Origin of the sequence: Bartonella sp. CL435QHHD (assembly GCF_042195095.1) — a bacterium.
In the GTDB taxonomy this organism is placed as follows: Bacteria; Pseudomonadota; Alphaproteobacteria; order Rhizobiales; family Rhizobiaceae; genus Bartonella.
Genome location: NZ_JBHINS010000076.1, coordinates 57,448 through 115,118 on the forward strand (window position 1 = coordinate 57,448; position 57,671 = coordinate 115,118).

The 57,671-nt window shown below is 36.1% G+C and carries 47 protein-coding genes (1 of these 47 running past the window's edge); 25 read left to right on the forward strand and 22 right to left on the reverse strand.

The features are described 5' to 3' along the window. The 4 genes from sucC to ACFILH_RS06180 form a co-directional block, all read right to left on the reverse strand. Positions 1 to 396 carry the 5' portion of an ADP-forming succinate--CoA ligase subunit beta gene (sucC, locus tag ACFILH_RS06165; protein WP_273790159.1) on the reverse strand. 801 nt of this gene lie to the left of the window's left edge, so only the first 396 of its 1,197 coding nucleotides appear in the window; the start codon lies at positions 394 to 396; the stop codon falls past the left edge of the window. A 95-nt stretch (positions 397 to 491) separates the two neighbouring features. Then, complete coding sequence (gene mdh, locus ACFILH_RS06170) at positions 492 to 1,454, reverse strand: malate dehydrogenase (protein ID WP_273790160.1); 963 nt, start codon at positions 1,452 to 1,454, stop codon at positions 492 to 494. Between the two features lie 288 nt (positions 1,455 to 1,742). After that, positions 1,743 to 2,942, reverse strand: a complete 1,200-nt coding sequence (gene zapE, locus ACFILH_RS06175; protein ID WP_375662909.1) for a cell division protein ZapE — start codon at positions 2,940 to 2,942, stop codon at positions 1,743 to 1,745. Positions 2,943 to 3,040: 98 nt separating this feature from the next. Next, complete coding sequence (locus ACFILH_RS06180) at positions 3,041 to 3,586, reverse strand: AprI/Inh family metalloprotease inhibitor (protein WP_273790161.1); 546 nt, start codon at positions 3,584 to 3,586, stop codon at positions 3,041 to 3,043. Positions 3,587 to 3,812: 226 nt separating this feature from the next. Between ACFILH_RS06180 and dapF the strand changes: the two genes are divergently transcribed. From dapF to ACFILH_RS06215, 7 genes are all read left to right on the forward strand, one after another. Beyond that, positions 3,813 to 4,664, forward strand: a complete 852-nt coding sequence (gene dapF, locus ACFILH_RS06185) for a diaminopimelate epimerase (RefSeq protein WP_375637288.1) — start codon at positions 3,813 to 3,815, stop codon at positions 4,662 to 4,664. Next, positions 4,664 to 5,947 (forward strand): tRNA (N(6)-L-threonylcarbamoyladenosine(37)-C(2))-methylthiotransferase MtaB, encoded by a 1,284-nt coding sequence (mtaB, locus tag ACFILH_RS06190; protein WP_375630643.1) that lies wholly within the window; start codon positions 4,664 to 4,666, stop codon positions 5,945 to 5,947. Before dapF ends, mtaB begins: the two co-directional genes overlap by 1 nt. 14 nt (positions 5,948 to 5,961) lie before the next feature. Then, positions 5,962 to 7,215: a signal recognition particle-docking protein FtsY gene (gene ftsY / locus ACFILH_RS06195; protein ID WP_273790164.1), complete on the forward strand. Its 1,254-nt coding sequence runs from the start codon at positions 5,962 to 5,964 to the stop codon at positions 7,213 to 7,215. After that, complete coding sequence (locus ACFILH_RS06200) at positions 7,212 to 7,898, forward strand: septation protein A (RefSeq protein ID WP_273790165.1); 687 nt, start codon at positions 7,212 to 7,214, stop codon at positions 7,896 to 7,898. The genes ftsY and ACFILH_RS06200 overlap by 4 nt, the downstream gene beginning before the upstream one ends. A 63-nt stretch (positions 7,899 to 7,961) precedes the next feature. After that, on the forward strand, positions 7,962 to 8,723 hold the full coding sequence (gene gloB / locus ACFILH_RS06205; RefSeq protein ID WP_273790166.1) for a hydroxyacylglutathione hydrolase: 762 nt from the start codon (positions 7,962 to 7,964) through the stop codon (positions 8,721 to 8,723). A gap of 2 nt (positions 8,724 to 8,725) precedes the next feature. Then, positions 8,726 to 9,223, forward strand: a complete 498-nt coding sequence (locus ACFILH_RS06210; RefSeq protein ID WP_375667531.1) for a hypothetical protein — start codon at positions 8,726 to 8,728, stop codon at positions 9,221 to 9,223. Positions 9,224 to 9,419: 196 nt separating this feature from the next. Continuing rightward, positions 9,420 to 9,887 carry a hypothetical protein gene (locus ACFILH_RS06215; protein ID WP_375667532.1) on the forward strand — a complete coding sequence of 156 codons (468 nt, stop codon included), beginning with the start codon at positions 9,420 to 9,422 and terminating at the stop codon, positions 9,885 to 9,887. 21 nt (positions 9,888 to 9,908) lie between these two features. On the opposite strand, the gene ACFILH_RS06220 is transcribed toward ACFILH_RS06215, so the two are convergent. The 6 genes from ACFILH_RS06220 to rho form a co-directional block, all read right to left on the reverse strand. Continuing rightward, positions 9,909 to 10,805, reverse strand: coding sequence for a ParB/RepB/Spo0J family partition protein (locus ACFILH_RS06220; protein WP_273790169.1), 897 nt, complete (start codon positions 10,803 to 10,805; stop codon positions 9,909 to 9,911). 40 nt (positions 10,806 to 10,845) lie between these two features. Continuing rightward, a complete protein-coding gene (locus ACFILH_RS06225; RefSeq protein ID WP_273790170.1) occupies positions 10,846 to 11,643 on the reverse strand; it encodes a ParA family protein in 798 nt (265 codons plus the stop codon). Between the two features lie 6 nt (positions 11,644 to 11,649). Continuing rightward, on the reverse strand, positions 11,650 to 12,297 hold the full coding sequence (gene rsmG, locus ACFILH_RS06230; protein WP_375630633.1) for a 16S rRNA (guanine(527)-N(7))-methyltransferase RsmG: 648 nt from the start codon (positions 12,295 to 12,297) through the stop codon (positions 11,650 to 11,652). Continuing rightward, a complete protein-coding gene (mnmG, locus tag ACFILH_RS06235; RefSeq protein WP_375667533.1) occupies positions 12,297 to 14,165 on the reverse strand; it encodes a tRNA uridine-5-carboxymethylaminomethyl(34) synthesis enzyme MnmG in 1,869 nt (622 codons plus the stop codon). Before mnmG ends, rsmG begins: the two co-directional genes overlap by 1 nt. A gap of 106 nt (positions 14,166 to 14,271) precedes the next feature. After that, a complete protein-coding gene (mnmE, locus tag ACFILH_RS06240) occupies positions 14,272 to 15,579 on the reverse strand; it encodes a tRNA uridine-5-carboxymethylaminomethyl(34) synthesis GTPase MnmE (protein ID WP_375667535.1) in 1,308 nt (435 codons plus the stop codon). Positions 15,580 to 15,610: 31 nt separating this feature from the next. Further along, entirely contained in the window at positions 15,611 to 16,876 is a 1,266-nt protein-coding gene (gene rho, locus ACFILH_RS06245) for a transcription termination factor Rho (RefSeq protein WP_015857121.1), read from the reverse strand. A 549-nt stretch (positions 16,877 to 17,425) separates the two neighbouring features. Between rho and ACFILH_RS06250 the strand changes: the two genes are divergently transcribed. The 6 genes from ACFILH_RS06250 (at position 17,426) to polA (ending at position 24,225) form a co-directional block, all read left to right on the forward strand. Further along, positions 17,426 to 18,265 (forward strand): pyruvate, water dikinase regulatory protein, encoded by an 840-nt coding sequence (locus ACFILH_RS06250; RefSeq protein ID WP_273790174.1) that lies wholly within the window; start codon positions 17,426 to 17,428, stop codon positions 18,263 to 18,265. Further along, positions 18,262 to 18,858, forward strand: coding sequence for a Maf family nucleotide pyrophosphatase (locus tag ACFILH_RS06255; RefSeq protein WP_375611343.1), 597 nt, complete (start codon positions 18,262 to 18,264; stop codon positions 18,856 to 18,858). The genes ACFILH_RS06250 and ACFILH_RS06255 overlap by 4 nt, the downstream gene beginning before the upstream one ends. Further along, a complete protein-coding gene (locus ACFILH_RS06260) occupies positions 18,851 to 19,723 on the forward strand; it encodes a shikimate dehydrogenase (protein ID WP_375654294.1) in 873 nt (290 codons plus the stop codon). The genes ACFILH_RS06255 and ACFILH_RS06260 overlap by 8 nt, the downstream gene beginning before the upstream one ends. Further along, complete coding sequence (gene coaE, locus ACFILH_RS06265) at positions 19,720 to 20,304, forward strand: dephospho-CoA kinase (RefSeq protein WP_273790177.1); 585 nt, start codon at positions 19,720 to 19,722, stop codon at positions 20,302 to 20,304. Before ACFILH_RS06260 ends, coaE begins: the two co-directional genes overlap by 4 nt. Before the next feature lie 4 nt (positions 20,305 to 20,308). After that, a complete protein-coding gene (dnaQ, locus tag ACFILH_RS06270; RefSeq protein ID WP_273790178.1) occupies positions 20,309 to 21,016 on the forward strand; it encodes a DNA polymerase III subunit epsilon in 708 nt (235 codons plus the stop codon). Positions 21,017 to 21,315: 299 nt separating this feature from the next. After that, positions 21,316 to 24,225 carry a DNA polymerase I gene (gene polA, locus ACFILH_RS06275; RefSeq protein ID WP_375654293.1) on the forward strand — a complete coding sequence of 970 codons (2,910 nt, stop codon included), beginning with the start codon at positions 21,316 to 21,318 and terminating at the stop codon, positions 24,223 to 24,225. Between the two features lie 5 nt (positions 24,226 to 24,230). Here the strand turns inward: polA and ACFILH_RS06280 are convergent, their stop codons facing one another. The 7 genes from ACFILH_RS06280 to ihfB form a co-directional block, all read right to left on the reverse strand. After that, positions 24,231 to 25,094 (reverse strand): endonuclease/exonuclease/phosphatase family protein, encoded by an 864-nt coding sequence (locus ACFILH_RS06280; protein WP_375643022.1) that lies wholly within the window; start codon positions 25,092 to 25,094, stop codon positions 24,231 to 24,233. Between the two features lie 112 nt (positions 25,095 to 25,206). Beyond that, positions 25,207 to 25,980 carry a Bax inhibitor-1/YccA family protein gene (locus ACFILH_RS06285; protein ID WP_273790181.1) on the reverse strand — a complete coding sequence of 258 codons (774 nt, stop codon included), beginning with the start codon at positions 25,978 to 25,980 and terminating at the stop codon, positions 25,207 to 25,209. 1,120 nt (positions 25,981 to 27,100) lie between these two features. Further along, positions 27,101 to 27,604, reverse strand: a complete 504-nt coding sequence (lspA, locus tag ACFILH_RS06290; RefSeq protein ID WP_375630620.1) for a signal peptidase II — start codon at positions 27,602 to 27,604, stop codon at positions 27,101 to 27,103. Beyond that, on the reverse strand, positions 27,594 to 28,448 hold the full coding sequence (locus ACFILH_RS06295; protein ID WP_375630618.1) for a TrmH family RNA methyltransferase: 855 nt from the start codon (positions 28,446 to 28,448) through the stop codon (positions 27,594 to 27,596). The genes lspA and ACFILH_RS06295 overlap by 11 nt, the downstream gene beginning before the upstream one ends. 2 nt (positions 28,449 to 28,450) lie before the next feature. Continuing rightward, positions 28,451 to 29,383 (reverse strand): class I SAM-dependent methyltransferase, encoded by a 933-nt coding sequence (locus ACFILH_RS06300; protein ID WP_375630616.1) that lies wholly within the window; start codon positions 29,381 to 29,383, stop codon positions 28,451 to 28,453. A gap of 173 nt (positions 29,384 to 29,556) precedes the next feature. Further along, positions 29,557 to 29,853, reverse strand: coding sequence for a lipopolysaccharide assembly protein LapA domain-containing protein (locus ACFILH_RS06305; RefSeq protein ID WP_273790185.1), 297 nt, complete (start codon positions 29,851 to 29,853; stop codon positions 29,557 to 29,559). 7 nt (positions 29,854 to 29,860) lie between these two features. Beyond that, positions 29,861 to 30,139: an integration host factor subunit beta gene (gene ihfB / locus ACFILH_RS06310; RefSeq protein WP_273790186.1), complete on the reverse strand. Its 279-nt coding sequence runs from the start codon at positions 30,137 to 30,139 to the stop codon at positions 29,861 to 29,863. A 183-nt stretch (positions 30,140 to 30,322) separates the two neighbouring features. Between ihfB and lptC the strand changes: the two genes are divergently transcribed. From lptC to rlmN, 6 genes are all read left to right on the forward strand, one after another. Next, positions 30,323 to 30,967 (forward strand): LPS export ABC transporter periplasmic protein LptC, encoded by a 645-nt coding sequence (lptC, locus tag ACFILH_RS06315; protein ID WP_273790187.1) that lies wholly within the window; start codon positions 30,323 to 30,325, stop codon positions 30,965 to 30,967. Positions 30,968 to 31,043: 76 nt separating this feature from the next. After that, positions 31,044 to 31,643: an LptA/OstA family protein gene (locus ACFILH_RS06320; protein WP_375643020.1), complete on the forward strand. Its 600-nt coding sequence runs from the start codon at positions 31,044 to 31,046 to the stop codon at positions 31,641 to 31,643. Positions 31,644 to 31,649: 6 nt separating this feature from the next. After that, on the forward strand, positions 31,650 to 32,444 hold the full coding sequence (lptB, locus tag ACFILH_RS06325) for an LPS export ABC transporter ATP-binding protein (RefSeq protein WP_273790190.1): 795 nt from the start codon (positions 31,650 to 31,652) through the stop codon (positions 32,442 to 32,444). A gap of 891 nt (positions 32,445 to 33,335) precedes the next feature. Then, positions 33,336 to 33,800, forward strand: coding sequence for a PTS IIA-like nitrogen regulatory protein PtsN (gene ptsN, locus ACFILH_RS06330; RefSeq protein WP_273790191.1), 465 nt, complete (start codon positions 33,336 to 33,338; stop codon positions 33,798 to 33,800). Positions 33,801 to 35,640: 1,840 nt separating this feature from the next. Then, positions 35,641 to 36,144: an invasion associated locus B family protein gene (locus ACFILH_RS06335; protein ID WP_273790192.1), complete on the forward strand. Its 504-nt coding sequence runs from the start codon at positions 35,641 to 35,643 to the stop codon at positions 36,142 to 36,144. A gap of 42 nt (positions 36,145 to 36,186) precedes the next feature. Next, a complete protein-coding gene (gene rlmN / locus ACFILH_RS06340) occupies positions 36,187 to 37,413 on the forward strand; it encodes a 23S rRNA (adenine(2503)-C(2))-methyltransferase RlmN (RefSeq protein WP_375667537.1) in 1,227 nt (408 codons plus the stop codon). Positions 37,414 to 38,192: 779 nt separating this feature from the next. On the opposite strand, the gene ACFILH_RS06345 is transcribed toward rlmN, so the two are convergent. After that, entirely contained in the window at positions 38,193 to 38,834 is a 642-nt protein-coding gene (locus ACFILH_RS06345) for a LysE family translocator (protein WP_375630609.1), read from the reverse strand. Between the two features lie 171 nt (positions 38,835 to 39,005). On the opposite strand from ACFILH_RS06345, the gene ACFILH_RS06350 reads away from it, so the two are divergent. The 3 genes from ACFILH_RS06350 to ACFILH_RS06360 all read left to right on the forward strand — a co-directional run bounded on the left by ACFILH_RS06350 (position 39,006) and on the right by ACFILH_RS06360 (position 43,850). Continuing rightward, on the forward strand, positions 39,006 to 40,241 hold the full coding sequence (locus tag ACFILH_RS06350; protein ID WP_375630607.1) for an argininosuccinate synthase: 1,236 nt from the start codon (positions 39,006 to 39,008) through the stop codon (positions 40,239 to 40,241). A 373-nt stretch (positions 40,242 to 40,614) separates the two neighbouring features. Next, positions 40,615 to 42,276 (forward strand): lysine--tRNA ligase, encoded by a 1,662-nt coding sequence (locus ACFILH_RS06355; RefSeq protein WP_375667538.1) that lies wholly within the window; start codon positions 40,615 to 40,617, stop codon positions 42,274 to 42,276. After that, positions 42,276 to 43,850: a peptide chain release factor 3 gene (locus ACFILH_RS06360; RefSeq protein ID WP_375630604.1), complete on the forward strand. Its 1,575-nt coding sequence runs from the start codon at positions 42,276 to 42,278 to the stop codon at positions 43,848 to 43,850. The genes ACFILH_RS06355 and ACFILH_RS06360 overlap by 1 nt, the downstream gene beginning before the upstream one ends. 551 nt (positions 43,851 to 44,401) lie before the next feature. Here ACFILH_RS06360 and ACFILH_RS06365 read toward each other — a convergent pair. Then, on the reverse strand, positions 44,402 to 44,515 hold the full coding sequence (locus tag ACFILH_RS06365) for a type II toxin-antitoxin system RelE/ParE family toxin (protein WP_375630731.1): 114 nt from the start codon (positions 44,513 to 44,515) through the stop codon (positions 44,402 to 44,404). 318 nt (positions 44,516 to 44,833) lie between these two features. On the opposite strand from ACFILH_RS06365, the gene addB reads away from it, so the two are divergent. The 3 genes from addB to trxA all read left to right on the forward strand — a co-directional run bounded on the left by addB (position 44,834) and on the right by trxA (position 51,933). Then, entirely contained in the window at positions 44,834 to 47,953 is a 3,120-nt protein-coding gene (gene addB / locus ACFILH_RS06370; RefSeq protein ID WP_375667540.1) for a double-strand break repair protein AddB, read from the forward strand. A gap of 2 nt (positions 47,954 to 47,955) precedes the next feature. Continuing rightward, on the forward strand, positions 47,956 to 51,432 hold the full coding sequence (addA, locus tag ACFILH_RS06375; RefSeq protein WP_375667541.1) for a double-strand break repair helicase AddA: 3,477 nt from the start codon (positions 47,956 to 47,958) through the stop codon (positions 51,430 to 51,432). Between the two features lie 177 nt (positions 51,433 to 51,609). Further along, entirely contained in the window at positions 51,610 to 51,933 is a 324-nt protein-coding gene (trxA, locus tag ACFILH_RS06380; protein WP_273790200.1) for a thioredoxin, read from the forward strand. 691 nt (positions 51,934 to 52,624) lie between these two features. On the opposite strand, the gene tsaE is transcribed toward trxA, so the two are convergent. Genes tsaE through ahcY form a run of 3 tightly spaced genes read right to left on the reverse strand, consistent with a single transcriptional unit; the run spans position 52,625 to position 57,044 of the window. Beyond that, positions 52,625 to 53,095: a tRNA (adenosine(37)-N6)-threonylcarbamoyltransferase complex ATPase subunit type 1 TsaE gene (gene tsaE / locus ACFILH_RS06385; RefSeq protein WP_273790201.1), complete on the reverse strand. Its 471-nt coding sequence runs from the start codon at positions 53,093 to 53,095 to the stop codon at positions 52,625 to 52,627. A 51-nt stretch (positions 53,096 to 53,146) separates the two neighbouring features. Continuing rightward, positions 53,147 to 55,612: a PAS-domain containing protein gene (locus ACFILH_RS06390; protein WP_375667542.1), complete on the reverse strand. Its 2,466-nt coding sequence runs from the start codon at positions 55,610 to 55,612 to the stop codon at positions 53,147 to 53,149. Positions 55,613 to 55,646: 34 nt separating this feature from the next. After that, positions 55,647 to 57,044 (reverse strand): adenosylhomocysteinase, encoded by a 1,398-nt coding sequence (ahcY, locus tag ACFILH_RS06395; RefSeq protein ID WP_273790203.1) that lies wholly within the window; start codon positions 57,042 to 57,044, stop codon positions 55,647 to 55,649. Positions 57,045 to 57,671 lie beyond the last annotated feature (627 nt).

Genomic DNA, 57,671 nt, shown 5'->3' on the forward strand with positions numbered 1-57,671 from the left:
AGCAATTCGACCAATGCTACGATCAACCAAAAGTGAAAGATAAAGCTCCCGTTCAATATCGGCACCGTCTTCAATATAAAGGCGGTTGACCTGCTTACCCTCTGGACCAGTTTGTTTGGTTACCAAAGTTTTTCCAAGCATTTCTTGAACATTTGCAACAACTTCTTCAACAGATTGTGCAAGCCGAACACCACCCTTTGCATCAGGATCAAGTTCTTTAAACTTACCCTTACCACGACCACCAGCGTGTATCTGACTTTTAACCACATAGAGAGGTCCGGGCAATTTTTCCGCCCATTTTTCCGCTTGCTCTACAGAATAAACAGCGACACCATTTGCAATTGGTGCTCCATATTCATGAAGCAGACGTTTGGCCTGATACTCATGGATATTCATGCATTTGTCCTTTTCTTTTATGGATCATGGATCTTATTAATCCTAAAGTTTTAATATTCTAAATACTTATTTTAATGAATTAAACCTTGTTCAATTTACTTGAGACTAGGTACAAGAGCAATACAAGCTTCACAAAGCTTTTTAACCGCATTTACTGAATGATCAAAAGCACCTCTTTCTTCTTTATCAAGATCAATTTCAATGACTCGTTCAACACCACCTGCACCAAGTACAACAGGAACACCAACGTAAGTATCATTAACCCCATATTCTCCTGAAAGATAAGCTGCAACAGGCACAACACGCTTAGTGTCCTTTAGATAAGCCTCAGCCATAGAAACAGCAGAAGCTGCTGGTGCATAATAAGCAGAACCTGTTTTTAACAAACCAATAATTTCTGCACCACCATCGCGGGTACGCTGGATAATTTGATCAATTCTTTCCTGTGTTGTCCAGCCCATCTTTACAAGATCAGGCAAAGAAATACCACCAACCGTTGAATAACGCACGAGAGGAACCATTGTATCACCGTGGCCCCCTAAAACAAACGCTGTCACATCTTTAATAGAGACCTTAAATTCCTCAGATAAGAAATGACGAAAACGCGCTGAATCAAGAACACCTGCCATACCAACCACTTTATGTGTAGGGAGACCTGAAAATTTCTGCAAAGCCCACACCATCGCATCAAGGGGATTAGTAATACAAATAACAAACGCCGAAGAAGCGTATTTTTTAATTCCAGCTCCAACTTGTTCCATAACCTTTAAATTAATGCCCAAAAGTTCATCACGGCTCATACCAGGTTTTCGCGCAACGCCTGCTGTTACAATAACAACATCAGCACCTTCAATTGTTTCATAAGCATTAGCACCTTTTAGACTGATATCAAAACCATCAACAGGAGAAGATTCGGCGATATCTAGAGCCTTACCTTGTGGCACACCTTCTGCAATATCAAATAAGACCACATCAGCAAGCTCTTTAAGCCCAATAATATGTGCTAAAGTACCACCAATCATACCTGAACCAATGAGAGCTATTTTTTTCCGTGCCATTTTATTTTTTCCTAACTTTTAGATAATTCAGCGCACACCCATCAGCGTCCGTATACTGAATATTTTTGACTTCAACCATATTCAAACAATATCATAAAAAGGAGTAAAGAAATGAAATTTACAAATTTCTCTCTTTACAGAAACAACAACCCTCCGCTGAAACAACTATTAGAAAATTATCACGATGTATCGATAAAGTGAATTTAAAAAAAATACAACAGAATTATTATATTTCTTTAATTTCAAAAAGTTATTGTTTTTACAGTTTACGTAAAGGTAAAAGTATAATCAATGCTTCTTCTTCAAAAGAAAATGTTCTTCCCAAAGTTTTAAATAATCGTAGCTTTGCATTTCGAAAAGACGTGATTGTGTTCTTTTAAATTCAAATGTTTCCGTAATCTGCGCATGCCCTTTATACAAATCCCCTACCCCTGCCGCAGCCGACATAAACAACCGTATGTGGCGTTCATAAAGAATATCAATAAGCAAAATAAACCGTTTTGTTTCATTGCGACATGTATCATCCATGACCGGTACATTATCAATAAAAATCGTATGATAACGCTCTCCTAATAACAAATATTCAGCCGCGGCCAAAGGCTTTGCACATAAATCCCCATAATCAAAACGAGCACATCCTGCACCAAAGCGCGGAATAGGAATAAGGCGCCCTTTTATAGAAAGCTCATCAGATGTCTCCTTATGTCCTTGCAATACAAGTGCCCATGCTTGATCCATATATTCATTTGCCGGGACCCCCAACGGCGACACATACACCTGTTGTAGATTTGATTTTTCAAGGCGATAATCTGTTTTTGCATCAAGATTAACAACGCGAACATATGCTTTCAAAACTTGAATAAAAGGCAAAAAGAGTTCACGATTTAAACCGTTACAATAAAGGTTATCCGGCGCCACATTTGAGGTTGCAATAAAGAAAATTCCTTTATCAAACAAAGCAGAAATAAGCCGCCCCAATACCATAGCATCAGCAATATCTGTTACACTAAACTCATCAAAACAAAGTATTTTTGCTTCTCGTGCAAGATCCTCAGCAACAGCTAAAATAGGATTATCTTGTTTAAATTTTGCACACCCAGATGCTTGACGATAAAAATTAATACGCTCATGTACATCAGCCATAAAATCATTAAAATGGGCACGCTTTTTATGACCTTTAGGCAAACAAGAAAAGAACAAATCCATCAGCATGGTTTTGCCCCGTCCTACTTCACCATAAATATACAGTCCCTGAAAAAAACCTGTTTCATCTCCTTGTTTTACAACACAAGAAATATTTTGTTTTTTCCTTTTAAATATTCTATTAAAGAAAGAGCAAAATATCCAAGTCCAAGGACGAGGGATATTTTGTTCCGTAATTTTTTTTAATAAATGATCAAAATATTCTGTTATAGCTAATTGAGCGGGATCAAAACAAACCTCTCCTTTAGCGACAAGCTCCTTATAACGTGTTGAAACGAGAATCATCCAAAAAACCTTTTTCAAACCGATCTCAATGAAAAATACAAATACTTTTCACGAATCTGTCCGTCTAGCTTAGCTTGTCATAAACGGTCAAAAATGATTTAACGACTTAAAACAACGGGATGATCATCAAGTGTACGTCCCTCAAAACGATCAACATTTGAAGAATAAAGAACGAGGATAACACGTCCAGAGTTATTATAAAAATATAATCTTTTTCCTTTAACGTCCCACGATCTCACTTGGGAAGCAATTCCTGGACAGTGTAAAGGACCAGCACGGTACCCTTTTCCAAACTTTGTTTGTGGAGTTGCAATCCGGCAAACTTTTCCTCCCATAGAAAGATTCCATACCCCAGCAATACTTGCAGGAAATAAATCAGTGGCACTGCTTGGCAATTCGAGACTAGCCATTCGTCCATCGCTCTGAGAATCTCCTTTTTCATACACCGAAGCGTTTGCGTCTTCAGATATCGACGAAGAAGGAGACGACAGATCAGACGCTTCCAATATTGTCATTTGTTGAGATGGATAAAAAACTTCTAATGCGTTATTATCGTCATTACCATCAAACCGTGTTGTTGAACATCCCCCTAAAAACATTACAGTTGATAGTGCAACAAAAAACGAAACTCTTGAAAACGCCATGTCTGTACTCTCTCCCACGACAATAAATAAGTTCACAAAAAAATTAAGCGAATATTTGTTATAGTTACAAAGATAAATTAACAAATTAAAAAAAACAGGTTAAAATCACTTATTTTAAACGAAATAACTTATGTACCAAATTTTATATTTATTAAACACTGGAAATTTATAAGATTTTCAGCCATATATCTCTTTTATAAGTAATCATTAGAAATAGAGAAGTTTCATGAAAACGCCATTTAGCAAAATGGACGGTCTTGGAAATCAAATTATTGTTGTTGATATGCGTGAAAGCACTCATGCTCTTACACCAAAAGCAATCCTTGCTTTGTCAGCAGATCCTGAAATGCATTTTGATCAAATCATGGCTATCCACACACCAACCCAGAAAAAAGCCAACTTCCGCATCGAAATATGGAATGCCGACGGATCAATGGCTAAAGCTTGTGGCAATGGTACCCGCTGTGTCATCGCATGGCTTAAAGATCACAATTTTGGTGAAAAATTTCATTTAGAAACTCCCGCTGGAATTATTGAAGGGAAATACCAAACCGACAATCTCATTTCTGTTGATATGGGATGCCCAAATTTCAATGCAAAAGAGATGCCTGTTTCACGTGAAATAGTTGATACCAATCACGTAGAAATTACGGCTGGTCCCCTAAAAGACGCTTGTCTCATATCCATTGGCAATCTCCATGCTATCTTTTTTGTTGAAAATGATATTCAACATATTCCATTAGAAAAATATGGACCAAAACTTGAACATGATCCCCTGTTTCCCGAACAGTGCAATATTTCCATTGCTTGCATAACGTCAAAGAAAAGTCTAAGTTTACGTACATGGGAGCGAGGAGCAGGATTAACACAAGCATGTGGGAGTGCTGCTTGTGCAAGTGCAGTGGCTGCTTATCGTCGTGGTCTTACACAACGTCATATTGATGTAAACTTACCAAAGGGAACACTTAATATTTTTTACCGAGAAGACAATCACGTTATTATGACAGGACCAATAAAATATCAATTTAGTGGCTTTTTAAGCCCTTTAACAGGGTGCTACAAAAAGGATCACTCCTGATGGCAATAGAAATTGTAACTTTTGGTTGTCGACTTAATAGCTACGAATCGGAAATCATTCGCAAAGAAAGTACTTCTTCAGGGCTAGATCAGCTTAAAGATGGTGCTATTATCTTTAATACCTGTGCTGTCACTGCCGAAGCCGTACGACAAGCAAAACAAGCTATCCGCAAAGCACGACGTGAAAATCCTCATGCACGTATCATTGTAACAGGGTGTGCCGCCCAAACAGAAGCACAAAATTTTGCCTCAATGACAGAAGTGGATCTCATTTTAGGAAACGAAGATAAACTTCACGCCCATTCTTATCGTCAACTTCCTGATTTTGGTATTAACCATTCTGAAAAGGTGCGTATCAATGACATTATGGAAGTACAAAAAATTGCTCCACATATGGTCAGTGCAATGCAAGAGCGCACCCGCGCTTTTGTACAGGTACAAAATGGATGTGATCATCGCTGTACATTTTGCATTATTCCTTATGGACGAGGACCATCTCGTTCAGTACCCATGGGTGCTGTCATAGAACAAATAAAAAAGCTGATAGGTGAGGGTATCCAAGAAGTGGTCCTTACAGGTGTTGACCTTACAAGTTATGGCCACGATCTTCCTGGAAAAGCTACTCTAGGAAAATTAACTTCAGCAATTTTGCATCATGTTCCTGACTTAACGCGATTACGCCTCTCATCTATTGACTCTATTGAAGCAGACGAAGAACTCATCAATCTTTTAGCTTATGAAACAAGAATCATGCCCCATTTGCATTTATCTTTGCAAGCAGGTGATAATATGATTTTAAAACGGATGAAACGGCGTCATCTGCGCGAACATGCCATTCAATTTTGCCAAGAGTTGCGTGCCAAACGTCCTACAATGGTGTATGGTGCCGACTTAATTGCTGGTTTTCCTACAGAAACAGAAGAGATGTTTCAAAACAGTCTTGTTTTAATCAAAGATTGTAATTTAACCCATCTCCATGTCTTCCCCTTTAGTCCAAGAGAAGGAACACCTGCCGCACGTATGCCACAAATCAACCGTAAAATAGTTAAGATGCGTGCTGAAAAATTGCGTAAAGCAGGTGAGATGGCTTACCAAAAGCATCTTGCTCATTTACAAAACAGTCTACAAACAATTCTCGTTGAAAAAGATGAAATCGGACGAACAGAAGATTATACCCTTGTACAGGTTAAAGGTGCAAAAGCAGGAACAATTGTTCAAGCCCTTATCGTTGATCATGATGGCGATAAATTGATTGCTGTCCTTCCAAAATTAAACGCTGCTTGAGCAGGAAAATTCTTATGACGAAATCTTTTATTAAAAAAATATTCTCTTTTAACAAATCTCAAGAGCAAGAAATTGAACAACAGATTTCTATTCCTGATAAAAGCGATATAATAGAAGAAAATAAAGACAAAAATGAAAAGACAAAAAATAACCAAGTTTCTATAGACACAGAAAAAGAAGAACAAACAAAAAATCCAGAGTCAATACTTACAAAATATGATGAAAAATCTCCATTTCTAGAATCCCGTTCTGATAAAATTCCTTTTTCTGGTAAAATTATTGTCACAGACAACATCCGTGAAAAAAAGAATGAAGAAATTTTATCTGAACCTTCTGTTGAACAAAAAAAGACAGCGTGGTTTGGGCGCCTTAAAAAAGGTCTATCCCTTTCTTCACAACGCTTAAGCGGATCAATTAGCGATCTCTTTGTTAAAAGAAAACTTGATGAAGACACATTGCAAGAGCTCGAAGATATTCTTATCCAAGCTGACATAGGTGTAGAGACGGCAACACGCATCACAAATACTTTAGCTTCCAGTCGTTACGGAAAAGACCTCTCCCCAGATGATATTCATACTATTGTAGCGGATGAGGTCAAAAAAGTTCTGGAACCTGTTGCAATACCATTGGAACTTGATCTCAGCCATAAACCGCATGTTATTTTGCTGGTAGGTGTAAATGGCACTGGAAAAACGACAACTATTGGAAAACTTTCAGCAAAATTAACAGAAGGGGGATTAAAAGTTATGCTGGCAGCTGGTGATACTTTCCGAGCCGCAGCTATTGAGCAACTACACATCTGGGGTGAACGTACCAATTCTCCTGTTATTTCAACAAAATTGGGTGCAGATGCCGCCAGCTTAGCATTTGATGCTTATGAAAAAGCAAAAAAAACAAACAGTGATGTATTAATTATTGATACAGCAGGGCGTTTACAAAATAAATCTGAATTGATGGATGAATTAGCAAAAATTATTCGTGTTTTAAAAAAACATACCCCCCAAGCACCCCATACAATCCTTCAAACGCTTGATGCAACAACCGGACAAAATGCACTCAACCAAGTAGATATTTTCCGCGATATTGCTGGTGTTAATGGTTTAGTCATGACAAAGCTAGATGGGACTGCACGAGGAGGAATTCTTGTCGCTATCGCAGCAAAATATAAATTACCCGTTTATTTTATCGGTATAGGAGAAGATATTGAAGACCTTCAACCCTTTTCTGCTTCTGACTTTGCCGAAACTATCGCAGGAAAACATGCATGAAACAGCCTTTATCTAATCCTAATTTACACAATAATTCTGAAAAAAAAATGAATAACAATAAAAAAAAATCTCTCTCACCAACACTTAAGTTTCTTTTGGAAATGGGTCCATTGGTTGCCTTCTTTTTTGCCAATTATAAGGGAGAATGGCTGATAAAAAACATTGGATTTTTTCAAAATTTTAACAAATCTATTTTCCCTGCAACAGCTATTTTCATGGTAGCGATAATTATTTCCCTAAGCTTATCATGGATCCTTGCAAGACAAATTCCTATTATGCCTCTTATTTCGGGAATATTTGTTTTAGTTTTTGGCTTTCTAACTCTCTGGCTTCATAATGAAACTTTCATAAAAATGAAACCGACAATCATTAATAGCTTATTTGCTTTTATACTTTTTGGTGGGATGTTTTTTAAAAAACCACTTTTACGTTATGCTCTTGATTCTACCTTAAAACTTGATGATTTAGGTTGGCAAAAACTTACCTATCGTTGGGCGTTTTTTTTCATTTTTCTTGCCCTTTTGAATGAAATAATTTGGCGTAATTTTAGCGATAATTTCTGGACAAGTTTCAAAGTATTTGGCGTCATGCCTATAACAGTCCTTTTCATGCTTACCCAAATGCCTATAATTATAAAACATTCAAAAGGACTTTTTACAGAAGAGGACAAATCTGATTCTTAAAAAAATCACCACTACCGATTATTTTATAGATTCATCGCCAAACACTGTTCGGGAGAAAAAAATATGTTGATTGAACAGTTTATTTGTCGAGAAGACAATTTTGGTATACTCATTCATGATGAAAAAAGTGGTATGACAGCTGCAATAGATGCTCCTGAAAGCAAAGCAATCCACAATGCTTTAAAGCGCCACAATTGGACACTTAACACTATTTTTGTAACTCATCATCATCACGACCATGTAGAAGCCCTATCAGAATTAAAACAAGTTTACAACGCTATGGTTATCGGGCCAGAAGCAGAAAAAGAAAAGATCAATTATCTTGATCAAACACTTCAACCTGATGAAAGTTTTTCTTTTGGCACACACCTGCTTTTAGCTCTTTCAACACCTGGTCATACTTTAGGCGCATTATCTTACTATTTTCCTGAGAAGAGTTTACTCTTTGCTGGAGATACACTTTTTTCATTGGGCTGTGGACGTCTTTTCGAAGGAACACCTGCACAAATGTTAAATTCTTTAAAAAAACTTCGTAAACTTCCTGATGAAACACTTCTCTATTGTGGACATGAATATACAAAAAATAACGCTCTTTTCGCACTAACAATTGACCCACATAATAAAAAACTCCACCAAAGAATAGAGGAAGTTTTTTTGCTACGTGCAAAAAACGCTATGACTTTACCTGTCACTTTAGGGCAAGAAAAAGCCACCAATCCCTTTCTCCGCTGGGATGATAGTGTGTTGCGAAGGAACCTTGTAATGGAAGAAGAAACAGATGAAGAAGTTTTTGCTGAAATTCGAAGAAGAAAGGATAATTTTTAACCATGCTTAAGTTCGTATTACGTTTGTTTCTCCTTTTTCTTTTCGTGATACATATTCAACTAACAAGAGCAGAGGAAAAGGAAACAGATAATTCTTCTCTTATATCCCCTCTCGTTGCAAATTATCCCTTAACAGAAGATTTTTTTTTAAAACTGGAAAAAATTGAAAAAGAATGTGAAAATTTACTTCCAGAAACAAAAAATGATCTTATCACTTATGATTCTAGTATCCACTCTAATATTGAAAACTACACTACCTATATTTCTAGTAAACCAAAACTTATGAATATTTTAAAAAAAAATAATATCAAACCAGAAGATTTTGCTGCTGGAACCTTAGTACTTAAAGAAATATCCGCGCTTCTCATATTTGCACCTGAAAAGGAATATTCTACTGAGAAAAATATTATATTTCTAAACAATCTTGAATTTGTTAAAAAACATTTTTACAAAGCAACAATTCTTTTAGATAGCTGTGAAAAACTCATTTTGAGCAACTAATCAGTTATGAAATGTTAGAAAATATCACCCCTTTAATCTAATAAAGAAGTCAGTGCATTAAAAAATCACCGTATTTTTATCATTCCTAATAATTGTTTTTATTTCGATTATATTTATAAATGTTTTTCTAAAAATAAAGAATAACAGACGGAAAAGTATTTATTGAAATTCAAAAAAGAAAGGATAATTTTTAGTCATGTTTAAACTTCTATTGTGTTTTTTCTTCATTTTTCCTTTTGTATCATACGCTCAAGAAAAAAAACAAGAAATAGATGATCCTTCTTTTATACCGACTTTCATTGCAAATTATCCCTTAACAGAAGATATTCTTTTAAAGCTGGAAAAAATCAAAGCAGAATGTAGAAATTTATCTTCAGAACCAGAACAAACAAATACAAAAAGTGATATCAATACTTATGATGATCATATTGAAAAATATGCTGCCTATATTTCTAATAATCCAAAACTTGTGAATATTTTAAAAGAAAATAATATCACACCAAAAGATTTTGTTGTTGCTCACCTAGCACTTAAAGAGACATTATATGTACTTACTGATGAGGAAAATTATACTTATGAAAAAAACTCTTTACCTTCAAGAAATCTAGAATTTGTTAAAGAACATATGTATAGAATAATCCAAATTTTAAGAGATAACTGTTAAAAATCTTTTTAGAACAATTGATTAACTTTGTAAACGCCGACAAATTTCATCTAATTGTTCTAATGAAGAGTAATGTATTTTTAAATCGCCACCTTTTTTACCATGTCGAATAATAACTTTCATTCCTATCACATCTGCAAGTAATTTTTCTAAAGATTTTGTTTCAGCATCTTTTTCCGTATTGGTACGCTTTTTAGTTTTAGGATTGGCTTTCTCATATGCAAGTATTTCTGTTTGACGTACTGAAAGCCCTTCACGAATAATTTTCTCAGCTAAATTTTGTGGATCATCAACGGTTATAAGACAACGTGCATGACCAGCAGAAAGTTGTCCATCCGTTAAGAATTGTTGTACTCTTTCTGGAAGTTTTAATAAACGAAGCGTATTTGCAACATGACTACGACTTTTTCCAATAACTTGTGCTAAATCTACTTGTGTATAATCATGCTCATTCAAAAGCATCTCATATCCTTTTGCTTCTTCGATAGGATTAAGATCTGCCCGCTGAACATTTTCAATAATAGCCAATTCCAAAGCGGTTTTATCGTCCACATCACGAATAATAACGGGTAATTGACTTAAATTTGCACGTTGTGCTGCACGCCAGCGCCGTTCACCCGCAATCAATTCAAACCGATGAGGATGATCTCTTAAAGGCCTTACAATAACCGGTTGAACCACACCGTGTTGACGAATTGATTGTGCCAAATTATCAAGCTCTGTTTCAGTAAAATGACGCCGAGGATTGTGAGGATTACATGAAATAGATTCAATAGAAATAAATCGCTCAGAAATACTACCGGATTCATTTAATTTATCAAAGCTTGATGAACGTGCAATATTGTTGTTTAAATTGATATCTCCAATCAATGCAGCTAATCCACGTCCTAGTCTTTTTTTTGAGAGATCATCATTCATAATTTTTCTCTTTGAATTTTTAGATTATTTTTTTATATTTTTAAGCAGCAGCGCGTGCTTGTTTTTCACGTTGTATCATTTCTGATGCTAGACGCAAATAAGCTTGGCTTCCAGCACATTTGAGATCATAAAGCAATACAGGTTTTCCAAAAGAAGGTGCTTCTGATACTCTTACATTTCGTGGAATAACAGTACGATAAACTTTATCTCCCATAAAAGAACGTACATCTTCAACAACTTGATTTGAAAGGTTATTACGTCCATCATACATTGTTAGAACAATACCTTGGATTTCTAAAGATGGATTAAGTACGGATCGCACTTGTTTTACTGTTTCAAGTAATTGACTTAAACCTTCAAGTGCTAAAAATTCACACTGCATAGGTACCAAAACAGAATCCGCGGCCCCCATAGCATTAAGTGTTAAAAGATTAAGGGAGGGAGGACAATCAATTAAAATATAATTGAATTTTTTTTCCATTTCCGGATCATCATAGAGAGCTTTACGTAAGCGTTGTATGCGATCTTTTGATGAAGAAATTTCCATTTCCACACCTAAGAGATCAAGTGTAGAGGGAACTATATAAAGATTGGGTACAGCTGTCTTTAAAGCCGCCTGTGTAATTGAAACGCCCGAAACCAAAACATCATAAGACGATAAAGGACGGCTATTACGATCAATCCCCAAACCAGTACTTGCATTACCTTGTGGATCAACATCCATAATAAGAACATTTTCACCAATGGCTGCTAAAGCTGTTGCAAGATTAATTGCTGTGGTTGTTTTTCCGACTCCACCCTTTTGGTTTGCAATAGCGATAATTCGTGTTTCGCTCATTTTGCTCTACCCTCTATATGATCGAATATGAGAAATTTCCAAAATAACAGAATTTTCATCAACTTTACTTTTATGTTTTAACAGATCAAAGTGCCAATTGGCAGAGGCATTTTTTATTTCTGTAGCGTAATCCCGACCTTTTTGCAAAAGAGCTATAGTTTTTTCTGTTAATAAAGGAAAAATAAGTTGTAAAAGAGTATTAAGCGGCGCTAATCCCCGTGCCGTTATAATATCAGACATGGGAATTTTTTGATATATATCTTCAATCCTAGCGTGATAAACCGTTGCTGGAAGATTAAGTTGAGCAATAACTGTTCGCAAAAAAGCAACTTTTTTCCCATTACTTTCAACAAGATTAATATGTCCTTCTTTTTTTTCTTTCAAAAAGATAGCAATCACAATTGCAGGAAAACCTCCTCCTGATCCTAAATCACACCAATGTAAAGAATGAGCATACAAAGGAAAAATTTGTGCTGAATCTAGAATATGTCGTGTCCATAGATCTGGTATTGTTGTAGCAGATATCAAATTAATATGCGCATTCCATTGAAGTATTAAAGACTCAAACTGAATTAAATTTTCCATTGTTTCACGTGAAACAGAAGGAACAATATTTAATAATTGTTGATATTTTTTTTCTATAGAAAAATCCATTAAGCTGTTTTAGCCTTTTCACGTCGTTGACGTTGAATATATGTAATAATAAGAGATAACGCAGCGGGTGTCATGCCATCAATTTTTTGTGCATCAGCAATTGAACGCGGCGATACTTCTTTAATTTTTGATTTAAGTTCATTTGAAAGACCTGAAATTGCCTGAATATCAAGAGAAGAAGGAATTTCTAAACGCTCATCTCTCTGAAGAGAAGCAATATCTTGTGCTTGTTTATCTAAATAAACCGCATATTGTGCTTCAATTTCTAAAGATTCTGCTGTTTTAGAATCAATTTTTTGTAATTGTGGCCAAAAATCTGAAAGACGCTCTAAGGTCATATGAGGATAAGCAAGAAAATCATAAGCCGAACGCCGAATTCCATCATGATTAACATGTAATCCATGAGCAGAAGCTTCATTAGGTGTTAAAAAAATATTTTGACATATTGATCGTGCTTGATCAAGCCGTTGTTGTTTTTTCTGATAACATTCCAAACGTATTTTACTCACAATACCCCATTTTTGTGCCAAAGGTGTTAAACGCGTATCAGCATTATCAGATCGTAAAGATAAACGAAATTCGGCACGTGATGTAAACATCCTATAAGGTTCACAAACACCACGTGAAACCAAATCATCAACCATAACACCAATATAAGCCGTAGATCGACTTATAAGTATTTCATCTAATTTACCTACTTTACGTGCAGCATTTAATCCAGCTAAAAGTCCTTGTGCTGCTGCTTCCTCATATCCTGTTGTACCATTAATTTGTCCTGCTAAAAATAAACCTGGTAAAGAGCGTAATTCTAAGCTTCTCGTTAATTGTTGTGGATTAACAAAATCATATTCAATAGCATAACCAGGTTGCAAAACTATAGCATTTTCCAATCCTTCAATGGTTTTCAATAGAGAAATTTGCACATCTTCAGGAAGAGAAGTAGAAAGACCATTTGGATAAACGGTATCATCATTTAATCCTTCTGGTTCTAGAAAAATCTGATGTCCATCACGTTCTCCAAATTTAACAATTTTATCTTCAACAGAAGGACAATAACGTGGTCCTAACCCTTCAATATTTCCAGAATATAAAGCAGAACGATAAATATTCTCACGAATAATTTGATGTGTTTTCTCATTTGTACGTGTTATTGCACATTCAATTTGTGGTTGTTCAATTTTCTCTGTTAAAAGAGAAAAGGGTATGGGATTTTCATCTGCTTGTTGTTTTTGGAGAGCTTCCCAAGCAATTGTTTTTTTACTCAAACGAGCAGGGGTTCCTGTTTTTAATCGACCAAGTTTTATATGATAATTTTTTAAACGTTTAGCAAGTTTCACACTTGACTGATCCCCCATACGTCCAGCAGCCCATGTTTTATCACCAATATGAATAAAGCCATTTAAAAATGTCCCTGTTGTTAAAACAACAGCACCAGATAAAATTATTCCTTGTTTTTTTAAAATAACACCTGATACACAATTATCTTTAACAACCAGATCAATAACTTCATCCTCAATAAGAGTAAGATTTTCTTGTTCTTTTAATAATTTTTGAATTTCTTTTTTATAAAGTTGTCTATCTGCCTGTGTTCGTGGTCCTCTTACTGCCGGTCCTTTACGTCTATTAAGTAGTCTAAACTGAATTCCAGCAGCATCTGCTGCTCTTCCCATGAGACCATCTAATGCATCTATTTCACGAACTAGATGCCCTTTTCCAAGTCCACCAATAGCAGGATTACACGACATTGTTCCCAATGCTGATATTTTATGTGTAACAAGCGCTGTTTTGGCTCCTACACGCGCTGAAGCTGAAGCTGCCTCACAGCCAGCATGACCACCACCAACAATAACAACATCATATGATTGCATTTAATTCATTCCGTAGAAAATATTCTAAGGTTTCACGTGAAACAATATATAAATTACATAATCTTTATAATCTGTCTATGAAATAATCAATGTTTCACGTGAATCATTATTTACCAACACAAAATTCTGAAAAAATAATATCAAGCAAATCTTCAACATCAATATCTCCTGTAATTTTACCAAGAAAATCACTTGCACAACGGAGATGTTCTGCACGTAAACTGAGATCAAGAGAATGATAATTAAGAGAAAATTCAATCTCTTTAACAGCCTCCTTTAACAATTGAAGTTGTCTTTTACGTGCTGGAACAATATTTCCAATTTCAGAAGCACGATGATGACAAAATGATTCAAGTTCTTTTATAAAATAATCAAAATTTAAACCAGTTAATGCGGAAAATTGTATAGACCAACGCTGATCATTTTTTTCATAAAGATCAAGCTTATTGCCAACACACCATATTTCAGCCGATGTTTCTGGTAAATCAACCTGCTTAGGATTTCCTATATCATAAACCAAAATAACCAAATCAGCTTCCATAACATGCTGTTTAGCAACTTCTATTCCCATCTGTTCTATTTTATTTTCTGTTTTTCTAAAACCAGCAGTATCCGTTAAAAAAATAGGTAAACCACCAAGAATAATTCTCATTTCTAAAGCATCACGGGTTGTTCCTGCTTCTTCCGTTACAATAGCAACAGATCTTCCTGAAATACGATTCATAATGCTTGATTTTCCAGAATTAGGAGCACCAGCAATAACAATTTTTAATCCATCACGTAAAATACTCGCACGCTCTCCTTCACTAATATATTCTCGAAGAGAGGTACAAAGATCTTCAATATTTTTCCAAACTTTATCAGATATTGCGTTGGGAATATCTGCTTCATCAACAAAATCAAGTTCTGCCTCGATAAAAGCACGCGCCTTCATAAGCTTATGACGCCAATCACGATAAAGCGTCGTTAAATGTCCACTTGTACCCATAACAGCTAAACGCCGTTGGCTTTCCGTTTCTGCTTCTATTAAATCAGCAAGACCTTCTGCTTGAACAAGATCTAATTTTCCTTCCATAAAAGCGCGTCGTGAAAATTCACCTGCCTCTGCAATACGGCATCCAGAAAATGTCGATAATTCATCGAGAAAACGATTAACGACGGCTTTTCCTCCATGTAAATGGAATTCTGCACAATCTTCCCCCGTAAAACTATGAGGAGCAGGAAAAAAAACAGTTAAACCAGAATCTAAAAAACTACCATCACGAGCAGTAATATTTCCATAATGCATAAAACGTGCTTTAGGTAAACGACCACAAAGCGTTTTAACTATATCTACAACATGAGGACCAGAAAGCCGAATGACTGCAACCCCTGAAGGTAACAATCCACTCGAAACAGCAAAGATTGTATCCACAGGTTTTATCCTAATAAAAACTTTAATGACTCTACGTATTCATTGAATCAAAAAATTCACTATTGTTTTTTGTTTGCTTTAATTTATCAATCAAAAATTCAATTGCATCTGTTACATTCATAGATGCTAAAATACGACGAAGAACAAAAATTTTATGTAAATCTTGTCGTTCTACCAGAAGTTCTTCCTTACGCGTTCCTGACTTTAAAATATCCATAGCAGGGAAAATACGCTTATCAGCAACTTTTCGATCAAGAACAATTTCCGAATTACCTGTTCCTTTAAATTCTTCAAAAATAACCTCATCCATACGACTTCCTGTATCAATCAAAGCCGTTGCAATAATGGTTAAAGATCCGCCTTCTTCAATATTACGTGCTGCACCAAAAAAACGTTTTGGACGCTGGAGAGCATTTGCATCCACACCACCTGTTAAAACTTTACCCGAAGAAGGAACAACTGTATTATATGCACGCCCAAGACGTGTAATAGAATCGAGAAGAATAACAACATCACGCCCATATTCAACGAGACGTTTGGCTTTTTCAATGACCATTTCTGCCACTTGTACGTGACGTATTGCTGGTTCATCAAAAGTAGAAGAAACCACTTCTCCTTTCACTGAACGCTGCATATCAGTAACTTCTTCTGGTCGTTCATCTATTAAAAGAACAATGAGATAACATTCAGGATGATTAGTGGTAATAGAATGAGCAATATTTTGAAGTAAAACTGTTTTTCCCGTCCGAGGAGGAGCTACAATTAACCCTCTTTGTCCTTTTCCCAATGGAGATATCAAATCAATCACGCGTGATGACATATCTTTCTCTGTAGGATCTTGTATTTCCATTTGGAAACGTTCATTTGAATAAAGAGGAGTAAGATTATCAAAGTGAATTTTATAACGAATCTTTTCAGGTTTTTCAAAATTAATTGTATTAATTTTAAGGAGAGCAAAATAACGTTCTCCCTCTTTTGGACTGCGTATAGGACCCTCAATTGTATCACCTGTCTTTAAAGAAAACGACTGTATTTGTGCAGGTGAAAGATAAATATCATCAGGACCAGGAAGATAATTAGCATCAGCAGATCTCAAGAATCCAAATCCGTCTTGTAAAACTTCAACAACACCCTCTCCTATAATTTCTACATCTTGTAGAGCAAGTTTTTTCAAGATAGCAAACATTAATTCTTGTTTGCGCATAAGGGAGGCATTTTCAACTTCTAATGTTTCAGCAAAAGAAACAAGCTCAACGGGATTTTTGCTTTTAAGTTCTTGTAGTTTCATTTTTTGCATGAAATATGCTCTTTGTAATGGAGAAGATTGTTCTAAATAATTTATGGAAATTTATGAGTGAAATATTATTAAGAAAAAAATATTCTACACTCAATTTTTTTAATCTGCAAGTACCATTTATATGAAATTTATTCCTGTAATATTAAGTAATTATATGAAAAACTTGAAAAAATATAAAATCCAAATAGTATTTAATTATTTTAATAACAAAAATGTAAGTTAAATTTATAGCATTAATGAAATGCTATTCAAAAGTATTTTTACAGAAATTTATATTAATAAATTTATATTAAAGAAAGGATTATTCTTATTTATAACTGTGTTTAGTGTGGATTATTATTTATCCTCAATTTTATCCACAAAAGGAAGTTAAAAAAGAATAAAAATAACACTATCTTAAAGATATTATCCCCTCTTTTTTTATAAGAGGGATTAAATTATCACAAGCATTTAATTTGTGCATAAAAAAGGAGAATTTCTTCTAAATTTTAGTTTTATAAAAAATGGTGAAGATATATACACATGTCTTAACAAGGAGTTAAAATTTTTGTGACAAAAGAAAAAAAATTCTTTCATTTACACATGCTTTCTGATGCAACGGGAGAAACATTAATCTCTGTTGGAAGAGCTGTAGCATCGCAATATGCAATGAGTCAGGCAACAGAGCATATCTATCCTATGATTCGTAATAGAATACAGTTACAAAAAGCTCTTGATGAAATACAACAAGAACCAGGTATTGTTCTTTACACAATGATTGATGAAGAATTTAAACTTCTCCTTCAAAAAATGTGTAAAAAAATAAAAGTTCCCTGTATTGATATATTACATCCTGTTTTAAATGCTTTTCAGTCTTACCTTGGAATGCCAACACATTTACGTGCGAGCGCACAACATGATCTTAATGCGGATTATTTTCGCCGTATTGAGGCACTGGATTTTACAATAGAGCATGATGATGGACAGTCTTCCAGTAGCTTATCCGAAGCAGATGTGATTCTTGTGGGAATTTCAAGAACCTCTAAAACGCCAACAAGTATCTATTTAGCAAATCGCGGAATAAAAACGGCTAATATTCCTCTTATTCCTAATATTGATTTGCCAGAATCCCTTTTAGAGGCAAAAAATTCTTTAATTATTGGTTTAATTGCTTCAGCTGAAAGAATCTCACATATCCGCCAAAATCGAGATTTGGGAGAAAGTTTTGCTCTTGATAATTATACAAATCGTATCAACATAGCTGAAGAATTAATCTATGCAAAACGCATTTGCGAACGTTTTGGTTGGCCTATTATTGATGTCACAAGACGTTCTATTGAAGAAACTGCTGCTGCAATATTTGAACTGTTATCACGATTTCGTGAAGGAAATGAGAGAAAATTCTCATGAACGCAGATACGTTAATATTAGCATCTCTTAGTTTTTATCGTGCAAAATTATTAAAAAAAGCAGGCTTAAATTTTTCCATTGAAGGAGCTTCTTTTGATGAAAGAGAAGTAGAAAAAAAAGCAAAAGAAAAAACACCTAAAGAACTCAGCTGTTTTCTTGCGAGCGCAAAAGCAAAAAATGTTTCAGATCGTTTTCCTGATGCTTTCGTTATTGGTTGTGATCAAGTTCTTGATTTTGAAGGTCAAGTTTTTCACAAAGCAACAAATATAAAAGAAGCACATCAACGTTTATGTGAATTATCAGGAAAAACCCATTCTCTTCATAGTGCGGTAGCTTTATTTAAAAATGGTCAAAAAATTTGGGTTGAAGCTTTTAGTGCACATATGTCCGTCCGTTTACTCTCATCAGAATTTATTGAACGTTATTTAGCACGCGTAGGAAAAGATGTTTTAAACAGCGTGGGAGTATATCAAATTGAAGGAGAAGGAATTCATCTCTTTGAAAAAATTGAAGGAGATTTTTTTACCATTGTTGGTTTACCTTTACTGCCTCTACTCATAAAACTGCGCCACTTAGGAATTATTGATGGTTGACTTAACAATAAAAAAAACAAATTATCCGCGTGCTTTTGTTGTTGGTTCTCCAATTCATCATTCAAAATCGCCAAAAATTCACAATTTTTGGCTTAAACAATATGGTTTACAAGGAGAATATCTTGCACAAGAAGTAACATCTGAAGAATTCAGTCATTTTATTGCGTCTTTACAAAAAATAGGCTTTTGTGGAGGAAATGTTACTTTACCTTATAAACAGGAAGCTTTTCGTTTAGCAGATTATAAAGATGAGAGAGCAACAATGATTGGTGCTGTTAATACACTTTGGTATGAAGGAGATAAGCTTTGTGCCACGAATAGCGATGCCTATGGTTTTAGCGCTAATCTTGATGATTTTGCATCTGATTGGGGAGGGGAAACAGCTCTTGTTTTTGGAGCAGGTGGTGCCGCACGCGCTATCATATATGCCTTAAAAAAACGCGGATTTGAACAGATTTATCTGATTAACCGTACAAAACAACGTGCTGATAATTTAGCTCAGCATTTTGGAAAAATCATTAAAGTTTACGATTGGCATAAAATCCATGAAATACTTCATCAAGCTGATTTGATTGTTAATACAACCTCTATTGGTATAAAAAATCCAGAAGAAAAAAGTGATTCTTTTTTTTGCGATTTTCATAAAGCAAAAAAAACGGCGTTAGTAACAGATATTATTTATACACCATTGATAACTCCTTTTTTACAACAGGCAAAGGCTTGTGATCTCAAGACGGTTAATGGACTTGGGATGCTTCTACATCAGGCTGTTATAGGGTTTGAACAGTGGTTTGGAATAAGACCACAGGTAACAAAAGCTTTACGGACAGCTATTTTAGAGGATATGAGTGAAAAAAGAGAATGAAGATCATAGGATTAACGGGATCAATTGCTATGGGAAAATCAACAGTTGCTGATTTTTTCAAGCAAGCGGGTATTTCTGTTTTTAGTGCTGATGAAGCAGTAAAACAGCTTTATAAAAGTGAGCCAGCTTTGTCATTCATAGAGCGTATTTTTCCTGGTGTTGTTGAAAACGGTGAAGTTAACCGTTTGAAACTTTCTGAAATTTTGATTGATGATAAAGAAAAATTACAAACATTAGAAAAAATAATTCATCCTTTGGTGCAAGAAAAAGAAAGGGAATTTATTGATATAGCGCGTGAACAAGGGAAAAAATTCGTTATTCTTGATATTCCACTTTTGTTTGAAAAAAATGGTGAAAGTCGTGTGGATAGCGTTATTGTTGTTTCTGCTCCACCAGAAATACAAAAAGAACGTGTCATGATTCGCCAAGGTATGAATGAGAAAAAATTTGCCTTTATCAATGCTCAACAAATGCCAGATGAAAAAAAACGAGAACGTGCTGATTTTATTATTGATACAGGGAAAGATTTAGAGAATACACGTCAACAGGTTTTTGATGTAATAAAAAAACTAAAGAATTGAAGTTATGCGGGAAATTATTTTTGATACAGAAACAACAGGTTTAGATAAAGAAAAAGATCGCATAATCGAAATTGGTTGTGTAGAAATGGTTGATCGTTATCTCACAGGACGCCAATTTCATGTTTATTTAAACCCTGAAGGCGTTATTATTCCTGATGAAGTTGTAGCAATTCACGGATTAACCAATGAACGCCTAAAAAACGAGAAAAGTTTTAGTGATATTGTTGATGAGTTTTTAGAATTTATCAAAGACGCGACAATGATTGCGCATAATGCGAGTTTTGATATTGGTTTTATTAATGCAGAATTAAAACGTGTCAACAAACCGCTTATCAGTGTTGATAATATTCTTGATACACTGGCTATGGCGCGGCGTAAATTTCCTATGGGTCCTAATTCTCTTGATATTTTATGCAAACGTTTTGGAATTGATAACAGCCATCGTGTTCTTCATGGTGCTTTGCTTGATGCAGAGATTCTAGCCGATGTTTATATTGAGCTTATCGGTGGAAAACAAGGTGTATTGGGTTTTGATAACAGAAGGGGTGTTGATGAACATATCCAGAATGATAAAGATACATCTTATGCCGTTAAAATTCGCCCACAGGCTTTACCTTCAAGATTGAGTACGCAAGAAAAAAAGTTACACGCTGATTTTATCTACAAAATGGGTGAAAAAGCTCTGTGGAATAATTTCAAAATTCATGAATAACATCATCTTTTCTCTAAAAAAGTCACGATTGAAATTAAAGAATATCGATGTCAAAAAAAACGGTCGTTGTGGGGAGGGGAACACCACAACGACCCTGTCGCTACATCGTACCTCAGCTATCATAGGAGGAGCAAAATGAAAGCTATTAATCCTGTAACAGCAAAGAAAAGCTCTAGGTACTTAATATAAAATGCAACGACTTCATGTCTTATGAAAAGAAAAAATGGCTTTTTAGAGGCAAAGTGAAAAAATATATAAGGACAAATTGTTTTTTTAGCTGAAATGGAGAAAAAATTGTAATGAAAGCAGCAGATCATCTTTTTTTGGTTGACGGATCAGGCTATGTTTTTCGTGCTTATTATGCTTTACCGCCTTTAAAACGTAAAAAGGATGGACTTCCTGTAGGAGCAGTAGCTGGTTTTTGCAATATGTTATGGAAATTACTATGTGATGCTCGTAATACAGCTACGGGTGTTGTTCCAACACATTTTGCTGTTATTTTTGATTATTCATCTGATACTTTTCGGAAACAAATTTATCCTGAATATAAAGCGAATCGCGCTGAACCTCCTGAAGATCTAATTCCTCAATTCGCGCTAATACGCCAAGCAACGAAGGCTTTTAATTTGCCTTGTATTGAAAAGGAAGGCTTTGAAGCGGATGATTTAATTGCTACCTATGCAAAATTTGCAACAAAGGTTGGGGCAAAAACAACCATTATTTCTTCTGATAAGGATCTTATGCAACTCGTAAATACGCATGTATCTTTGTATGATGGAATGAAAGATAAGCATATAGGTATCTCAGAAGTTATAGAAAAATGGGGTGTTGCGCCTGAAAAAATGATTGATTTACAAGCATTAATTGGAGATTCAACAGATAATGTACCGGGTATTCCAGGCATTGGTCCAAAAACTGCAGCTCAGTTATTAAATGAATTTGGTTCTCTTGATCTTTTATTGCAACGCGTAACAGAAATTAAACAAACAAAACGGCGTGAAAACATTCAAGCTTATAGAGAACAAGTTAAAATGTCTCGTGAACTTGTCAGGCTTAAAACAGATGTTCCTATAGATAATGATTTAGATGATTTTGTTTTGGAGCCACAAGATGGTCCACGTTTAATTGCTTTTTTGAAAGCGATGGAGTTTTCAACATTAACGCGTCGCGTGGCAGAGGCAACGTCATGCGATGCAGCTGTTATTGACGCACTTGATATAGATGTTGAATGGGAAAAACTAAGCCCCAGGCATGATTCTGAGATCAAGAATACTGAGCACGCATCTCTTCATAGTTTTTCTGAAAATTCTCCACAAGTTTTTGCACAAAAACGTAAAGATCAAGCGCTGACTCAAAAAATTACAAGAGCTGCTTATACAACAATTCTTGATGAGAAAATTTTAAAAGAGTGGTTATCACAAGCACAGGAGCAGGGTTTTTTCGCTTTTGATACTAAAACAACATCTCTTGATCCGATGCAAGCAAAGCTTGTTGGTTTTTCACTCGCATTACAGCCGGAAAAAGCAGCTTATATACCTCTTGAACATTTTGATGAAGGAGAAGAGGACCTTTTGAGGGGCGGGCGCATTGCCTCACAGATTGAGGCCCGAAAAGCTTTAGCACTTTTAAAACCGATATTAGAAGATTCAGCGGTGTTAAAAATTGGTCATAATATAAAATATGATTGGTTGGTGATGAAGCAATACGACATTATGATAAGCTCTTTTGACGACACTATGCTTTTATCATATGCTTTTGATGCTGGAACTTTAACCCATAATATGGATGATTTGTCTGAACGTTGGCTTGAGCATAAACCAATTGCCTATAAAGATTTAACGCATAACGGAAAAAAAATTACTTCTTTTGCACAAGTAGATTTAAAACAAGCAACCCTTTATGCGGCGGAAGATGCTGATATAAAGCTACGCCTTTGGCAAGTATTGAAACCACAACTTGTTGCTCGTGGGATGACAAAAATTTATGAGCGTCTTGATCGACCCCTTGTAAAAGTTCTTGCAAGAATGGAAGAACGGGGGATTCTTATTGATAGGCAGATTTTATTGCGTCTTTCCGGAGAGTTGGCACAAGCTGCTTTGATTCTAGAAGAGGAAATTTACAAACAAGCTGATGAAAAGTTTAATATTGCTTCGCCAAAGCAATTAGGGGATATCCTTTTTGGCAAAATGGGATTGCCTGGAGGCGCCAAAACTAAGGGTGGACAATGGTCAACTTCTGCACAGACTTTAGAAGAGTTGGCTGCTGAAGGTCATATTTTACCGCGTAAAATTATTGAGTGGCGTCAACTTGCAAAGCTAAAATCTACCTATACAGATGCCTTGCCTTCTTATATTTTTTCAAAAACAGGGCGAGTTCACACGAATTATTCTTTGGCAATAACATCAACAGGTCGGTTATCATCATCAGAGCCAAATTTGCAAAATATTCCAGTGCGAACTGCTGAAGGGCGTAAAATCCGAACAGCTTTTATTGCTCCCAAAGGACGTGTGTTACTTTCTGCTGATTATAGTCAGATTGAGTTGCGCATTCTTGCACATATTGCGGATATAAAAGCATTAAAAGAAGCTTTTGCTAAAGGGCATGATATTCACGCTATAACGGCATCACAAATGTTTGGTGTTGCGATAGAAGGAATGCATTCAGATATACGACGGCGTGCAAAAGCGATTAATTTTGGTATTATTTATGGTATTTCAGCTTTTGGATTAGCTAATCAATTGGGAATTTCACGCCAAGAAGCGGGTCGTTATATTCAACTGTATTTTGAAAGATTTCCAGGAATTAAAGATTATATGGAGAAAACTAAAATCTTTGCACGTGAAAATGGTTATGTAGAAACAATTTTTGGACGTCGTATCCATTATCCAGAAATAAAAGCAAAGAATGTAAAAATTCGTTCTCTTAATGAGCGAGCAGCTATCAATGCTCCAATTCAAGGTTCTGCGGCCGATATTATTCGCCGCGCTATGATACATATGGAAGATGCTTTAAAAGAAGAAAAACTATCAGCAAAAATGTTGCTGCAAGTGCATGATGAACTGATTTTTGAAGTACCAGAAGAAGAAAGTAAAAAAACCATGACTGTTGTTAAAAATGTTATGGAAAATGCTACAATACCGGTTCTATCTTTATCTGTACCGCTTGAAGTAAAAGTCATGACGGCTCAAAATTGGGATGAGGCACATTAATTTTTTTATTTATTTTTAAGAATGTTGATTGCGTTAGAAAGATTAAGATAGGCTTTGATAGGCAAATGATCTGAAGCAATGCGTGCAAGCGGTGAATGATGATTTTCAATACTTGTTACCAATTGGTGGGGAAAAGAAAAAACTCTATCAAGGGCTAAAAAAGGAAAGCGAGAGGGAAAGCTTGGTACAACTTCAAAAGTGCTATCAAAATAGGGAGAAAAATGATTTAAAGATGAGCCTTTTCCCATCCGCCATTCATTAAAATCTCCTATAAGGAGTGTAGGCATAAGGGGGCGTTTTTGGAAAATTTCAAGGAGCATTTTTGTTTGTTGTTTACGAGAGTAACGTAATAAGCCAAAATGAGCCGCAATAATACGAATAGGGCCTGCTTCCATTTCCAACTCTACAACTACAGCCCCACGTGGTTCAATACTAGGAAGAGTGACTTGTAAAGTATCACGTACATATCCCTTTCGCAAAAAAAGAGCATTCCCATGCCAACCATGGCCATGAGGTGACATAGTATTAAGAGGTACAGGAATCAAACCGGTTTCAGCTTTTAATAGCTGAAGATTAATCAAACCAATGCGTTCCCCAAAACGTTTATCTGCTTCTTGAAGAGCAAGAATATCAACTTGTAATTCAGTAATAACACGGACAATTCTTGTAGGATTAAAAATTTTATCAACACCTACACATTTATGCACATTATAGGAAGCAACGGTCAGATCATAATTACTATTTTGATTGATGATGTTTGATTGATGATGAGAGCGGCTGTGAATTGCATTAAAAAGGGAGCTGTGGAGTTTTTGTTGGATAAAACCGGTAAACCAAGGGAATTTTTGCTTATAAGGTATTTTTGTCATTTTACGAAAAGAATAGTCCCTAAGAGGCCAAGGGTAAAGACTTACACTAAAAACAAAAGAACCTTGTCTCTTTTAGAAACAAGGTTCTTTAATTAAGTTATGATTTTTGCAATCAATCACGGTTTGAGCCAAGAAACTGTAGCAAGAAGACAAACATATTAATGAAATCAAGATAAAGATTCAACGCGCCCATAATAACTTTACGTCCTCTGGTATCGCTTTCATCTCCTTCATAATACATCAACTTAATGCTCTGGGTATCGTAGGCTGTTAAACCAGCAAAGATAAAAACACCAATCACAGAGATAGCAAACTGCAAAGCGCTTGATCCAAGAAAAATGTTCACAATCATGGAAAGAAACAAGCCGATCAATCCGATGAATAAGAAGGAACCGATTGCTGTGAGATCACGCTTTGTTGTGTATCCATAAAGTGAAAGAGCTCCAAAAGTTGCGGCGGAAATGACAAAGGTTTGCACAACACTTTCTGTCGTATAGCGCAAAACGATTGAAGACAGTGAAAGACCAACCAGAGCAGCATAACCAAAAAAGAGACTACGAGCAGCATTTGTGCTCAATGTATTAATTTTAAAACTGAGGAATAAGACTGCTATGAGTGGTGCAAACATAACAATATAAGAGAATGGCGATGTATAAAATGTTACTCCAAGTGGTGTTAGATAAACACTGCTATTGATTTGAGCTGCTGCTTGGCTCATATCTGTTGTCGTTGCTAATGATACAATTGCATAAGCGGCAGCAGCTGTAATAAGCAAACCAATGGCCATTGCATTGTAGACACCCAACATATAGTCGCGTAATCCCTGATCAATTGATGCATCGGCATGAGAAGCAGGTGCCGAACGTAAATCTTTAAAATTAGCCATAATATAAAATCCTTTAGCATATGTTCTGTCAGGTATAGGGCTTTAAAAGTGTCTCTGTCATTACACAGATAAGCTTGGTATAAGCCTTAATTGGGCAAATACAAAAACCCTTAAGAATCACTGACAGAATTCCAGCATATATGCTCTTATTATGGAGATTTATTTAAAAATTACAAGAGATTTATATGAAGAAGGAACCTTACAAATTGGTAAGGAAATAGTTCATTTTAATAAAAAATATTTCCATTTTTTGCCATATTTTTGCAAGATAAAAAGACTACATTCAAAAAATTTTCTATTATTCACAGAAACTATGTAATACAATCCCTTATAAAATATTCACTATTTTTGCGTTTATGAGAAGAGCGGCAAGTATCATCACACTATTTTCAACTTCCAATATTGCATCTGTTTTGCACGGTTATTAAGAGCTATTGAATTGGATTTTATATAATATATTGATATGTAATGATAAATTGTCTTTTTGAGTACTAAATGATACTCTGAATATCGCAAGCTTCTCTGGTTTCAAATCTGTTTATATTAATCAAGATTATTAACTTGCTTGTGTCTTGCAAGAGACATGGTTTTTATGGATTCAACATGAACAGATTCCAAATAAAAGAGATTTAGGCTATTAAGGGCTTTTATTCAATATGAAAAAAGGTAATTTATATTTATAATCAATATGTTGCTTTAACAAGACACCATTGAAAATAGTTGAAAAAATGTTTTTTATTAAACAATATATAAAATAAAAAAGGAGAGTTTTTAAATGAAGCACTTAAGAAAGGCTCTGTAAAAGCGATATCTGTAAAAACTAAAAAACATACGAAAAGCAATTGTTCTAATTAAATAAATGGAACTTTAAATGCTGTGAAATATCTCCTCAAAAATTATGATGTAGGACACATGGATAAAAAATATTGATTTCTATTTGAGTTCATTTCTTTTGCACTAACTAAGTGTAGAAATGTGAAGTTGAAAAGAAAGTAAGATCTTATCGTCCCATGAAGAGAAACACGTGAAATGACGAGCAACAAGAATTGATTAAGAGAAATCAATGCGTAATCAGACTTGTGATGATCAAAGCTCTCTGTTTTCTAAGGCAATGAACATATCAATGAGGAGATGTACTATTGGAATGACGCCTTCCTTTCATCCAAGTACGCAATTCTTCAATAAGGATGGCAATAACACCGAGAGTGATAAAACTATCTGCAAGGTTGAAAATAGCAAAATAAAAAATATCATCAATATGAAAAAGTATATAATCAGTGACATGATGAAAGCGAATACGATCAATGAGATTGCCGATGGCTCCTCCAATAATAAAAATAAGGCCAAAGCGCATTAAATACTTATTATATTCAGTATTTTTCCATAACCATAGAAGGAAGATAATCACAATGATCGTGATGGCGATGATTCCCCACTGAGAAAAGGAAGAAAAAAACGAAAATGCAATGCCAGAATTGCGCACATGATAAAGGGAAAGAAAAGGAATAAGCGAAATTTCTGTTCCTAAAGGCATATTGTGCATAACCCAGTATTTGACAGCTTGATCAAGTACTACTGTAAAAGCCAAGCCCAAGAGAAGAAAAGGGAGTGATTTACGAATCATGTTTTTCCTCACATGGTTCCAGTATTAAATAGGGGCGACGGATTTCATAAAGCATAACAGCTGTTGCTACAGCTAGATTAAGCGAGTCTGCTCGTCCGCTTTGTGGAATACGCGTAAGTTTATCACACCGATTCGTAAGAAGATCTGATAATCCCTGTTTTTCATTCCCCATTAAAAGGATAATAGGGCCATTTTTGAAGTCAAGTGTGCGATAATCCAGAGATCCTTTGAGGTGTGTTCCAACGATCATACCTTTAAAGTGAGAAGACCAGTTTAAAAAGGCGCTTTCATCAAAACGATAAAGTGGTACAGAGAAAATAGATCCCATGGTTGCACGGACCGTTTCAGGCGAGAAAGGGTCTGTTGTTTCACCAATTAAAATAACACCTTTAGCACCTACAGCATCAGCGGTTCGAATAATGGTACCAAGGTTTCCAGGATCACGCACACGATCAAGCGCGATGTAAACATCTTTAATCTGTCCTTTTATCATTTCAAAAGAGTGCCATTTTTGCTTGAAAATACCAATAACTGTTTGTGGGTTATCGCGTCGGGTAAGTGATTCCATAACCTTTTGTGAGGCTTTAATAACAAAACCACCGTTGGCTACAGCACGTGCGGCAGTATTTTCGATAGTAGCATTACCGATTTTACTTTTAGAAAAAATAAGCGTCTGTATTGTCCAGCCAAGATTGAGAGCATCAATGACCAATTTCAATCCTTCTGCCATGAAAAGACCTTCTCTATTACGGTTTTTCTTTTGGCTAAGTGCTTTAAGATCTTTTATGATGGGGTTGCTAAGAGAGGTAATTTCTTTCACTCTACCAGTTTTAGGTCTACACATATTCAAGCAATCCAACGGCTAAAAAGAGAAGTAGAAAGAGCACGTCCTGCAACTTCTTCACGCAAAATGAGTTCTCCTGATTCGACCGTACCACCAAGATTTACAAATGCATCACGCATTAAAGCATGAAGTGCAAAGAAGGAAGCACGAATAGAATAAGCTGTAAGGACAACAGAAAGCGGTTTATCAGAGAGAAGTTTACGACAATTTGTGATCATGGCGGGTAAATGATCAAACAGTTGCCAAATTTCACCATGGGGTCCACGCCCATAAGCAGGGGGATCAAGAAGAATCATATCATAGCTTTTTTTACGACGCAGTTCACGCTCGACAAATTTCATAGCATCATCGCAAATCCAGCGAATAGAATGATCTGGTAATCTTGCTCTTTCTTGATTAGCTTTTGCCCACGCAATGGCTTTTTTAGAAGCATCAACATGGGTAACATTCGCACCCGCTCGTGCTCCAATCAAAGAGGCAATACCTGTATAGCCAAAAAGATTCAACAATTTTATAGGGCGTTTGGCTTGAACAATTTGTTCTTCCATAGAGCGCCAATGGGCATCTTGTTCAGGAAAAACCCCCACATGACGAAAGGAAGTAAAACGGCCTAGAAAAGACAATCCATTCCAAGCAAGAGCCCATGTTTCATCAAGTGGCTTTTTAGGAAAATGCCAACGCCCAACCCCTTCTTCATCAAGGTTTCCTGTGAAAATAGCATCAACATCAGCCCATTGTTGTTGAGGTAAAGCGGGTTTCCATAGTGCTTGACCTTCTGGTCGAATAATGCGGTAAGCTCCATAACGTTCTAATTTTTGTCCATGACCAGAATCAATGAGAGCATAGTTTTCGCTTATACCCGTTTCTAAAATAAGGGGCAACTTTTCCTGCGGATATCTATTGTTATGGGAGGATTGAAAGTATTGTGCGGGCATGTTTTGTATCACGGTATATGAGGTATAAAAAGATATTATAAAGCTCTTAAATGTTTCGTAAAAGTGCAAAAAAGCTAAAGTCAATTAAAACATGTATAAAAAAAGAAAAAGAGCACTTTTAACTCTGTACTGAATATAAAATACTAAAGAGAAAAGATTTCATTTAAATACCATTACACCAGATTTGTGATAGATGTTTTCAATTTTTCAATCTCGGCTTTACTTTTTTTGAGAGCTTTTTTGTATTTGTGATAGGAAAACCAACTTATCAGATTTCCTAATAAAATACCAAAACCAAAGAAAATAAAGAGCCATATAAAGAGGGGAGCATGATAAGTAAAACTTTCAGGATTTGCTCGAAAAGGATCAAGGGTTAACGGAACCATTTGACGATTAGCCACGATAAAAACAATCAAAACCGCTGCGAGAATCACACCGATACTTGTTAGAAGAATACGTTTAATTATCATAAGTTTCTCACTGATTAAGACGGTCGCGTAAATCCTTGCCAGTTTTAAAAAAAGGAATCCACTTTTCTTCAACAGAAACAGCTTCACCTGTTCGTGGATTACGTCCATTACGGGCTGAACGGCTTTTTACAGAAAAAGCTCCAAATCCACGAAGTTCAACGCGATTGCCATTTGCAAGTGCTGTTGCAATTTCCTCAAAAATAGCGTTTACAATATTCTCCACATCCCGTTGAAAAAGATGCGGGTTATGACGAGCGATAATTTGCACAAGCTCTGATTTTACCACAATAGCCTCACTTTCACACAAAAAAATTTTGTAATTGTGCACTCCATGCATATTACAATATATAAACGGATAAAAGCAAAATAAAATCAAGAAAAAACAAATTGCAAGAAACAAAATTTGAAAATACCTTCTATAAAGGTTATACAGATTAAAAATGCGGAGTATTTAAGAGATCAGGAGAGTATGTCCGTACACAATCATTATGAAGCCTTTTCAACGCAATCATCTTGTGGAGATGTTTTAAAAAAAGCATCCCGTCATTCGCGTCGCATTAGCATATTAAAAATCTTTTTACCTCTCTTAGCGTTGATTTCAGCGCTGGTTTTTTGCTGGTTTACGTTTTTCTTGGTTCCCATTACTTCTGATTCTATGCCTTTGAACAATGGAGAAAGTGGCGTGATGAATTTGACGATGCTCAATCCAAAATTAGAAGGGTATACGCGTGCTCATGAACCTTATTGGCTTAAAGCAGAAAAGGCATTTCAAGACCATACACACGCTGGAATGATTGGGTTGCAAAACATTACAGCTAGAGCATTTATGGGCCAACAAAGACAGATTTTTCTCGCAGCACAAGGGGGGGTTTACGATAACATTAATGGTTTTTTACAGTTAGACAAGCCATTCACCATTACGACGAATGATGGGATGATGGTACAATTTATGTCAGCTAGTATTAACTTATCCGAGGGACAGTTAAAAACAGATCAACGTGTTAATATTCAGCAAGCCGGTTTTCATCTTGCCGCAAACGCCTTACAAATTCGAGAAAAAGGAAAAAACATGTATTTCCATGGTGGAGTGCATTTAGTGCTTCAAAAGCAATAACGCAATATCAATACAAATCTTTAAAGGATATTTATAAAGAGAAGTATGTGTATATACAAACAAAAGAATTGAAATAATGAAATCGTACAAAAGATGGATAGGTGTGATGTTGGCTTTTAGCATGGGAATGTTAGGAGGAGGAGCAGTTTTAGGATATGCTGAAGTGGCCCATTTTGGAATAAGTCTATCAAGCGATAAAGAACCAGTAGAACTTCATGCAGATTCTTTGGAAATACGTGATAAAGAAGGGATAGCGCTTTTTAAGGGTGATGTTTCAGTGGTGCAAGGTGAACGTCTTTTAAGAACGGCAGAATTAGTTGTTTACTACGATAAAGCATATAAAGAAATTGATAAAAATCAGGAAAATACAAAGGCATCATCTGTTTCTTTATTTGGTTCGTCGAGTATACAAAAAATGGAAGCTTTAGGAAAAGTTTATATAAAAATTGCTACGCAAGTTGCTACGGGTGATAAAGGCGTTTTTGATGGAAAGTCAAAAATGATGAGTTTGACAGGGAATCATGTTGTGTTAACTGATGGTGACAATGTGGCAACCGGGTGCAAACTAACGGCAAATATGGAAAGCGGAAAGGCTTTTTTAGAAGGTTGTGAGACACCTAAGAAAAAAGGTCGTGTTTCTATTATTTTAAAACAAAATCAAAAGAATGGTCATTAAGATTTCATGTTTGGAATCAAAATAAAAAAACAGACCGATAGGTATAATCTTGAAAGTGAAGCTTCAAAAAACCCCTTAAAAGGGACCTTGATTGCCAGTAATTTGATTAAAGTTTATCGAGGAAGGCGAACTGTTAATGGTGTTTCTTTTGGCATTCGTACGGGAGAAGCCGTTGGCATTTTAGGGCCCAATGGGGCAGGTAAAACAACTTGTTTTTATATGGTTACGGGGCTTATAAAATCTGATGGAGGATCCATTAAAATTGATGGATTTGATATTACGCATCTTCCGATGTATCGACGTGCGCGTTTAGGTATTGGATATCTTCCACAGGAAGCGTCTATTTTTCGTGGTCTTTCAGTAGAAAATAACATTAAAGCTGTTTTAGAGGTCGTTGAAAAAGATCGTCTTAAACAGCGTGAAGAGTTAGATAGCCTTTTACATGAATTTAAAATTGATCATTTACGTAAAATGTCTGCACTTTCGTTATCTGGAGGTGAACGTCGGCGACTTGAAATTGCGCGCGCTTTAGCTTCTCGTCCCCATTTTATGTTACTTGATGAACCATTTGCAGGAATTGATCCTATCGCTATTTTCGATATTCAACAACTTATTCGTCATTTAACGAAGCGTGGCATTGGTGTTTTAATAACGGATCATAATGTGCGTGAGACATTAGGGCTTGTCGATCGCGCTTATATTATTCATACAGGGCGGGTGTTAGTTCACGGTTGTCCTAACGATATTATCAACAACGTTGATGTACGCAGAATTTATTTAGGAAATCAGTTTTCTCTTTGATTTTACAGCTTTCACGAGTTTCCATTTAAGTTTAACCAAACATTATTACTGAAAATCTCCTTATTTATGCCAAAACTTCTTTTATGACTATAACCTTAGAATGTTTTTATTGAGTGGTGAAAAAAGCTTCATCATTAAAGAGTTAGTTTGTTTTTTTATAAGTTTAGCTTACTCATGATTGTATCATAGAAAAGATATCACTAGATTAACGTGATAATGAGTGATAAATGAAACTCTCAATAAATGCGTGTGTTATTGAAAGGTAAGAGATGTTTATCATATTTTTCTCTGTAATATATCGATGATGCTGGTTTAGGTATTTTAATAGGAGCGCCGGTTATTCAATAGGAGTTGTCGTATTTTATTGGTTTATATGGCCCTATTAAAAAATAGGAGCTTGACTACAGATATCAGGCTAAATCTATAAATCTTTTAAAATAACCATTAAATCTCTAAAAACCTTTATATTCTTGTTATAAGGCGGTATTCAAGCTATACAGTAATTTTCAAAGTAAAGGTCCATTTTGCTCAGTATGTTTTTCATTTTAATTTAAGGGATCATTTTTAAGAAAAGAAAAACTCTGATAGCGAATTATACATCAATTCTTATGACAAGTTTAATAAATTTATGAATAATGACCTTTTCTAGAGTCGTAAGGAAATTAACTTTATGAACAACTTCATTTCTTTGTTTTCTCATGCCATTAATGAGGAGCTAAATACTATTTATTGTTGTGTTAAAAGTGATATGACATGTATTGAGTTATCATCCGTTATAAATTGAAAAATAAAAACACATGCGATGTTGCGAAAAGTGAAAGAACATTAAGTATCTATACCGTTTATAGGTTTATTGATGAGCATTTGAGCGTGTAAGAGGAAAATTAAAGTATGAATTTGAGTGAGTTAATAGCACCGGAAGCGATCATTCCGGCTCTTAAGGCTAATTCGAAAAAACAAGTTCTACAAATTTTAGCCGAAAAGGCTTCTAAGCTGACAGGTCTTAGTGAGCATGTAATTTTTGATGTTGTTTTGCAACGCGAGAAGCTTGGTTCAACGGGTTTGGGTGGTGGTATTGCGATTCCTCATGGGAAATTACCTGATATTGATCGGATTGTTGGTATATTTGCACGTCTTGAAAGTCCTGTTGATTTTGAAGCTCTCGATGACGAACCTATAGATCTCGTTTTTCTCCTTTTGGCACCTGAAAATGCTGGTGCAGATCACTTAAAAGCTTTATCTCAGATTGCACGTGTTTTGCGCCATGCTGATGTTGTGCAAAAGTTGCGCAATACGCATAATGCCAATGCGCTTTATGCTTTATTGATTCAAACTTCAGAATCAAATGCAGCTTAAAAGGTATTATGAGCGTATAAATTGCGAGGTATGCACCACAGAGCGTAGGAAATAATATAATTTGCATCTTAAGACTAATAACAAAAGGTTATGTCATGAGATTTAAAAAAAATCATTTCTAAGTGAACCTTCTTTTTAAAGAGCAAGCAACAAAAACGAAGGAGTTGTCCTTTCTTGTTCTCGTATATTAAAGCACCTAATTATTATGTTCATGGATTCTTTTATCCTGTTATACTGTAAAAACACTATCATTTGAGGTGTGGTGAGATAAATTCTGGAAATCTTCTTGATATATTAAGTGCTTTTAGAGTGCGTGGTAAATATTTTTAAGCAGGATTTGTCTGTAGAGCCTTTAGTTAAGTGAATCACATGAGTGGAAAGGCAAGGGGAACTCGACTCAACAAGAATCCAAACTTCTTATACACCAAATTGGGTTAAAAATCTTCACCCTCTGAGGGTGGGGAAGAAATCAATAGAAAAGTTTATTCGTGCATTGAATTTTTTTGTAAATTAAATTTTGGTACTTAGGGATAATATTATTAAGATTCAAGTAGAAAATAGGGGATATTGTATCCTGTGTGTGTCAATATATTGATTTATAAAGATAATTTACTGTTTTACATGTTGAATGAGATATCCGAATATCATAAGATTCCCTCATGCCGAACCTATTTATGTTGAATCAATCAAAACCATTCACTTACACGATTACAATTAAGGAAAGCCGTGTGGATAAGACTGTATAAGACAAGGAGTAAAAATGCTTCTTATGAACCGTCTCAAATGCCAAGGGCTGTAGCAATATTGGAAGCTGGCAAAGTGTGATTAAGTATGATTTAGATGTCAGCTGTTGTATAAAGCTCATACTAAAAAATAATTTTGTACGGTAAGAATGAAAACTATACCTTTAGGTTGGGTGAAAGAGTTTTTATGCATAAGAAGATTTATTCAAGTGTCTTTAATTGATTAAAATGTTGTTTAAAAAACGGTAATGTTAGAACTTCTATAGAAAAAAGTTTTATATTTCTTGTTATAAATTACTGAGAAATAAGATAAGAGAACTTGTCAAAAAATTCTTAAAACATTTTTGGTAACAGGAAGAAAGGAATTGTCTAATACATTTAAAATAATATGTTTAAGCTATTATAAGCTACTAGAATCACTTTAGAACTTAAAATTGGAGATGAAATATATAGGAAGAGTTAATAGGAGCAAAAGAAACAAAGTTACATGTAGTTGTTGAGACAAAATCTAGTACTTTATGTTTCATGACCAATGTAGTGATAATAGTCTATTATTTTTTTAAGATATTTTGAAGATTATGAAAAGGCGATATGGGAACGATGTTGAATACGAAGTATGAATGCACTATAATGGATAAAAGGTGAGGTATTTACGAACATAAATGTATTGAATGTGTGAAGTCGAGAAGTGATATTCGCAAGGCTGTGAAATTTTTGGGGAGGTCAGGGTGTGTTTGCAAAATTTTGCAGCAGATTTCTTGTGATATTAAAGAGTATAGTTTATTTCTTAACAGAGTGGTAGTGTATTTTCATCTCGTTTTGAAGTTCTATTGCTTAAAGAAATCGTTTTTTATACAAAAACGAAATGAGTAGCATAAAATGAAAATGTTATTTTTTAATGTGGTTATTGAATAAGAAGTTTATATTTTGGTAACACCTAAAAGGTCACAATGAAACGTAGAGATCTATTTTAATTGGTGTGAAAATATTTTGCTTATTGGAAGAATTAGGACAGTGATACATGAGTATCGAGTTTTTTTTGAATTTTTCCAATGAAGAGAATCTTGTTAGAGACTAAAGAAGTGAGCTAAATAAAGATGTTTGAAAAGACTGTTATTGCTGCATCTGTAATGGTTCTGGTTACAGCTGGGGCAGCATGTGCACAAACGCCAAATCGTTTAAATCAATTTGAAGCATGGGGGGTCTATTCTTATAAATCGCCCCAAAATACGATTTGCTATGTGTTATCGGTACCTTTGAAGGCTCTTCCAACGACGGTTAATCATGGTGATAATTTTTTCTTAATTACCAAGCGTTCTCATTCACCTGTTTCGTTCGAACCGCAGTTTATGGCTGGTTATACGCTTCAAGAAGGATCGAGAGTGACAGTGACCATTGGAAATAAGGACTTTAATTTTTTCACGAAGGATTCCTCAGCTTGGTTGGCGTCATCAGAGCTAGAAAAGCAGCTTGTTTCTGCTATACGTGCTGGAAACAATATGACAGTGCAAGCGATATCAAAAAGAGGAACGCATACCACCTACACTTATTCCTTAAAAGGGGTCACTGCTGCATTAAACGCAGCTCAAAAGTGCCATTAAGGTTTCGATAACTTCTAAAATAGTGATGTGAATTGGAAAGCAATGGCCATTTCCTATGACCTTAGACCAGTTGGTTCATGTTTTGCACGAAAAACAGATAATGTGGTCGTGAAGGAGAGTTCTAAGCTCTCTTTAATTGGTTTGTCGCAAGATGAAATGATACAAGCTTTAAAGACAGTTGGTGTACCAGAGCATCAAACGCGTATGCGTATGCGTCAGCTTTGGCATTGGCTTTATGTGCGTGGTGTTTCAAATTTTGATGAGATGCTGAATATTTCTAAAGCAATGCAAGAAACACTTAAGTGTCATTTTTCCATTATGCGTCCAGAAATTGTTGGAGAACAAATATCAAAAGACGGTACACGTAAATGGCTTTTACGTTTTCCTGCACGTGGAGCTGGAAGACCTGTTGAAATTGAAACGGTTTATATCCCTGAAGAAGGACGTGGTACTTTATGTCTTTCATCGCAAGTAGGGTGTACGTTAACCTGCTCTTTTTGCCATACGGGAACGCAGATGCTTGTTCGTAATCTGACCGCAGAAGAGATTTTAGAACAACTATTAGTTGCACGTGATTGTTTGGGTGATTTTCCTGATAAGAATACCCCTGATGGAGCAATTGTTCCCATTGAAGGACGAAAAATTACCAATATTGTTATGATGGGAATGGGAGAACCTCTTTATAATTTTGAAGCTGTTAAAAAAGCTTTATTGATTGCCTCTGATGGCGATGGCCTTTCTTTATCAAAACGTCGAATTACGCTTTCAACTAGTGGGGTTGTTCCTGGAATTATCCGAACCGGAGAAGAAATTGGTGTTATGTTAGCAATTTCACTCCACGCAGTACACGATACACTAAGGGATATGCTTGTTCCCATTAATAAAAAATATCCGCTTGCTTTACTAATGGAGGCTTGCCGTAATTATCCTGGTCTTTCCAATGCAAAACGAATCACATTTGAATATGTTATGCTGAAAGATATTAATGATAGTTTAGATGATGCTAAGCGATTGATTCAGTTATTGAAAGGGATTCCTGCTAAGATTAATTTAATCCCTTTTAATCCGTGGCCAGGGAGTAATTATCAGTGTTCTGATTGGGAGCAAATCGAGCGTTTTGCTGATGTCGTTAATCAAGCGGGCTATGCTTCTCCTATTCGGATACCGCGTGGACGCGATATTTTAGCTGCATGTGGACAGCTTAAATCAGCTTCAGAGCGCTTACGTAAATCTGAACGGTTACGACTTGAAAATGCCATTGGTCATTAGTTAACGCAATTTTCAGCGATATCGAGGCCTATGCTTTTTTTCAGTAAATCATCATATAATAGCATGTGTGAGACAGAGATTAAGATAGATAAGTGCTAGACGAACAGTCTCAGCTTTTATATGCTAAATGGGGTAAGATATTGTCTATAGTCTGTTTGCATAATCTCTGAAATAAGAAGGAAGCCTAATTTAGAGGGAATATGAGGTCTTAAGGATTGTAACTAATTTTTACCTTATTATCATACTCTTTAATTCGGTTTTATGTCTTTTAAAAGCATCTACGGTAATATCTTTTAAAAAGTGGAGATGGTGCACTGCCTCATACTTTTGTTTATTACGTTCTTTAATAAGATCACGCTTCACAAGCACAACAGAGGATCTAAAATATAAATACCATTGTGTTGTCCATTGATATGTTTTTTAGGTATCTCTGAGTGCACTCTTCATATCACGACAATGCCTGTGAAGAGTATAACAAAAAGGCTCTGTGAAATGTACTATACTCCTACACCTTTATGTTTAATAAAGGTGTAAGTTGATACCACCATTCTATTTTTTAGCTCCCAATGTTGTAAACAGCTTTTGGCACTTAAGATGGTTCATAAGAGGTATTTTTATTCTTTTCTTAGACAGTTTTTATCCATACGAAAACTCCAGCTTCGCTTGTGATGTACAAAGGAAAAGTATTATTTTATTCAACATAAACGGGTTTGAAATGAAAAAATCTTATAATATTTGTTTTTTTATTTAAATTAAAAGCGATACATTACACATATAAATCAATGTTTTGTAACGATAAGGAGATGGAGGGCAAAGCTGGTAAAAGTACCAGCAATAAGCCAGTCGAGAAAGCGAATATAAAGAGGGTTCTTTTTGAGAGTTTTGGTAAGTTTATGCGCTGTAAAAACGATTGCAATTGTAATGGGAAAAGAAATAGGAATATAAGAGAGTCCTAAAAAGAGCAATTTTTGTGTTGCCATAGGATCATTCGCATTGATAAATTGTGGTAAGAATGTCGCGTTAAAGAGTATAACTTTAGGATTGAGAAGATTAATTCCAATACCAGCAAGATAATTACGTTTAGCGCTTTGAGATTTAGAAGATGTCTGTTCAAAGGAAAAAGTGGGGTTTCTCCGTAACGCTTGAAAGGAAAACCATAAAAGATAAAAGGCGCCAACAATTTTCAGAAGAACAAAAGTATGTGGTGCAGCAAAAATAAGCGCTGATAAGCCAAGTGCTACAGCGGTAACCTGAATGGCAAACCCTGTTGCACTACCCAAGGCGCACATAATTCCAGCTTTTTTGCTTTGTGTAATGGTTCGTCCTACAGAAAGCATCATATCTGGTCCTGGAATAAGTGCTAAAATCAACGATGCTAAAGCAAATTGTACAACAATAGACCACTCCGGTAGAAATGACACGTAAATCTCCTTTTATTTTTAAGCAGTGTTCACTATTTATACTTTGAGGCACCTTTATTTACGCTTTTTACGTCTTTTTAATGTTGCTTAAAAAGAATTTATTTTTATATTTCTTGTATCGTTTTGATTTTTGGGTAGAAATAAAAAAAGTAGCTCATATAGAACGTTAAAATGAAAAAGTGGCAAAATATTAGAAAAGTTGTTTTGGCTTATTCAGGTGGATTGGATACGTCAATTATTCTTAAATGGTTGCAAAGTACGCTAGGCGTTGAAGTTGTAACTTTTACAGCAGATTTGGGGCAGGGGGAAGAGCTGGAACTTGCTCGTCGTAAAGCTGAAATGCTAGGTGTTAAAGAAATTTATATTGAAGATTTGCGTGAAGAATTTGTGCGTGATTTTGTTTTTCCGATGTTTCGAGCCAATACCATTTATGAGGGGACTTATCTTTTAGGAACATCAATTGCACGTCCACTTATTTCAAAACGCCTTATTGAAATTGCTAAGGAAACAGGGGCTGATGCCATTGCTCATGGGGCAACAGGAAAAGGCAATGATCAGGTACGCTTTGAGCTTTCCGCTTATGCGCTTAATCCTGATATAAAGATTATTGCTCCATGGCGTGATTGGGATTTTAAGAGTCGGACAGATCTCTTTGAATTTGCTCGTATTCATCAAATTCCTGTAGAAAAGGATAAGCAAGGTGAAGCGCCTTTTTCAGTGGATGCAAATTTATTGCATTCTTCATCAGAAGGAAAGATTTTAGAAGATCCAGCACTTCCTGCTCCTGAATATGTCCATATGCGTACTCTTTCGCCGGAAGATGCTCCAGATCAAGCAACCAGAATTACTCTTGGCTTTAAAAAAGGCGATGCTGTTTCAATCAATGGAAAAAATTTATCTCCTGCAACTTTACTTGCAGAATTAAATCATTATGGGCGCGATAATGGTATTGGTCGGTTAGATTTGGTAGAAAATCGCTTTGTGGGTATGAAATCGCGGGGTATTTATGAAACACCAGGTGGAACCATTCTTTTGACGGCTCACAGAGCGATAGAATCTTTAACACTAGATCGTGGTGCAGCTCATTTGAAAGATGAATTGATGCCACGTTATGCAGAACTCATTTATTATGGATTTTGGTTTTCGCCGGAACGTAAGATGTTGCAGGCAGCTATTGATTTATCTCAAGAACATGTTGAAGGTGAAGTCACGTTAAAGCTTTATAAGGGGAATGTAATTATTGAAGGGCGCCAAAGTAAAAAATCACTTTATTCTAGTGAGTTGGTAACTTTCGAGGATGATCAAGGTGTTTATGATCAAAGAGATGCAACTGGTTTTATTAAATTAAATGCTCTACGTTTGCGTACATTAGCAATGCGTCATCAAGGTGATAAAGAAAAGAAATAGAAAATTACGGTGACAAGTGTAATATGGATTAGTGCTTTTGTATGAAATGCCTAGTTTAAGCATTTTTCTGTTGGTTTTTACCGTTCTTTCGTTCAATACTAGAAGCTTATCTTCTGCGCTAATAAATATAATAAGCAAAACCCATGATAATAATAGCAATGAAGGCTTCGATAATCAAAACAAGTCAATTTTGCTTTATAATATTGAATGTTTTTGATTTTTATCAGAACAAAACATGTTTATAACGAGGGCGGTTTTTGTATTGTGACTTAAGAGTATAAAGAAATTTTCATCTTTTTGCTTGCTATTATTGACGAATAAATTCAAGAACCATACACCCTATTTTGAAAGAGTGTAATTTTTAGGATAAATAATGATGCGTGATCAGTGTGATACCCTCAACCTTACGCCTGAATTAAAAGATGCAGCTTCTCAATCGAGAACTTGGCCATTTGAAGAAGCACGTAAGATTATCAAACGATATGAAAAAACGGGTTATCCAGACAATGTGATATTTGAAACAGGTTATGGCCCTTCTGGTTTACCGCATATTGGAACTTTTGGGGAAGTTGCACGTACAACCATGGTGCGTCATGCATTTCATATTCTCACGGAGAATAAAGTAAAAACAAAATTACTTTGTTTTTCTGATGATATGGATGGTTTGCGCAAGGTTCCTGAGAATGTGCCTGATCGCGAAAGGATGGAACATTATCTTGGTCAACCGTTGAGTCGTGTACCCGACCCTTTTGGAGATGATTATCCTTCTTTTGGGGCAGCGAATAATGCGCGGTTACGGGCTTTCCTTGATCGTTTTGGTTTTGATTATGAATTTGCAAGTGCTACGGATTATTACAATTCTGGTCGTTTTGATGAAACACTTTTGAAAATCCTTGCCTGTTATGACAAGGTTATGGCAATTATTTTACCAACATTAGGTGAAGAACGGCAAGCGACCTATTCACTCTTTCTACCGATTTCTCCCTTTTCTGGAAAAGTATTACAGGTACCGATGATTGCGCGTAATGTTGAAAAAGGTACAGTCACTTATATTGAGCCAGAAACAGGAGAAACCATAGAAACAGAGGTTACGGGGGGCAAAGTTAAGTGTCAGTGGAAGGTAGATTGGGCAATGCGTTGGACAGCACTTAGCATTGATTATGAAATGGCCGGAAAAGACCTTATCGATTCCACAAATCTTTCTTCTAAAATTTGTAAAGTATTAGGTGGAAAACCCCCAGAAGGATTCAACTATGAGCTCTTTTTAGATGAGAAAGGGCAGAAAATTTCCAAATCCAAGGGAAATGGCTTAACCATTGATGAATGGCTTACTTATGCTCCAACAGAGAGTTTAGGGCTTTATATGTTTTCAAAGCCTAAAACAGCAAAAAGGCTTTATTTTGATGTCATTCCTAAAGCGGTTGATGAATACTATGCGCATCTTTCAGCCTATGGTCGCCAAGAATGGAAAGAGCGTCTGAATAATCCTGTATGGCATATTCATAATGGTTGTCCGCCGCAGGTTGATTTGCCTGTATCCTTTGCGATGCTCCTAAATTTGGTAAGTGCTTCAAATGCGGAGAATGCAGAAGTTCTTTGGGGTTTTATTTCTCGTTACGCTAAAGGAGCAAATGCACAAACTTATCCAGAACTTGATCAATTGGTGAAGTTTGCTATTAAATATTTTGATGTTTTTGTTAAACCAAACAAGAAATTTCGTATACCAGATGATAGCGAACGAGCAACATTAGCACAAATTGATGAAAAATTAGCTCATTTACCTGAAACTGTTGATGGCAACATATTACAAAATATGCTTCTTGATGTTGCACGATTAACGGAACGCTATCAAGATCATAGCAAAAAAAGCCCTGAAGGTGGGCCTGGTGTTTCCAATGTTTTTTTTCAAATGTTGTATGAAGTCCTTCTGGGACAAGAGCGAGGTCCACGATGGGGATCATTTATAGCGCTTTATGGGATTAATGAAATGCGTGCACTGATTGCTGAAACACTTGCACGGCCGACGGAGGAATAATGGAACGAAGAGTGCAGGAAGTAAAGCGACGCCGTACATTTGCAATTATTGCTCACCCAGATGCGGGGAAAACAACATTAACAGAAAAGCTTTTATTGTTTGGTGGTGCTATTCAACTTGCAGGAGAAGTAAAAGCCAAAAAAGATCGTATTCAAACCCGTTCTGATTGGATGAATATTGAGCGTGATCGTGGTATTTCCGTTGTGACTTCGGTGATGACGTTTGAATATGAAAATCATATTTTTAATCTCCTAGATACCCCAGGACATGAGGACTTTGCGGATGATACGTATCGCACTCTCACAGCTGTTGATAGTGCTATCATGGTATTGGATGGGGCCCGCGGGATTGAGCCTAGAACATTAAAATTGTTTGAAGTGTGTCGGATGCGGGATATTCCTATTGTTACGTTTATCAATAAAATGGATCGTGAGGCACGTGATCCTATAGAGCTTTTAGATGAAATTGAAGAAAAGCTTGCTCTTGATACCGCGCCTATAACATGGCCAATTGGGTCGGGTAAAGATTTTGTTGGTACCTATGACCTTCATCATAATCGTTTTCGTCAAAAAGATGATGAGATAATACAGCAGATAGTTTCAAATCCCAGAGAGGTTGTCCATTTACTCCCTGAATATCAACGTTCAACTTTTATTGAAGGGGTAGAACTTGCTCAAAGTGTTTGCAAGAATTTTGATCTGCAAGCTTTCCGTGAAGGTCATATGACACCGGTTTATTTTGGTTCAGCTTTGCGAAATTTTGGTGTTCGTGATTTGATCAATGCGCTTATAGATTTTGGTCAAAGTCCTCGTGATCAAAGTGCAGATCAGCGCAATGTCATAGCAACTGAACCTAAAATGACGGGATTTGTTTTTAAAATTCAAGCGAATATGGACCCTAATCATCGTGATCGTATTGCATTTTTTCGGGTATGTTCGGGAACACTTGAACGTGGTATGAAAACAAAGTTGGTTCGAACAAGAAAACCGATGACACTTTCGGCTCCACAATTTTTCTTTGCGCGTTCGCGCCAAATTGCTGATCAAGCCTATGCTGGTGATATCGTAGGGATCCCTAATCATGGAACATTGCGTATCGGCGATACTTTGACTGAAGGAGAAGATATCCTCTTTAAGGGAGTACCAAATTTTGCACCAGAGATTTTGCGTCGTGTTTGTTTAGGCGATCCAATGAAAGCAAAAAAGCTCAAAGAAGCTTTGCAACAAATGGCTGAAGAAGGGGTTGTACAATTGTTTATTCCTGATGATGGGTCGCCTTCTCTCATTGGTGTTATTGGTGCTTTGCAAATTGATGTCTTAAAAGAACGATTAAAAATAGAATATTCTTTGCCAGTGAATTTTGAGTCTGCGCGCTTTAATTTATGCCGTTGGATTTCAGCGCAGAGCAAAGATGAGTTGCAAAAGTTTCTCAGCAATCACCGCTCTGCTATTGCGTATGATTTAGAAGGTGATCCAGTTTTTTTAGCGGAGAACCATTTTTCATTGAATTATGAGGCAGAAAGAGCTCCTAAAATAAAATTTTCTGCTTTTAAAGATTATCAAGTACGCTCTTAAAATAAAGAAAAATCTTTTCTACAATAATTTGATTTATAATGATAATTTATCGTTTTTTATATGGGAACAATCAAAATCATTTGTTTAAAAATCATAAGTATGATTGGTGTGTGCGTAAAACACTTGAAGCAAGAAATACAATACCTCTTATAGATCTTCTCTATAGCCAAGAGCTTTCAAAATATTGGGTGAGGGTAAAAATGATGATGGTGGTTATAGCGTTATGATGTAACGATGGTGGTGTGTGATGTATCTCATCCCATTCACGGAAGTTTACGTTATACTATTCATTTATATTATTTACGGGATGACATGACGAGGTAAGATCAAGTACAATAAAAAATGTCCCTTTAAAAACAAACATATAAAATTGCAACATAATGATATTTTTGGGCATTCTATTTTGCATAAGGGATGTAATTCTAGCAAGATAGAGGCTTGCACGATAAAATTTCGCAAAACTCTCTCCCTCAAAGTAATCTGTTTTCGCTGTGAAATGTGGAAATATTATTATTTTTTTCCAAGCTTTTTATGGGATTCTAAAATATTATTTATGAAACTGATTTTTTTAAGTTTTGCAATATCATGATATCTATTTTTTTCTGAAAGTGATGGAGTATGTAAAGGATATTTTTAGATTGAACTGTATAAAAAATACGGTAAATTTATTTATTATTAAAAGAGTTACAGCGCACTGGTACCTCTAGAACCTTTTAAAACTTTAATATTTATTTTTATATTACCTATTTGAGTTAGAGAATAAACTGTAGCCAATTCTACGTTGAAAAATATAAGAAAAATTTTATATATTTTTTCGCGATGACTTAAGAAATATAATTTATTTCGATATTTTTTAAATCTAAACTAAAAAATCTGCTTTATAAACATAGCTTTTCAGTTTTTCCTTGTATAAATATTGTATACAGTCAAAATAATACAAATAATCAATAAGCTGAAATCTGTTATCCCAAATATGAGATCATATGACCTATAAACCGCATGTCTTTTCTATTTCTCCGGGAACTGCTTTTTTGCCTCACTTTGTTGATGCACTACTTTCTGGTAGCCTTATTGATAATTTCGCTTCAAGTGGAGACATTCAAACTGCCCTTGCCGATAGCCTTATTTATGTTCCGACACGTCGTGCTGCTCGCGCTTTGCGTTTAGCCTTTGTTGAAAGAAGTGATACACAATCAACATTTTTGCCAACCATTCGTGCTCTAGGAGATGTCGATGAAGACAGTTTTCTTTTTGTTGAAAATCATACCAGTGCTCTCGATCCACCTATTGGAGAAAGCGAACGTCTTTTACTTTTAGCGCGCCTTATCCGTCCATGGCGTGAAAATTTGCCTGCGCATCTGGGTGCCATGTTTGGTACAGAAGATGTACTTATTCCGGCTCATAGTGCTGATGCGATTTGGCTTGCGCAAGATTTAGCACATTTGATGGACGAAATTGAAGCAGAAGGAGCAGATTGGTCAGAACTTAAAAATATTGCACCTGATATGGTCGCTGAATGGTGGCAAATAACGCTCGATTTCTTGACTATTGTTACGCAAAATTGGCCAAAAATCTTGAAAGAAAAACAACGAAGTAATCCCGCTGAATGGCGTAATCAAGTACTCACAATGCATGCAGAGACTTTACGATGCATGCAGCCTGATAAACCGATCATTGCAGCTGGTGTGTCAGGTTCTATGCCCGCAGTTTCTCATCTTTTAAAGGTTATATCTTCTCTGCCCAAAGGGGCTGTTGTTCTTCCTGGTCTTGATCTTCATATGGATGAAGAACAATGGAATGCACTAAGCACAAGCAATAAAGAAAAAACAGCTTGTGATTTTTTTGATCCTGCAGAAAATGTTTTTAGCCATCCTCAATATCATTTAAAAAAACTTCTAACTCTCATGGAGTGTCAACGTCATCATGTTTGCGAAATTGGCCAACAGAGTAGCATAAAGAAAAAACGAATGGCTCTTTTATCAGAAGCACTCCGACCAGCTTCTACAACAGACAAATGGGTACAAATTGTCCGTGATGATTATGAAAATCTTTGTGCAGATTGGTCATTTATTGAAGCTATAAATGAACGTGAAGAAGCTCTTGCGATAGCTGTTACCTTACGCAAAGCTATTGAAGAACCCAAAAAAACTGCAGCCCTTATTACAAATGACCGTAATTTAGCACGCCGTGTTGCTGTGGAATTACAGCGATTTGGAATTGAAGCAAATGATTCAGGCGGAATACCACTTGCACAAACATTGCCTGTAACTCTCTTACGACTTATTTTAGAAAATGTATTGCAAGCTGATGATCCCATTGCTTTTCTTTCTCTTCTTAAACATCCCCTTACAACACTCCAACAAAACCGTCATTGTTTACGGGAAATGGCAGAAAATTTTGAACTTTTTGTTCTTCGAGGGAATACAGGGCGCATCAATCTTTGCGAGTGTGATCAATTTCTCGAAAAATGGATTGATACATCCTTTCATAATAGTTCTGAAGTCAACACCCTTGATCAGCAGAAATGTGAAGAAGCACGTCTCCTTTGTCATCTTTTGAAAAAAGCTGTTGAACCTTTAACATCTCTTATGAAACAAGAGAAAGAATGCACCATCAATGAGGCTGCAATAGCAACTGTTGAGGTTTTTGAAAATTTTGGTCGCAATGAGGATAATTCTCTTGCACATCTTTATCAACACGAAGCAGGACAAGCCCTATCAAATTTTTTGCGTGAATTGGTCAGTGATCAATCGGGATTAACATTTCATCTTTGTGAATGGCCCGCTATGTTTTCTGCCATAATAGCAACTCGTTCCGTCGCACCTTCGCCTGGAGGACATCCACGTTTATTCATCTGGGGTACTTTGGAATCGCGTTTGCAAACGGTTGATACAGTGGTCATCGGCGGTCTTAATGAAGGGTCATGGCCGATATCAACCCGAAATGATGCTTTTTTATCGCGACCGATGAAAATGATGTTAACTCTGGAACCACCAGAGCAGCGTATTGGTATTTCTGCGCATGATTTTCAATGGGCGATGGGAATGGAAAAAGTGGTGATGAGTCGCGCATTGCGCGTTAATCATACGCCTTCCATTCCTTCACGCTGGCTACAACGCATGGAAACAGTTGTAGGAAAACAGGTTTGGGAACAAATCCGTGAACGAGGTGAAATACTACGCCATTGGGCAAAGATGCTTGATCATACAAGCATAACTTCTGAGGTGGAACGTCCTTGCCCTGCTCCGCCTCTTGATATACGCCCGCGTCATTTTTCAGTTACTGAAATAGAAACATTGCGATATGATCCCTATGCTATTTATGCTAAAAAAATCTTAAGGCTCAAACCACTTAAAGAACTTATTCATGATCCTAGCGCTTCAGAACGAGGAACACTTTATCACGCTATTCTTGCAGCTTTTTGCACACAAATGAAAAATCCAAATGCTGCAAATGCACTCAATGTACTGCTTGCTATTGGGCGTAAAGAGTTTGATAAATTCAATTTTCCACCCGATATTGAAGTAATTTGGTGGAATAGTTTTGAAAACCTTGCTCCACGCTTTATTCAATGGGAACAAAGTTTAGGACTGCGAGAGCGATATTCGGAAGTGGTATCACAAAAAATTCCTATAGGAACAACAGGAGTAACCCTTTCAGGACGTGCTGATCGTCTTGATGTTTTGCCAGATAAAACGGTTGAAATTCTAGATTTCAAAACCGGAACCCCTCCTTCATCAAAACAAGTTCGTGAATTATTATTTCCGCAATTGGCTTTAGAAACAGCTTTACTCATACAAGGGGGCTTCCCAGATTTTCAAGATTTTACCCCCTCAAATTTATTTTACATTCCTCTTAACAAAAAAGGTGAAATTAAATCCCAATCAATTCTTTTAAAGAAAAAAGACGGAAAAACTCATCTAAGTGCTGTTGATCTTGCTGACAATGCATGGGAAAATCTTATCGCACTCATAACTTATTATCAAAATCCACAACAAGGTTATCTCTCACATGCTGTCCCCATGTCAAAACGATATGAAGGTGACTACGACCATTTGGCTCGGTTGTGGGAATGGTCAAGTGGTTTTCATAAAGAAGAGTAATCATGACGTTTTTTTCTATTCCTGAAGCCGCTCTTGATGCACAAGCAACAGCAACACATCCCCAAAAAAACGTGTGGGTTTCTGCAAATGCTGGATCTGGAAAAACCCACGTTTTAAGCGAACGTGTTATCCGTTTGCTTTTAAACGGTACGCCTCCAGCACGTATTTTATGCCTTACTTATACAAGAGCTGCTGCTGCTGTTATGCAATCACGAATTTTTCGCACGCTTTCCAGTTGGAATGAGCTCGATGATGCACAGCTGCAAGAAACCTTAACACGGTTTGAAAAAAAGCCTGTTAATGCGCAAAAACTAACTTATGCACGACAACTCTTCGCGCGTGCTCTCGAAACGCCTGGTGGCTTAAAAATTCAAACGATTCATGCTTTTTGTGAAGCTCTCTTACATCAATTTATGTTAGAAGCCAATATTGCAGGGCATTTTGAACTTCCCGATGATATCGGTCGAAAAAAATTACGACAAGAATCCCGTCGTCAACTTTTAGCCCGTCGTGATGTACAACCTGCTTTGCAACAGTTACTTCAAGTTATTAGCGAACATACTTTTAACCAATTGCTCTATGAAGCAGTTGAAAAGCAACATAAATTGTCTGATTTTTTATCTTCTCTTTTATCTGAAAATGGAGAAGAAAAATTGCGCGCGCTTTTTAACTTAGCGCCCAATGAAACAAATCAATATCTGCTGGAACAAATTAAACAAACAGCGCGCCTTCCTCTTTATGCTCTTAAGCATTGTGAAATCAATGGTAGTCAAAGCTTTAAGGATATGGTGGAAAAACTTTCCCAATTAGAAAAGGTGCATGATGAGAAAAATATTCTCAATATTATTTCTGATATTTATTTTACAATCAAAGGTGAGCCGCGTAATTTTTCAAATTTATCTCGTAAAAAATCAGACGAAATTTGGCCTTTTATTCAACAAATGCTTGAAGATAAACAAAACAAGCTTTCTGTTCTTTTAGAAAAATATCAATGCGCAAAGGTTGCCACTCTCAATATGGCTGCTTTTCAGCTCTGTGCTATTTATCTCAAAATTTATAAGAATCTAAAAAAGTCCAATGGCTTCTTAGACTTTGATGATCTTATTGAGCGTACACTTCATTTGTTACAGCGCAAAGGTGCAAGCCAATGGGTGCACTATAAACTTGATCAGGGACTTGATCATATTCTACTTGATGAAGCACAAGACACCAACCCTGAGCAATGGCAAATTATTCAACTGTTGGCACAGGAATTTTTTTCAGGGTATAGCCAACGAACAAACATACGCACTCTTTTTGCTGTTGGAGATGAAAAGCAATCTATTTATTCTTTTCAAGGCGCTGCTCCAGAAAATTTTGCTGCAAATGGACGAATTATTCAAAAAAAAGTGCAGCAAACAAATCAGCAATTTGAAAAAATACAACTGCATTATTCTTTTCGCTCTACAGCAGATGTTCTTAAAAGTGTTGATCTTGTTTTTGAAACACCAGAAAACTATAAAGGACTTTCGGCAGAAAATACAAAAACGGTGCATGAAGCTATTCGTGTTCACAGTCCCGGTGAAGTTGTTATATGGGATGCCATTTCCAAAGAAACGAGTGACTTTCCTCAAGATTGGCATGCAACTGTTAATCATTTAGATACACCTGAAGTGCGTTTAGCAGAAAAAATTGCTGAAACGATTGCCGACTGGTTACAAAAAGGCGAAATGCTTCCAGCAAAAGGACGCTTAATACGTGCAAGTGATATTATGATCTTGGTCCGTAAACGTGATCAATTTGTCTCAGCTCTTTCTCGTGCTCTTAAACACCGTAATATTCCCGTAGCAGGAGCTGATCGTTTACAGCTTACCAAACATATTAGTATCCGTGATTTAATGGCGCTTGCACGTTTTGTTTTACAGCCACAAGATGATCTTTCTCTTGCTTGTGTTTTAAAAAGCCCACTTTTTGCTCTTAGTGAAGAGGAACTCTATCAGCTTGCTGCACACCGCACCGGCTCTCTTTGGCAAAGCTTATTTACGCACGCATCATCGCAGGCATCTTTTAAAGATGCTTTTGAAAGGCTAAACCATTATCGCGCTTTAGTGGATAAAATACCGGTTTTCGAGTTTTATAGCCATATTTTGAATAATGATAAGGGAAGACAAAAAATTCTGTCTCGTTTAGGATCTGAAGCAAATGATGTGCTCGATGCTTTTATGGATTATACGCTCACTATTCAAAAAACAGGATTACCAGGATTACAAGCTTTTTTAGAAACATTAAGTGCAAGCGAACCAGAAATTAAACGTGAATTTGAACAAAGTAATGAAGAAATTCGCATTATGACTGTTCATGCTGCAAAAGGACTAGAGGCTGCTGTTGTGTTTTTAGTCGATCCAGGTAGTGCGATTTGGCATCCTCAGCATGCGCCTCACTTGCTTAAAGTTCCTTTAAACAATGCACAATGGAATGGAAAACAAGCCTTTATTTGGCATCCCAATGAAAAGTTTGATACAAAACTCTCTAAACAAGCAATTTCATATTTAAAAGAGCGTGCAGAAGAAGAATATAGGCGTCTTCTTTATGTAGGAATGACACGTGCTGAAGATCGCTTGTTTATTTGTGGATATAAAGGCCCGAAAACGCCATCTCATACATGGTTACAACTCGTAAAAAAAGCCCTCGAACCGCATGCCCTTGCTATAAAAGATTCTTCGGAAGATATTGCAGCTTTGCGTTATTGCATTACACCTGCTTCTTCTGCTTCTATAAACTCAAAAGTCCCTTGTGCTGAATGCCAAACCTTACCACCTTTACCTGCTTTTTTCTCCCATAAAATACCAGAAGAACCAGTGCTACCAAAACCGTTGAGACCCTCTGTTGCTAGTCTTTCCATTGAGGCTGATACCGATATTTCTTCTAATTCACAATATCATAGCGTCTCGCCTGTTTTGGGAGAAAAAAATACCAACAGGGCTTTTTCCATTGAATATGGTAATCTCGTTCACCGATTGTTACAATACTTACCCGATTATCCCCCACAAAAACGTCGAGATTATGCTCGAAACTATCTCAATATCAAAGCCTCTCATTGGGATGAAAGCCAAAGAGAAGATGCTCTTCGCCATGTTTGGAAAATATTAGATCATGTTTACCTCAAGCCCCTTTTCTCTGAGCATTCACGTGCTGAGGTCTCCTTAATGGGTATTGTGAAAATTCGTGGAAAAGAACAAGCAATTTCTGGTCAAATTGACCGTCTTTACATCACGCAAAACAGTATTATCTTTGCCGATTTTAAAACAGGAACCCCGCCAGAAAATGAAGCTGCTATTGCTTCCCATCACTGGTTGCAAATGGCTCTTTACCGAAAATTGTTGCAAGCTATTCATCCCGATAAAGATATCCAGGCTCTGCTTATCTACAGTAAAGAAGCCAAAATTTTTAAACTTCCTCCAGAAAAACTTGAGGCATTTCTTAGTGAAGTTGCTTTATAAGCTACTCTTTTCCTTGCAAATCATCTTTACACTTTATTTACTTTCATAAAATCGCCCAAACAAACACAATGCACAATCTCCAGTGTAAAAAAGTCCTTTAATAATTTATCTTTGCAATAACTTGATATGAATTGTTATTATACCAATCTATAAAAAGTGAATATAAAGGATAAATCAATGACGTGTATAAAAGTTGATAAGGACAATTTCGAAAGTGAAGTTCTAACCTCTTCCACCCCTGTTGTGGTTGATTTTTGGGCAGAATGGTGTGGCCCTTGCAAAGTGATTGCTCCAATGTTGGATGAGATTTCAATAGAAATGCAAAATCAAGTTAAAATTGCTAAGGTAAATATTGATGAAAATCCGGAACTGGCTACCCAATACGGAGTACGTTCTATCCCTACATTATTAATGTTTAAAAATGGAAATATTTCATCGAATATGGTTGGCGCTACCTCTAAAGGACGTCTTTCTGAATGGATAAAAGATGGGCTTAGTTAATTCCACATATAATCACTATAAAGGAGAGAAGTTTTGTCTCTCCTTTTGACTTTTTTAAAATATTCTTTTTTGCATTATATTATAATGAAAAGACAATAAAAATCAAAATTTTAAATGAATTTAAGAATTCGTGCTTTTATGCATGATTCAATTGACCATTTTTATAAAAAATTGCTTTGTATGAAGAATATAGGCAATTCTTTCCTTATATGCGTGTTAAAAAATATTGGGTGAATGATAATTTCATAAAGGTATTTTTTCTTAGATAAGACTATTGAGATAGATAGTGCTTTCAACACATAAAAGGAGATTTTAAGCAAAAACTTTGCAAATTACTTTTCTGAAGCTCACAATTTTTAAGCAGAAAGAAACAAGCAATTCACTACAGGTTATAGAATGCTCTTCTAAAGGGTTACCACTTCAATTTAAAATTCTCTTATACTATTCTCTAGAATCAAAATTGTAGGTATCAGATTCTCTAAAATAAATTGATGAATTCCTATAAATTAACGGCTGTCCTTTGCAATTTATATCATTGTTATATGAAAGAGTCAGCACTTCGTTTCATCTTCCATGGTCGGTGCCTCCATGAAGCCTTATTTATGTTGTTCATCATCTCAAATTTCATAGGTATATCCTGAGATATTACCAACTAAAAAAATGATGATGCCCATGATTATATCTATGTTTTTTAAAATGTACGAATTGTAAAAGACTGTTGCAAACATTCAATGGAATGTTGTGCTGATTTAACTGTTACATGACGCCCATGTTCTTTATAGTGTAAGGTGAGTGCAAAAGTGGCAAGCTCTAAAAGAGCTGTATTTCTTTCTGGCCATTCAACAAGTAAAATATTTTTCTCACGAGCTTCATGAAGCCCTAATTCATCAATTTCTTCTGCCATAGAAAGGCGATAAAGATCAGCATGAATAATTTCAAACTTTGGAAGTTGATAGCTTTGCACAAGAGTAAAAGTAGGGCTTGGAACATCCATAGTGTTATCGTTTGCAAGTGTTTGGATGATTGTACGTGCAATGGTTGACTTTCCAGTTCCAAGATCCCCTTGCAGTGTTACAAGATCTCCTGGCTTTAAAGAAAGAGCTAAATTTTGTGCAAAAAGCTTTGTTGCCTCTTCATTTTCAAGAAAAAAACTAAAATTCATTAAAAGTTCCATGAAATGGATGAAAATTTTTTGTTATCATAAAAGTTAAAATTAAAAAATCTTATCTCCTTTGGAGAGTGGGAAAAAACATTTAACTGTTGTTCCTTTTCCAGAACCGGTAAGAATTTCAACATGTCCACCGTGTAGTTCAACGAAACTTTTCACAAGGGAAAGGCCAAGACCCGCTCCCGCACGCCCACCATGGTGTGAATGGGAAGAAAAACGTTTAAAAATACGATCAAGGACGTCTTCTGGGATGTCAGAGCCCTGATTGTGAACGCTAAAGACAATGTTATCATCTTGTTCATCGACGCAAAATTCAATAGTACTCGCCTCCGTTGCAAAATTAATAGCATTGCTCAGTACATTCACAAAAATTTGATGCAAGCGTTTTTCATCAGCAGAAATAGAATTTAAGGAAGGGGAAATTTGTTGTAAAAGCGTAATATGACGTCCATTAAGGCGATCTTCTACGCGTGCTACTGCTTGTATCATAGCATCGGCAATGTTAACCGATTTTATGTCCAACTCCATAATGCCTGCATCAAGGGTAGCAAGATCAAGAATATCGTTAACAATATTTAAAAGAGTTCCTGATTCTGAATGAATGTGTTCAAGATATTCTTGTTGACGTTCATTGATAGAGCCGAAAATTTGATCACGTAAAATATCGGAAAATCCAATAATATTTGTGAGAGGTGTGCGCAATTCATAAGAAACATGTTGGACAAATTCATTACGCAAACGATCAGCACTTTCTAATGCTTCATTTTTTTCTTGAAGAGCACGAGCAACATGGACAGTATCCGTAACATTCACAAAAGTAAGCATCGTTTGTCCATTAGGAAGAGGGACCAGAGTATAGTCAATAATCATATCATTTTTAAGATCTATACGACCTGAAAATGTTTCACGTTTTTCAGCAAAACCGGTAATGAACTTGGTAAACTGATCCCATTCTGTCCCCAAGGTTAAGGCTGAACAATGGCTTTGTAACTGTGTAATATGGGTTCCTTCTACCAGTAAATTATAAGGAAGAGACCACAATTTCGACAAGGCAGGATTCGATAAGCGAAGGCGTCCATCAGTACCAAAAACGACCACGCCTTCAGAAAGTTTATCAAGTGTTTCACCTTGTATTTTAATAAGTGTATTATAACGGCGCTCAAGATCAATTTTTTCTGTAAGGTTTTCGTAAAGCCAAGTGACACCTCCTTGTGGATGAGGGTTCGAGACAACACGCACCGTACGCCCATCTGGAAGATTCCAAATTTGTTGGTTTGATTCTGTTTGCCAATAGGCTTTTAAAAGTTCTTCTTTCCATGCGCGCCAATCAGGGTGTTCAGCAATGAGCCCCTTTTCACGTAAACGTTCAAGAAACAATGTATGGCTTGGTTCACTTTCTAAAAAAGAACTCTCCAACGGCCATAAAATTTTGAAAGCATGATTACAGAATTTTAATTTTTGGTTTGTATCAAAAATGGCTACAGCTGTTGAAATTTGGTCAAGTGTTTCACAATGGCTTTGAAGAACATATCTTAATTCATGAGCAAGATTTTCATATGCGCTGTCATCACGTGCAAAAGCTGCCATTCCTTCAGCTGTTGTAATACGTGTGAGATGAAAACGGTGCCGTTCTCCACCAATAACCGTATGAACATGTTCTTGAAAAATTGTTTCTGTTTCATCTGTTTTGCGTTGTGTATTTTCATTGAAAAGATCCCCCACGTCATCACTGTCTTCAGGAAAGTCTGTCATTTCTCTAAAGGCGCGATTGATAAAACAAACTTTTCCTTCACAATCTTTTATCCATACGGGCTCTTGAATAAGATCAAGAAGATTACGCTGCATTCTCAGTTCAGTAAGAAGGCGGGCTATATCTTTCTCTAAACGAGCATTTTCACTCTGTTGTTTTGAGATATCTTGAAAACGAGCAATAGCGACTGTTCCTGCGATGACTCCTGTAACTTGTAGCAGTACATTGTTTGTGGTGGTGATAGAAAGATCAAAAGGGTGACATTTACAACGTAGTTGAGTCAATGCATAATCAAGTTCTCGCAGAGAATTTTCTTCAACCCAGAGCTCAAAACGCTGAAAATCTTTCTGATCGATTCCTATTTTTTGCAATGCAGAAAGAGCACCAACAACACGGGGTAAGGTTGTTGGATTTTCCCAAATAAGAAGGAATTGCTCGGTTTCTTTCAGAAGCCATTCATAATATTTAAGTTTTTCAGAAAAATTTGCCTGAAGTATCTTCAAAGGCTTCTGTGCAGTTTTTTTTGCACGCACGGTAACAGCTATGCACGAGAGAAGTGAAGCACAAGAAATTCCTCCACACAGCGCTAAAAGCAGCCATGGACTATTTGGAAAAGTGAAGAAAAATGGTAAATAACCTTCCAATGACTGAGCAACAGCGCATGTTGGAGAAAAAAAGAAAAAAAGGCAAAATATATACGTATAGATTCGGATCTCTTTTTGAGCTTTTTCTTTGGGGTTATAGTCACCAAAGCTAGGCACGGCATCTTTCCCTTTTTTAACCCAAGGAAACGTATTAGTAACGGTAATGGTTTGGTTTATAAGGTCCTTGTGGTGAGACTCCAATATAGGCGGCTTGTTCTTCTGATAAAACACTTAATTTTATTCCTAACCGATCAAGATGTAGACGTGCAACTTTTTCATCAAGATGTTTAGGCAAAACAGTGACTTCATTTGTATAGTGTTCTGCACGGGTAAAAAGTTCAATTTGCGCTAAAACTTGATTAGTAAACGAGGCTGACATGACAAAAGAAGGATGCCCAGTCGCATTCCCGAGGTTTAACAAACGCCCTTCAGAGAGCAAAATGATGCGTTTTCCATCGGGAAAGGTGATCATATCAACTTGTGGTTTTATATTTGTCCATGGCAAATTTCTAAGGGCAGCGACTTGGATTTCGTTATCAAAATGACCAATATTTCCAAGAATACACATATCCTTTACTTGTCGCATATGGTCTAAACGAACAACATCTTTATTGCCTGTTGTCGTGATGATAATATCAGCACTGGAAGCAGCATCATCCAAATTAACAACTTCATAGCCATCCATAGCGGCTTGAAGAGCGCAAATGGGATCAATTTCTGTTACTTTAACACGAGCCCCAGCACCAGAAAGAGATGCTGCTGAACCTTTACCTACATCACCATAACCACAGACAATGGCAGTTTTACCGGCGATCATCACGTCTGTTCCACGTCGAATACCATCGACCAATGATTCTTTACATCCATATTTATTATCAAACTTTGATTTAGTGACGCTATCATTAACATTAATAGCAGGAAAAGGTAGAAGTCCTTCTTTTTGTAACTGATAAAGACGGTTTACACCTGTTGTGGTTTCTTCGCTTACACCTTTAATTGCTGCACGCTGTCGTGTAAAAAAACCTGGCGTTGCATCCATACGCTTTTGTATTTGTTTGAAAAAAATTTCTTCTTCTTCTGTTTTGGGATGCGATAAAATATCTTTATTTTGTTCTGCACGACTTCCCATTAAAATATAGTTTGTGGCGTCAGCTCCATCATCTAAAATAAGATTGGAAGGATTACCATCTGGCCATTGGAAGATTGCATCTATATAAGTCCAATATTCTTCCAATGTTTCACCCTTAACGGCAAATACAGGAATGCCAGTTGCGGCGATAGCTGCTGCTGCATGGTCTTGCGTAGAAAAAATATTGCTAGAGCTCCACCGTATATCGGCGCCAATGGCTTTTAATGTTTCAATTAAAACAGCTGTTTGAATTGTCATGTGCAATGAGCCAGAAATACGCGCTCCGCGCAAAGGTTGGCTGGAAGAAAACTCCTTACGACAAGCCATCAAACCAGGCATTTCAGTTTCAGCAATATTAAGTTCTTTACGACCATAAGCGGCAAGTGCAATATCTTTGACAACAAAATCTTGAGCTGCCATTCTTCATTCCTTTAAAATAAGTTTTTCCAAGACGGTAGGAGAAATTAAAAAAAAATGCAAGACAAGAAGAGGACTTCTCTATGTGAAAAAGCTCTTTTAAAATCTCCATAAATTTGTGCAACAAATATGCATTTACGGATCTGAGTAGTGATGTTACTAACAGAATAAGAGATCTTCATGATAAGTCTTATTATATAAATAAAACTCTATCCTTTTCACGTAACTTTAAAGCTTTTAAAAATCTCTAGAGGGAATACCTTTTAAATAATAAAAATGGTGCATTGCTTCACAGTTTTTATATCGATTTTTTATGGGATAATATCGAAAGTAGTATACCCATATTCTACTCACTTATGCGGTTGTTGAAAAAGGAAGTATTACTTTAATCTCATTATTAAGCTTTTTAGCAAAATAATATAATGCAAAGCCATAGGCTATCATGTTTATGAATAGGCAATTCAGAATCGGTTCTTTAGGATTCCAATATTGCATCTGCTCTTGGATAAAGACAGTTTATAAGAAGTGCTTTTCTTCTGTTTTCAAAGATTTTTATCAAAAGACTATAGATATACGATTAAACATTTTTTGTGATACTGAATAGAGTATTTAAAATGTAAAAACATCACT

What these genes read in the sequence shown, in the direction of transcription:
- lptC (WP_273790187.1), top strand. Translation starts at nt 30,323, where the DNA reads ATGTCCGTACACAATCATTATGAAGCCTTTTCAACGCAATCATCTTGT.
- trxA (WP_273790200.1), top strand. Translation starts at nt 51,610, where the DNA reads ATGACGTGTATAAAAGTTGATAAGGACAATTTCGAAAGTGAAGTTCTA.
- polA (WP_375654293.1), top strand. Translation starts at nt 21,316, where the DNA reads ATGAAAGCAGCAGATCATCTTTTTTTGGTTGACGGATCAGGCTATGTT.
- ACFILH_RS06295 (WP_375630618.1), bottom strand. Translation starts at nt 28,448, where the DNA reads ATGTGTAGACCTAAAACTGGTAGAGTGAAAGAAATTACCTCTCTTAGC.
- ptsN (WP_273790191.1), top strand. Translation starts at nt 33,336, where the DNA reads ATGAATTTGAGTGAGTTAATAGCACCGGAAGCGATCATTCCGGCTCTT.
- ACFILH_RS06280 (WP_375643022.1), bottom strand. Translation starts at nt 25,094, where the DNA reads ATGACAAAAATACCTTATAAGCAAAAATTCCCTTGGTTTACCGGTTTT.
- ACFILH_RS06305 (WP_273790185.1), bottom strand. Translation starts at nt 29,853, where the DNA reads ATGATAATTAAACGTATTCTTCTAACAAGTATCGGTGTGATTCTCGCA.
- rlmN (WP_375667537.1), top strand. Translation starts at nt 36,187, where the DNA reads ATGGCCATTTCCTATGACCTTAGACCAGTTGGTTCATGTTTTGCACGA.
- dnaQ (WP_273790178.1), top strand. Translation starts at nt 20,309, where the DNA reads ATGCGGGAAATTATTTTTGATACAGAAACAACAGGTTTAGATAAAGAA.
- ACFILH_RS06285 (WP_273790181.1), bottom strand. Translation starts at nt 25,980, where the DNA reads ATGGCTAATTTTAAAGATTTACGTTCGGCACCTGCTTCTCATGCCGAT.
- ACFILH_RS06255 (WP_375611343.1), top strand. Translation starts at nt 18,262, where the DNA reads ATGAACGCAGATACGTTAATATTAGCATCTCTTAGTTTTTATCGTGCA.
- ACFILH_RS06180 (WP_273790161.1), bottom strand. Translation starts at nt 3,586, where the DNA reads ATGGCGTTTTCAAGAGTTTCGTTTTTTGTTGCACTATCAACTGTAATG.
- ACFILH_RS06350 (WP_375630607.1), top strand. Translation starts at nt 39,006, where the DNA reads ATGAAAAAGTGGCAAAATATTAGAAAAGTTGTTTTGGCTTATTCAGGT.
- addB (WP_375667540.1), top strand. Translation starts at nt 44,834, where the DNA reads ATGACCTATAAACCGCATGTCTTTTCTATTTCTCCGGGAACTGCTTTT.
- addA (WP_375667541.1), top strand. Translation starts at nt 47,956, where the DNA reads ATGACGTTTTTTTCTATTCCTGAAGCCGCTCTTGATGCACAAGCAACA.
- mtaB (WP_375630643.1), top strand. Translation starts at nt 4,664, where the DNA reads ATGGCAATAGAAATTGTAACTTTTGGTTGTCGACTTAATAGCTACGAA.
- ACFILH_RS06225 (WP_273790170.1), bottom strand. Translation starts at nt 11,643, where the DNA reads ATGAGCGAAACACGAATTATCGCTATTGCAAACCAAAAGGGTGGAGTC.
- tsaE (WP_273790201.1), bottom strand. Translation starts at nt 53,095, where the DNA reads ATGAATTTTAGTTTTTTTCTTGAAAATGAAGAGGCAACAAAGCTTTTT.
- ACFILH_RS06200 (WP_273790165.1), top strand. Translation starts at nt 7,212, where the DNA reads ATGAAACAGCCTTTATCTAATCCTAATTTACACAATAATTCTGAAAAA.
- ahcY (WP_273790203.1), bottom strand. Translation starts at nt 57,044, where the DNA reads ATGGCAGCTCAAGATTTTGTTGTCAAAGATATTGCACTTGCCGCTTAT.
- ACFILH_RS06260 (WP_375654294.1), top strand. Translation starts at nt 18,851, where the DNA reads ATGGTTGACTTAACAATAAAAAAAACAAATTATCCGCGTGCTTTTGTT.
- mnmG (WP_375667533.1), bottom strand. Translation starts at nt 14,165, where the DNA reads ATGCAATCATATGATGTTGTTATTGTTGGTGGTGGTCATGCTGGCTGT.
- ftsY (WP_273790164.1), top strand. Translation starts at nt 5,962, where the DNA reads ATGACGAAATCTTTTATTAAAAAAATATTCTCTTTTAACAAATCTCAA.
- lptB (WP_273790190.1), top strand. Translation starts at nt 31,650, where the DNA reads ATGTTTGGAATCAAAATAAAAAAACAGACCGATAGGTATAATCTTGAA.
- mdh (WP_273790160.1), bottom strand. Translation starts at nt 1,454, where the DNA reads ATGGCACGGAAAAAAATAGCTCTCATTGGTTCAGGTATGATTGGTGGT.
- ACFILH_RS06355 (WP_375667538.1), top strand. Translation starts at nt 40,615, where the DNA reads ATGATGCGTGATCAGTGTGATACCCTCAACCTTACGCCTGAATTAAAA.
- ACFILH_RS06360 (WP_375630604.1), top strand. Translation starts at nt 42,276, where the DNA reads ATGGAACGAAGAGTGCAGGAAGTAAAGCGACGCCGTACATTTGCAATT.
- coaE (WP_273790177.1), top strand. Translation starts at nt 19,720, where the DNA reads ATGAAGATCATAGGATTAACGGGATCAATTGCTATGGGAAAATCAACA.
- ACFILH_RS06210 (WP_375667531.1), top strand. Translation starts at nt 8,726, where the DNA reads ATGCTTAAGTTCGTATTACGTTTGTTTCTCCTTTTTCTTTTCGTGATA.
- ACFILH_RS06300 (WP_375630616.1), bottom strand. Translation starts at nt 29,383, where the DNA reads ATGCCCGCACAATACTTTCAATCCTCCCATAACAATAGATATCCGCAG.
- zapE (WP_375662909.1), bottom strand. Translation starts at nt 2,942, where the DNA reads ATGATTCTCGTTTCAACACGTTATAAGGAGCTTGTCGCTAAAGGAGAG.
- ACFILH_RS06215 (WP_375667532.1), top strand. Translation starts at nt 9,420, where the DNA reads ATGTTTAAACTTCTATTGTGTTTTTTCTTCATTTTTCCTTTTGTATCA.
- rho (WP_015857121.1), bottom strand. Translation starts at nt 16,876, where the DNA reads ATGCAAAAAATGAAACTACAAGAACTTAAAAGCAAAAATCCCGTTGAG.
- dapF (WP_375637288.1), top strand. Translation starts at nt 3,813, where the DNA reads ATGAAAACGCCATTTAGCAAAATGGACGGTCTTGGAAATCAAATTATT.
- ACFILH_RS06335 (WP_273790192.1), top strand. Translation starts at nt 35,641, where the DNA reads ATGTTTGAAAAGACTGTTATTGCTGCATCTGTAATGGTTCTGGTTACA.
- ACFILH_RS06320 (WP_375643020.1), top strand. Translation starts at nt 31,044, where the DNA reads ATGAAATCGTACAAAAGATGGATAGGTGTGATGTTGGCTTTTAGCATG.
- rsmG (WP_375630633.1), bottom strand. Translation starts at nt 12,297, where the DNA reads ATGGATTTTTCTATAGAAAAAAAATATCAACAATTATTAAATATTGTT.
- gloB (WP_273790166.1), top strand. Translation starts at nt 7,962, where the DNA reads ATGTTGATTGAACAGTTTATTTGTCGAGAAGACAATTTTGGTATACTC.
- ACFILH_RS06220 (WP_273790169.1), bottom strand. Translation starts at nt 10,805, where the DNA reads ATGAATGATGATCTCTCAAAAAAAAGACTAGGACGTGGATTAGCTGCA.
- lspA (WP_375630620.1), bottom strand. Translation starts at nt 27,604, where the DNA reads ATGATTCGTAAATCACTCCCTTTTCTTCTCTTGGGCTTGGCTTTTACA.